Source organism: Rathayibacter rubneri (assembly GCF_023743255.1).
Lineage (GTDB): Bacteria > Actinomycetota > Actinomycetes > Actinomycetales > Microbacteriaceae > Rathayibacter > Rathayibacter rubneri.
Window position 1 is genome coordinate 1 of record NZ_JAMRYM010000014.1, and the last position, 51,239, is coordinate 51,239.

Consider the following 51,239-nt stretch of genomic DNA (forward strand, 5'->3'; position numbering starts at 1 on the left):
CCCAGGAGCCCCCGTGCATCCCGCCCCCGTCGGCCGCCGCGAGCGCAACAAGCTCGAGAAGCTCGAGCGCATCACCGCTGCCGCGAGCGAGCTGTTCGCCGAGCACGGCGTCGACGAGGTCACGACCCAGCAGATCGCCGATCGCGCCGACATCGGCACCGGCACCCTGTTCCTCTACGCGAAGACCAAGGGCGAGCTGCTGCTCCTGGTGCAGAACGCGAACTACGTCGAGGCGCTCGAACGGGGCCGCACCGCGGCGCAGGGGTTCGAGGATCCCGTCGACGCGCTGATGGCGCTCGCGGCACCGATCGTCGAGTGCAACCGGGCGCAGGTCGAGAACGGCCGCACCTACCTCCGCGAGATGGTCTACGGCGACCCCGAGGAGCCCCGCCACGCGGAGGCCCTGGGCATCGTGGCGGGCACCGAGGAGGCCGTCGCCGCGCTCCTGCAGCGCGGGGGGCGGGTCGACGCGGAGCGCGCCGCGATCCTCGCCCACGTGCTGAGCGCGATCCTGCTGCTCTCGATGTCCCTGGGCGCGAACGCGGGCGCGAGCATCGACGAGATCCTGGTCGACGTGCGGCGGCAGGTCGAGGCGATCCTGCCCTGACCGGTCAGTCGTCGCGCGGGTCGGGCGCGAACTGCTCCGAGTAGAAGGAGTCGAGTGCGGTGTCCTCCGGATCCATCGGCTCGCCGTGCGGCGGCGAGTCGATCAGCTCGAGCTTCTCGCGCAGGTAGGTGATCGCCTCGGAGTTGTCCGGGGCCTCCATGCTCGAGTGAGCGACCTCGGCCATGATGCCCATGCCCGGGCCCAGCACGAATGTGGCGACCGTCTCGTCGCCGTCGGAGCTGAAGACGTGCACGTCCACGTCGTCCGCGGACCCGGTGGCGGCGAGCCGGGCCGCGTAGTGCAGCAGCAGATCGACGACGTCGTCGCCCGCGAGGAGGGATTTGTCGGCGTAGCTGATGTGCTTCATGGCTCCGAGGGTAGGAAGGCGCTGCCCGGGAATCGACGGGCTTGACCCCGGCGCGGGGAGCGTGGGACGGTCGTCGCGATACTGGAGGGATGCCGGTCCCGATCCGCCCCTACCGCTCCGCCGACGCCGCCGCGACGCTGCAGGTGTTCCTGGACGCCGTCAGCCGGACCGCCTCCGCCGACTACTCGTCCGAGCAGATCGAGGCCTGGGCCCGCCGCGACGACCGCGACCTCGACCGGTGGGGCGCCGCGCGCGCGGCCCGGCCGACCGTGGTCGCCCTCGACGGCGTCGAGGTCGTCGGCTTCTCGGACGTCGACGCGGAGGGCTGGATCGACATGCTGTTCGTCGCGCCGGACCACGGTCGACGGGGTGTCGCGTCAGCGCTCCTGGCGCATGTCGAGGCGCTCGCGCGCGCTCAGGGCGCGGTCGAGCTCGGGACCGACGCGAGCCTGACCGCGCAGCCCGTCTTCGAGCGGCACGGCTTCACCGTCGTGGCGCGGCAGCATCCGGTGCGCGGAGGAGTGGCTCTCGTGAACCACCGGATGCGGAAAGCGCTCGTCTGACGGGCGCGGCAGGCGGCTCGCGACGGGTGCTGCGAGGAGGAGGACGGTCAGGGCCGCGCCCTCGGTGCCCGCTCGTGTCACGCCTCCGATCGGCGCAGCCGCACCAGCACCGGGAGCAGCAGCAGCGCCAGCACCCCGCCGCCGAGCGAGAGCGCGGCGTAGCCCGGTCCGGCGACGACGACGCCCGACAGCACGCCGGCGCCGGCTCCGGCGAGCGCGATCAGCACATCGAGCGTGCCCTGGGTGCGCGCGCGGTCCTGCACGACGGTCCCGGCGACGACGAGCGCCGTGCCCGAGATCAGCCCGAGGTTCCAGCCGAGCCCCAGGAGGACGAGGGCGGCGATCGTGCCGACGAGGGACTCGCCGGGGGCGAGGGCCGCGACGAGTCCGGCGAGCAGCAGCAGCACTCCGGACGCCGCGGCGACGGGAGCCCGGCCGACACGGTCGACGAGCGCTCCCGTCACCAGCGAGGGGAGGTACATCGCTCCGATGTGCAGGCCGATCACGAGGCCGACGTCGCCGAGGTCGTGCCGGTGCGCGCTCATGTGCACGGGGGTGGTGGTCATGATCGCGACCATCACGATCTGCGTCAGCACCATCACGACCGCGCCCGCGAGCGCCGTCGGCGAGAGGCGCAGGCGTTCGGTCGAGGGGGGAGCGGAGGGGGCGGCGGAAGCCGCGTCCAGTCGGCGCGCGAGGAGGAAGGGGTCGGGTCGGAGCAGCACCAGCAGCGCCGATCCGGCCGCGAGGTAGGCGGCCGCGGCCAGCAGGAAGGGACCCGCGAGGGCGGGGAGTCCGAGCGAGAGGGCGAGCCCGCCGAGGGGCTCGATGAGATTCGGCCCGGCGACGGCGCCGGCGGTGGTCGAGACGAGGGCGATGCTGATGGCGGTGCCGCGACGCTCGGGCAGGGCGAGGTCGGTGCCCGCGTAGCGGGACTGCAGGTTCGCGGCGCTCCCGGCGCCGTAGACCAGGAGCGACACCCAGAGCAGCGCGATCCCGTCCGTCGCAGCCGCGACGACGACTCCGATCGCCCCGACGCCGCCCGCGGCGAAGCCCAGACCGAGGCCGAGCCGCCGTCCGGAGTGCTGGGTGAGGCGCCCCATGAGGAACGCGGCGAGAGCCGACCCGAGGGTGAAGAGCGCCGTCGGGACGCCCACGAACCCCTCCGAGCCGAGCAGCTCCTGCGCGAGCAGCGCGCCCACCGTCGCTCCGGCGGCCAGCCCTGCCCCGCCGAGGACCTGGCTGAGCACGATGACGATCAGGGTGCGCCGCTGCACCCGCGCGCGCTCGAGCTCCGCGTCCGTCACCATCCGGTCGTCAGCACCTCGTCGAGCTGGTCCGCGAAGAAGTCGGCGCTCTCGATCGTGAAGCACAGCGGAGGCTTGATCTTCAGCACGCACTGGCGGTCGGAGGTCGGCTGTACGATCACGCCGCGCTCGCGGAGGCGCTCGCAGATCGCGCGGGTCTCCTCCGTCGCCGGCTCGAGCGTCTCCCGGTCGCGCACGAGCTCGAGGCCCAGGTAGAGGCCGTGGCCGTGCACGGCGCCGATCAGCGCATGCCGCTCGGCGAGCTCCTCGAGGCGCGTGCGGAGGTGCGCGCCGACCGTGCGGGCGTTCTGCTGCAGTCCCTCGCCCTCGATCACGTCGAGCACGGTCAGACCGATGACGGAGCTGACGGGGCTGCCGCCGGCGGAGGAGAAGAAGTAGCCCTGCGAGCGGTATCGCTCGGCGATCTCCCGGGTCGTGATCACGGCTCCGAGCGGGTGCCCGTCGCCCATCGCCTTGGCCACGGCCACGACGTCGGGCACGACGCCCTGCTGCTCGAAGCCCCAGAACCAGTCGCCGAGGCGTCCGTAGCCGACCTGCACCTCGTCGGCGATGCAGAGGCCGCCGTGCGCGCGGACCGCCGCGTAGACCGCGTCCAGGTAGCCGTCGGGCAGCGGGATGCCGCCCGCATTGCCGTAGTAGGCCTCGGCGATGAACGCGCCGGGCGGCGTGCCCTCGGCGGCGAGCGCCTGGATCCGCGCCACCGCCTCCTCGGCGTAGCGGAAGACGTCGTCGCCGCGGTGGAGGCCGCGGTAGCTGTTCGGGGCGTCGAGGGTGTGCACCCAGGGCGGGCGCGTCCCGAGGGCGTCGGGGTTGTCGGCGACGGAGGTCGAGACGGCGTCCGAGAGCGCCGTCCAGCCGTGGTACGCCTCGCGCACGGCGAGCACGTCGTCGCGACCGGACCACGCGCGCCCGATGCGCAGCGCGAGATCCGCGGCCTCCGATCCGCTGTTCACGAGCAGCACGGTGTCGAGCCCGTCGGGCAGCAGTCCCGCCAGCCGCTCGGCGAACTCGCCGATCGCCGGGTACGAGAAGCGCGAGTTCGTGTTGAGCAGCCGCCACTGCCGCGCGACGCGCTCGGCCAGCAGCGGGTGCCCGTGGCCGATCGACGTGACGTTGTTGAGCACGTCGAGGTGCACGCGTCCGGAGTCGTCCACGAGGTGCTCGCGCCAGCCGCGGAGCATCGTCGGCGGCTCCTCGAAGTAGTGCTCCTGCACGTCGGCCAGGTGCGCCAGCCGGCGGGGGAGGACCGCGGCGTCGGGGCCGGGCGCGGGCAGGGAGCGGCCCAGGAGCAGGGGAGTGGGGTCGAGCACGACGTCGAGCCAGGCGTCGGCCCACGACCCTCGCGCGAAGAGCGGCGGCTCGACCTCCTCGAGCGCACGGGGGAGGGCCTGCGCGCGGACCGTCGAGGCGACGCGCCCGAGGCGCTCGCCCGCCGTGAGAGCCGTGCCGACCGCCGGCGCGTCCTCGACCCCCTCGAGACGGAGCAGCACCGACTCCCCGCGCAGGACGAGCGTGCCGGGGCCGCCCTCGACCACCTCCGCGTCGCAGGGCGCGGCCAGCTCGGCGGGCTCGGCCAGGTGGAGCTCGACGTGCAGGGCGACGGTCTCGGGCTCGTGCGCCGAGTGCGGCCGCGCGCGGGTGAGGCGGCGCTCGCCGTGGCGGAGCACCGCGGCCGGCGCGTGCTGCAGAGCCTCGGCGACGAGGGCCTCCTCGAGGCCCGGGTCGAGCCAGCGACCCTCGTCGAGCGCGGGGCTCTCGGGTGAGAGGTCGATCACGGCGGCCTCGATGGCGAGCGCGGGCACAGTCGTCCTGACGGGCGTCCGAGCGGCGCTGCGGCCGAGCGCGCGGCGCACGAGCGCCTGCAGCACGGGCAGGGGAGCCGCGGCCGCCCGCTCCAGGATCAGCTGCTCGTGCTCGAGGTTCTCGCGCGCGTACTCGTTGCCCGGGTCGCCCGCGAGGACGTCGTGAGCGCTCACCACCAGCACGGCCGCCCGCAGCACGACGAGCGGCCAGAGCGCCTCCGCCTCGGCGTCCGACAGCGGCCGGACGGCGTCGTAGGCGACCGCCGCCCGCAGCACCGAGGCGGCGTCGGCGTCGGCGTGGTGCAGGAGCGACGAGAGCGTGACCGCCAGCTCGCCGACGGCCCATCCCGCGCCGAGGTCGCCGAAGTCGATGACGCCGTCGGGCACCGCGCCCGCACCGACCACCACGTTGTCGTCCGTGAGATCACCGTGCACGAGCTGCACGGGCAGCGCCGCGGCGAGCGGAGCGACGACCGCCAGCGCCTCCCGGGTCGCCGAGCGGAGGAGCCGGCCGGCTCGCCGCGGCACGCGCCCGATCAGCGCGCTCACGACCTCTCCGCCGCGCCGCAGATCCCACTGTCCGGGCTCCTCGAGGCCGTCGAGCGGATGCGCTTCGAGAGCGGTGTCGAGGCGCGCCGCGAGCTCTCCCATCGCGCGGACGACCGCGGGGGAGAGGTACCCGGAGCCGGACAGCGTGCGACCCGGTACGAACTCGAGCACTCGCGCCGTGCAGTCCGCGTCGCCGAGCCGCAGCTCCTGCAGCACCCGGCCCTCCCGATCGGCGAGCGCGCGCGGAAGTCGGAGCCCCGGCAGCTCGTCGGCGAGTCGCGCGACCGCCTCCGTCTGCGCCGCGACCACTGCGCGCGGAGTCGCCGGGTTGGCGACTTTGAGCAGCAGTCGGCGCCCGTCGGCCTCGACGAGCACGTTGCGGTCCTGATTGCTCCCCAGCTCGTGCAGTGCTCCCTCGATCCCGTACCGCTCCCGGAGCAGATCGCGAGCGCGGTCGTGATCGAGCGCGGGCGGAGGCGGCGGGGCGACGGAGGAGGCGGGTTCGACCTTCATGGCGTGGTCCTGTCGTGCGGAGGGCTCGGGTGCGTCCATGATCCTCCCTCACGCGCCGGCGTCGAGCGCGAACGGGCGAGGGTCGGTCCTGCGGAACCTCTGCGGGGAGGCGAGCTCAGCCGCCGTCGTGCGCGACGACCGCTCTCAGCAGACGTTCCCTCCGCCGACCGACCCGGTCAGACCGCGTACGCCGCCGGGTCGAAGCGCCCGAGCTCCTCGCGGAAGGCGAACGCGAAGTCCGGCCACAGCAGCGTCAGCCGCTTCGAGTCGGGGTCGACGTACCAGCTCTCGCAGCCGCCGTTGGTCCAGACGGTGTCGGCGCTGAGCGCGTCGATCCGGGCGACGGAGGCGGCCTCGGCCTCCGCGGTCACCTCGAGCGCACGGGCGCCCGAGCGGTCGCGGTGGTCCAGGGCGGCGAGCACGTAGGCCAGCTGCGACTCGATCATGTGCACGGCCGAGTTGTGGCCGAGACTCGCGTTGGGGCCGTTGACCACGAACAGGCTCGGGAACCCGTGCACGGCCGTCGACGCGTGGGCCTGCATCCCGTCTGCCCAGTGCTCGGCGAGCAGCCGGCCGCCGCGTCCCCGGATCCGGCGCGCGAAGGGCGGCCTCGTCGAGTGGAACCCGGTCGCGAACACGAGGACGTCGACCTCGTGCGGGCGAGCGTCCTCCCCGATCACCGCCGAGCCCTCCACGCGGCGCAGCGGACCCGGCACGACGCGCACGTGCTCCCGCGTCAGCGCCGGGTAGTAGTCGTCCGAGAGCAGCACCCGCTTGCAGCCGATCTCGTAGTCGGGTGTCAGCACGGCCCGGAGCGACGGATCCGCGACCTGCGCCGCGAGGTGACCGAGGGCCTCATCGCGGAGGCGGTCGATCGCGGCCGGCACCCCGACCCGACCGGCGAAGCCGAGCTCCGCGCGCCAGAACAGCTCCTCCCGGAGGCGCTGCACCGCGCCCGGCACCCGGGCCAGCGAGCGCCGCTCGGCGGGAGGGTACTCGCGGTTCCGTCGCGGCACCACGTACGGCGCCGACCGCTGGAAGAGCACCACCTCGGCCGCCCGCTCCGCGAGGTGCGGCACGATCTGCACCGCGGAGGCACCCGACCCGACGATGCCCACGCGCGCTCCGTCGAGGTCGACGTCGTGCCGCCAGCGCGCGGAGTGGAACGCGGACCCCGTGAAGGAGGAGAGCCCCGGGACGCTCGGCAGACGCGGCTCCGACAGCCGCCCCGCGCAGACCACGAGCACGGCGGCCGACCAGTCGCCGCGCGACGTCCGCACGTCCCACCGCTCCGACTCCTCGTCGAACTCCATCCCGAGCACGTCCGTGCCCAGGTGCAGGTGCGGCTCGAGGCGCTCGCGCACGACCACGCCCTCCAGGTAGGCCTGGATCTCGGCGCCCGGGGCGTAGAACGCCGACCAGTCCGGCTCCGGTGCGAACGAGTAGGAGTAGAGGTGCGACGGGATGTCGCACGAGACGTTGGGGTAGTGGTTGTCGCGCCAGGTGCCCCCGACGCGGTCGGCGCGCTCGAGCACCGCGAACGAGGCGCCGCCGCGGCGGGTGAGCAGCGCCGCGGCTCCGATGCCGGCGAAGCCCGCGCCGACGACGAGGACGTCGACCTCGACGGCCATCAGACGCTCATCCGAGGCAGCGCGCTGCCCGCCGCGTCCCGCGAGGGATCGGCGAGGAAGTGCTCGAGCAGGGCCAGCAGCTCGGCAGGGCGCTCGGCGAGCACCGCGTGGCCCGCCTCGATCTCCGCCCAGCGGGCGTCGTCGATCGTCCCGAGCAGCGCCTGCGCGCCCTCGATCCCGACGACGGAGTCGGCCGTGCAGCCGACGACGAGGGCCGGGATCGCGAGCCCCGCGGCCGCCTCGCCGGCATCGGCGCGAGCCGCCGCCGCCAGCAGCGCTCCCGCCTCCGGTCCGAAGGGAGGGGTCCGCTCCGGGCCCAGCTCGGCGAGCGAGCGCACCGCGACCAGGCGCGAGAGGTCCGCGCGCGCCGCCGCATCCAGCGACTCCCACAGCCGCGCGGTGGCGATCAACCGCTCCGTCGGCCGCGTCCAGCCGGCGATCAGAGCGAGGGCCCGCACCCGCGGATCCGCGCCCGCCGCGATCGCGACCGCAGCGCCGAGGGAGTGGCCGACCACGACGGCCTCGTCGGCGCCGAGCAGATCGAGCACGGCCGAGACGGCGCGCGGCCCGTCGCGCCACGGGTCCTCGAGGTCCAGGAGCTCCAGCGCGGCGACCCTCCGCCGCCGTGCGAGCATCGGCAGCAGGAGCTCCCCGTCGGCTCTCGCCCCGCGTCCCGGCCCCGTCAGCAGCACGACGACCGGGCCGTCGCCGGCCGTCCACACGCGCACCGGGCGGTCGCCCAGGAGCACCCGCGACTCCGTCACGAGCGAGGCCTGCCGATCGAGGAACGCCTCGCGGCGGGTCATGACGCGCGTCGCGCCAGCGGGAGCCGCACCCGAACGGGTCCCGACGCCGCAGGGGCGGTCCGCGGCACGGCGCGAGACGGGTCGACGACGCCGTAGTCGGTCGTCCGCTGCCGCCACTCGCGCCCGATCTCGCGCATCAGCCGGTCGACCGTCGCGACGTCGAGCGAGCGGTGCGCCTCGGCGCCCGACTCCGGTCGCAGGGCGCTGTCGAGCAGCAGCCCGCCCAGATCGTCCGCGCCGCCGCGCAGGAGCACCTGCGAGGCGTGCAGCCCGAGCTTCGTCCACGCCGTCTGCAGGTGGTGGATGCGGCCGTGCAGGAGGAGGCGGGCGACGGCGTGCACCGCGCGCGTCTCGCGCAGCGTCGGCCCGCCGCGGGTGAGGGCCACGACCTCGGCGGGCGCCTCCGCCGGCACGAACGGCATGGCGATGAACTCGGTGAACCCGCCCGTCTCGTCCTGGATCGCGGCGAGCGCGCGCAGGTGCGCGATCTGCTGCCGAGGTGTCTCGACGTGCCCGTAGACCATCGTGGCGGTGGAGCGCAGGCCGTGGCGGTGCGCGGTCGTGACCGCCTGCGTCCACTCGGCGGCACTCGGGTCGGTACCCCGGCTCAGGATCGCGCGGACGCCGTCGTCGAGGATCCGCGCGGCCGTCCCCGGCACGCTCGAGACGCCCGCCTCCCGCAGCGCGTCGAGCATCTGCGGCACGGTGCGGCCCGACCGCGCGGCGGCGTCGCGGATCTCGGCCGGCCGGAACGCGTGCAGGTGCAGTGAGGGCTGCCGCTCGTGCAGAGTGCGCGCGATGAGCAGGAGGTCGTCGCCGGGGAGTCCCGGTGCGAGCGCCCCCTGCAGGCACAGCTCGGTCGCGCCGAACGAGACGGCCTCGTCGGCGAGCTCGCGCAGCGCGTCCTCGTCGAGCCCCGAGCGCCAGAGCGAGGTGTCGACGTTCATGTTCGCGACGACCGAGACGGTGTCGCCGACCGCCCCGCGGCGGACGTCGTCGGCCAGGGCGGCGAGCGCCTCGAGGTCGTCGCCGTCCGCCGCCAGCAGCGCCTCGTAGTCGGAGTCGTCAAGGCCAGCCGGGTCGGCCGCGGCCCGCTCGAGCACGGGCGCGAGAGCGGCGGACGGCACCCGGCGGGCGGGCGCCTCGAGCTCCTCGCGGTACGGCCGGGGGAGCACGGAGGCCGCCTCGTCGGCGAGCCACGACTCCGGATCGGCGAGCGCCCGAACGTAGGGCGCGACCCGCGGATCGATCCACGTCGCCGCGTCGCGCAGGTACTGCGGGTGCGCGGTAAGGCGCTCGCGGAGCCGGTACCCGGCCGCCGCCGTGAGCCGCGCGAGATCGTCGATGTTCGGCCAGGGCCGCTCCGGATTCACGTGGTCCGCGGTCAGCGGGCTCACGCCGCCCCAGTCGTCGATCCCCGCTCGGATCAGCAGCCCGAGCTCCTGCTCGTCGGTGAGGTTCGGCGGGGCCTGGATCGTGACGTCGGCGCCCATGACCAGTCGCGCGACGGCCACGTTCGCCACGTACTCCTGCAGCTCGAGGTCGACCTCGTTCTGCATCGCCGTGCGCGGCTTCGCGCGGAAGTTCTGCACGATGCACTCCTGCACGTGGCCCCAGCGCTCGTGCGACTCCCGGATGGCGAACAGCGCGTCCGCCCGCTCCGCGTCGTCCTCGCCGATGCCCAGGAGCACGCCGGTCGTGAACGGCACGCGGCTGCGGCCGGCGTCGTCGAGCACGCGCAGGCGCAGCGCCGGGTCCTTGTCGGGCGAGCCGTAGTGCACTCCGCCCTTCTCGGACCAGAGGCGCGTCGCGGTGGTCTCGAGCATCATGCCCATGGACGGCGCGACCGGGCGCAGCCGCTGCAGCTCCGCCCACGACATCACTCCGGGATTGAGGTGCGTGACCATGCCGGTCTCGCTCATCACGAGCACCGCCATCGCCCGCACGTACTCGAGCGTCGAGGAGTAGCCGTGCTCGGCGAGCCAGGCGCGGGCGACGGGCCAGCGGTCCTCCGGGCGGTCGCCGAGGGTGAACAGGGCCTCCTTGCAGCCCAGCGCGGCTCCCGCGCGGGCCACCTCGAGGATCTCCTCCGGCTCCATGAACGTCGACTCGCGCTTGGCCAGGAGGCCCCCGGGGGTCTCGACGAAGACGCAGTAGTGGCAGCGGTCGCGGCAGAGCTTGGTCAGCGGCACGAAGACCTTGCGCGAGTAGGTGATCACGTCCGGCCGACCTCGGCGGGCGAGGCCCTCGTCGCGGAGGGCGCCCGCCGCGGCGAGCAGCAGCTCGAGGTCGTCGCCGCGCGCTCCGAGCAGGAGCTCGGCGCTCGCCCGGGTGATCGGCTCCCCGTGCGCGAGGCGGTCGAGGACGGTGGCCGTGGGGGAGGTCATGCGGGTGGCGGCTCTTCCGGAGGGGTCGGTCGGCGCGGGGCCGGCGGTCGGTGCGGTGCTCAGAGCGCGCGCAGTCGCGGCGCGAGGTCGCGCTCGAACGCGTCGAAGAAGCGCTGCTGGTCGTCGCCGGGGGCGTGGAAGACCAGATGGGTGAAGCCCGCGTCGACGTAGGGCTTGATCTGCGCCACCGTCTCGTCGGGGTCGGAGCCCACGATCCAGCGCTTGGCCACCTGCTCGATCGGCAGCTCGTCGGCGGCCCGCTCCATGTCGACCGGGTCGGTCAGCGAGTGCTTCTGCTCGGGAGTGAGCGACAGCGGCGCCCAGAAGCGCGTGTTCTCGAGTGCGAGCGCGGGATCGGGGTCGTACGAGAGCTTGATCTCGATCATCCGGTCCAGCGTCGAGGAGTCGCGTCCGCCGGCCGCGGCGCCCTCCTCGACCGCGGGGAGCAGCTTCTCGGTGTAGAGCTCCATGCCCTTGCCCGAGGTGCAGATGAAGCCGTCGCCGGCGCGACCGGCGTACTTCGCCACGACAGGGCCGCCCGCGGCGATGTAGACGGGCACGCCGCTCTCGGGCTTGTCGTAGATCGACGCCTCGTGGGTGGAGTAGTACTCGCCGTCGAACGAGACGCGGTCGCCCGCCCAGAGCGCGCGCATCAGGCGCACGGCCTCGCGCAGGCGGGCGAAGCGCTCCTTGAAGTCGGGCCAGGTCTGCTCGCCCGCGCCCTGGTAGCCGGTTGCGATCTCGTTGAGCGCCTCGCCCGTGCCGACGCCGAGCATGATGCGGTCCGGGTAGAGGACGCCGAGGGTGCCGAACGCCTGCGCGATCACGGCAGGGTTGTAGCGGTAGTGCGGCGTCATGACGGAGGTGCCGAGCCGGATGGTCGAGGTGCGCTCACCGGCGGCGGCGAGCCACGCGAGCGAGAACGGGGCGTGGCCGCCGGTGTGGCGCCAGGGCTGGAAGTGGTCCGAGACCACCGCGCTCTCGAATCCGTGCCGCTCGGCCGCGACGGCGAGCTCGACGAGCTCCCGTGCACCGAACTGCTCCGCCGACGCCTTGTACCCGAGCGTGATCGTCATCTGCAGCCTTCGTCAGTAGGGAGGGTGACCGCTCGCGACCGACGCCGCGCGGTCCCTCCATTCTGCGCCTGTGCGGAGGCCGATCGGGACGATCAGTCGGATGCGGGCGAGATGTTGACCATCCACTCGACGCCGTACCGGTCGACGAGCATGCCGAAGCGGTCGCCCCAGGGCGACTCGGTGAGCGGCATCGGGGTCTCCCCGCCCTCGGCGAGCGCCGCGAACCAGCCGCTGAGCTCGGCGTCGTCGTCGCCGAAGAGCGCGATCTGGATCCGGGCGCCCTCGGCCGCCGGCATCGCACTCGGGCTGTCGGACCCCATCAGCAGCAGCCCGTTCGGCAGCGTCAGCTGCGAGTGCATGAGGCGGTCCTGATCGGCGGGGTCCTCGCTCGCCTGGAAGTCGGCGTACGTGCTCGCCTGGAGCTCGCCTCCGAACACCGAGCGGTAGAACTCCATCGCCTCGCGGGCATTGCCGGCGAAGCCGATGTAGGGGCTGAGACTCGTGGGCACGGCGAACCTTCTTCCTGACGGGGGACTGCGATCGCGATCAGTATCGACCCGGAGGCGGGCGCGGGCAACGGCCCGCTCACACCAGCCCGATGCGGTCCGGGACGCTGAAGCGCACGTCGGGGAGCCACGACGCGGGATCGGGGAACGGCCGCCCCTGCGGCAGGCGGGCCAGGAGCCTGCGGACGGCTCCGGCGTCGGAGGCGCTCGGCAGCACCCGCGCGGGCGCCGCGTGGGGGAGCACCCCCAGCCACCAGTGCTTCCAGTTCACCGGCGCCGACTCCGGCTCCAGCACCACGTAGTAGTCGGGCAGCGACGCCTCGCCGCGGCGGAAGACGCCGAGCGCGGTCTCGATCTCGACGTCGAGCGCGCCGTGCGTCGCACGGTCCTCGAAGAACTCGATCCAGGCGTTCGCCACGTGCTCCAGGGGATCCGCGTCGTGCAGCAGATAGGTGGAGGCGGACGGGTGCGTGCCCGGGCCGGTGCCCGGTCGGGCGTCCACGTTGGGCAGTGCGTCGAGGTCGCGCAGCAGGCCGTCGGTCCCGGGACCGACGAGCAGGACGACCGTGGCGGTGGAGCTCGGTGCTGTTCCCATGCTCGAGTCTCGGACGACCGGGAGGCCGAGCGGAAGTCCCCGCGCGTGACGAGCCCGTGACGATCGCCGACACGGCCTCGCCGGAGAGCGCCAGATCCGGGCGCGCCTGATCCGGCAGCGCCTGATCCGGGTCGCCCGATCCGGGTGCGCCTACTCCGGGAGCGACGCCTCGGCGCGCGTCGGCGGGTTCGCGCCCGCGCGCGAGGTCGTGATGCCCGCGACCCGGGCGGCCCAGCGTCCGACGGCCCGCAGCGACGGCTCGTCGAGCAGCATCCCGTTCGGCGCGCCGAGCCCCTGGCGGAACGCCTCGTCGAGGATCGCACCCATCGCCGAGTCGCCCGCTCCGATGGTGTCGGCCACGACGATCCGCGCGGGCGACGCGAGCAGCAGGCCCTCGCCGCCCCGGGTGATCACGGCGAGCTGCGCGCCGAGCCCGAGGATCCGGGTCAGCACCTCGTCGAGCTGGACGGTGGGGTAGAGCCACTCCGCGTCCTCGTCGCTGAGCTTGACGATCTCGCACGCCGCCGCGACGCGCTCGAAGCGCGCGAGCGCCTCGGCGTGCCCTCCGACGAGTGCCGGTCGGATGTTCGCGTCGACGCTCGAGGTCGTGCCGGCCGGCAGCGCCTCGAGCAACTCGAGCACCGCGGAGCCGCCCGGCTCGAGGTAGACGGCGATCGAGCCGGTGTGCACGTGGCCGAACGCGGTCGGGTCCGCCGCCGGCGGGTTCCACGACAGGTCGAAGTCGTACTCGGCCGAGCCGTCGGGCTGGATCCGCGCCCTGGCCGTCGAGGTGCGCGCGGCGTCGCCGTGCACGACGCACACTCCCGAGGCGCCGAGGTGCTCGGCGATGCGACGGCCGCGCTCGTCGTCGGCGATGTCGGTGACGAGGGTCGCCTCGCGTCCGAGGCGCGCCAGGGTCAGCGCGACGTTGGCGGGGGAGCCGCCGACGTGCTCGCTGCTCGCTCCGTCGCGCTCGACGATGTCGATCAGCGCTTCGCCGACGACGAGGATCCGGGGTGCTGCCGTCTCGCGGCCGTCCGTGCTGGGCATCCGACCATCATGCCGTTCCTCGTGCACGGTCGCACGGACCGGACCCGCTTCAGCGGTTCTGCGCGAGCACCTCGTCCACGCTGGTCAGCTCGATCAGGGGCGCGTAGAGCGCCATCGCGTCCAGCGCCCGCCGGTGGTCCGCCTCGGAGGCGCCCGCGCAGGCGTCCTGGACGACCCGCACCCGAACCCCCGCGTCGGCCGCCGCCAGCGCGGTCGACAGCACGCAGCAGTCGGTCGACACCCCGGTGAGCACGATCTCGCGCGACTCGTCGAGCAGCGCCTCGAGCTCGGGCCCCCACTTGCCGAACGTCGTCGCGGTGAGCACGCGGTGCCCCTCGAAACCGGGCATCAGGGCGTAGAGCGGGTCCTCGTCCGGCACGAGGGCGAAGGGCCACTCGCGGTAGTACGGCACCCAGGCGCCCTGCGGCTCGGCGGGTGCCACGAAGCGGGTGGTCACCACCTGCCGGCCGAACGCCGGGATCAGCCGCGCGGTCCCGGCGGCCGCCCGCTCGAACTCCGCCGAGCCCCAGGGGGAGTCGGCGTCGGCGAAGACGTGCTGCAGATCGATCGCGACGAGCAGGCTCACGCGCGCGACTCCTGGCGGCGCACGCTCGCCGAGGACGCGACGAGGGCGCCGACGAACCCGATCACGAGCGCGGCGAGGACGCCCAGGTTCGCGTAGGCCCACTCGCCCTCGCGACCGCCGATCGGCCCGAGCAGGTAGCCCTCCCAGCCGAAGCCGGGCGTGGTGTTGACCACGAGGCCCCAGCCGATCACGGACCCGACGACGACGAGCACCACCGGCGCGATCGAGACGCTTCCGTAGCGGCCGCGGGCGTCGTGGAGCGCCTCCTGGTCGTAGTCGCGGCGGCGGAGGAGCAGGTCGGCCAGGAACACGCCCAGCCACGCCGCGATCGGCACGCCGAGGGTGATCAGGAACGCCTGGAACGGGCCGAGGAAGTCGCCCGCGAGGAAGACGACGTAGATCGCCCCGAGCACCATCAGCACGCCGTCGATGCCGGCGGCGACGGGCCGCGAGACCTTGAGGCCGGTGCTCAGCAGGGCGAGCCCCGAGGAGTAGATGTCCATCACCGCGCCGCCGATGAGCCCGAGCAGGGCCACGACGATGAACGGCAGGAGGAACCAGGTCGGCAGGATCGAGGCGAGCGCGCCGATCGGGTCGGCCGCGATGGCGTCGGACAGCTCCTGCGACGATCCGGCGAGGAGGAGCCCGACGACCACCAGGACGACCGGCGCCACCGCTCCGCCGATCGTGGTCCAGGCGATCACGCCACCGGTGGCCGCCGTCCGGGGGAGGTAGCGGGAGTAGTCGGCCGCCGCGTTCACCCAGCCCAGCCCGAAGCCGGTCATCATGAAGACCAGACCGCCGATCACGGCTCCCGCCGATCCGGAGGGGAGGCTCGCGACGGCCCCCAGATCGATGTCGTCGAGCACGAGCGCGACGTAGACGACCGTCAGCACTCCGGTGGCGATCGTGATCGCCAGCTGGAGGCGCATGATCAGCCGGAAGCCGACGACGCCGGCGATCACGATCAGTGCCGCCACGACGATCAGCGCGACGACCTTCGTCAGCACGCCGCCGTCCCAGCCGAACTCCTCGAAGACGGTGGCGGTGGCCAGCACCGCGAGGGAGGCGAGGACCGTCTCCCAGCCCACGGTGAGCAGCCACGAGATCACCGAGACGAGGCGGTTTCCGTTCACGCCGAAGGCGGCCCGGCTCAGCACCATGGTCGGCGCCGACCCGCGCTTGCCCGCGACGGCGACGAAGCCGCAGAAGAGGAAGGACACGACGATGCCGATGACCGCCACCGCCGTCGCCTGCGCGAACGAGAGACCGAAGCCGAGCAGGAATGAGCCGTAGCTCAGGCCCAGCACCGAGACGTTGGCCGCGAACCACGGCCAGAACAGGTCGCGGGGGCGGCCGTGCCGCTCCGACTCCCGGATCGTGTCGAGCCCGTTGAGCTCGATGCCGCCGGCGGGGCGGACGGGGGTCTGGTCGGGAGAGGTCATGGCGTCCCTCGTTCTCGCGCGGGCGACCGGCGCTCGCCGGGCTGCAACGAATCTAGCGGCCGCTCAGTCCCGTGGGCGCTCGAGCAGCCCCCGCAGGGTCTCGAGGTCGGCGGCGATGCGTCCGCAGTCGTCGTCCCACTGCTCCAGGGTCATGCCCTCCTGCCGGCGGACGGTGAAGGCCACCTCGGCCCCGTCGCCGTTCGCGAGCACCCGGAGCGGATTGTCGAACACGCGCCCCTCGGCCGTGATCACCCGGTGGTCGGCGACGCCGAAGGGGTTCGTCGGAGCGAAGACCACCTCGACCCGCCCCATCGGGGAGTCGGCGAACCAGTGCCCGTCCACCTCCTCCACCCGCGACTCGGCGAGCCCCGCGGCCCAGAGCGGCAGGTTCGACGGGTCGACGATGAACGAGTAGACCTCGTCGGCGGGCGCGTCGATGACGATCCCGACCGGTCGTGATTCGTGCAGCACGGTCAGTCCCCTTCCGCGGCGAAGCTCGCCACGAGCAGTGCGGCGAGCGTGGTGCGGTCGAGGATCCCCTCGACGCTCACCGACTCGCCGCGCGCATGCGCTCCCGCTCCGGGAGCGCCGAGGCCGTCGAGCACCGGGATGCCGAGGGCCGCGATCAGATTGCCGTCGCTCGCGCCGCCCACGGCGGTCTCGGTGAGCGGCAGGTCCATGGTGCGGGCGACGCGCTCCGCACGCCGGTAGAGGGCGCCGACCGCCGGGGTCCGCTCGAAGACCGGGCGCTGCCACGATCCGCGGACCTCGATCCGGATCCGCTGGTCCGAGGCCTGCAGCGCGTTCATCTCGGCCTCGACCCTGGCCGCCTCGGCGGAGTTCCGGATGCGCGCCTCGAGCTCCAGCCGCACGCGCGCGGTGGTCACGTTGACCCGGCTCCCGCCGCCGACGAGGCCGATGTTCACGGTGGTCCCCGCCTCGGGCCGGGCGATGCCGAGGATCCGCGGGATCAGCACGCCGAGCTCGTGGATCGCGCTCGCGCCCTTCTCGGGCTCCACTCCCGCGTGCGCCTCGACGCCGACGACGTCGACGACGAAGTTGCCGATGCCCTTGCGGGCCGTCTTGACCGCGTCGCCGATCGCGCCCTCGAAGACGAGCGCCGCCTCCGCCCCCCGGCTCTGGTGCTCGAGGAACGAGCGGGAGGTGAGGCTGCCGACCTCCTCGTCGCCGTTCATCACGAGGCGGAGGGCCGGGTGCGCGAGTCGTGCGTGGCGCAGCGCCGCGACGACCCACACCATCTGCACCAGCCCGACCTTCATGTCGTAGGTGCCCGGTCCGCTCAGCCGGTCACCGTCGAGCGAGAACGGCCAGGAGCGCGTCGTACCCAGCGGCCAGACCGTGTCGTAGTGGCCGAGCAGAGCCACGAAGGGGCGCGAGCCGCGCGGGCCCCGCCCGGGCGCGCTGCCCGCGAAGGTCCAGCTCGAGGCGCCCGGAGCGTCCTGCTCGCGCCGGTGCTCGATCTCGGCGGCGTGCCCGAGGCGCTCGCCGACCCAGTGCACGAGGTAGGCGTGCAGCTCGCCCAGTGCCTCGAGGGAATCGCTCGGGCTCTCGATCATCACGAGGTGGCGGACGTCGGCGAGGATCTGCTCGCGGTTCTCGCGCAGGAACACGCGCACGCGGGCCGCGTCGGCGGCGTCGGGGAAGGTCACCGTACCCGGAGTACCAGAGTGCGGGCGGTGATGCGAACCCGCGCCGGTGGTGAACCGGACAGGGGGTGCTTACGTTGGAGTGAGCAGAGGTGGTGCATGTCCGAGGAACAGGCCGAGCTGCTGCGTGCACTGCACGACGAGCACTCGGCGGCGCTGTGGAGGTTCGTCCTCCGGCTCACGGGCGACCGCCAGATGGCGGAGGACGTGGTGCAGGAGGCGCTGCTGCGCGCGTGGAAGCACCCCGAGATCCTCGCCCAGGGCGAAGCGGCCGCGCGCTCCTGGCTCTACACCGTGGCCCGCAACCTCGTCATCGACGACCGCCGCAGTGCCCGGTACGCCCGCGAGATCGGCACCGACGAGGTGCCCGAGCGCCCCTCCGCCGACCGCACCGACCAGGTGCTCGACGCCTGGCTGCTCTCCGACGCGCTGAGCGGGATCAGCCACGACCACCGCGCCGTGATCGTGCACGCCTACTACGGCGGCCGGTCCGTGGCCGAGATCGCCGACCTGCTGGGCATCGCGCCCGGCACCGTGAAGTCGCGGATGCACTACGGCATGCGAGCACTGAAGCTCGCTCTGCAGGAGAGGGGAGTGACGGAGCTGTGAGCACCGCACCGCACGACGACCGGGCCGAGGGCGACGCCTTCCGCGACTGGGACGCCGCCTACCTCCTCGGGTCGCTGTCGAGCGCCGACCGCCGCGCCTACGAGCTGCACCTGCGCGGCTGCCCGGGCTGCCGCGAAGCGCTCGGCGAGTTCGTGCCGCTGCCGGGACTCCTCTCGCACCTCGGAGCCGAGGAGGCGCTGCGCCTGCTCGAGACCCCGGAGGAGGCCCCGGCCGCGCCGCCCTCGCTCCTGTCGCGTCTGGCGGCCGCCACCGACTCCGTCCGCCGCCGCACCCGGCTGCGCATCGCCGGCCTCGTGCTGGCGGCCGCGGGGGTGTCGGCCGCCGCGGCGATCGCCCTGCCGATGATCGTCGGCGACGCGCTGCCCCCGGTCGAGACCACCGGCTACACCGTCTCGCTCGCGAGCGAGCCCGGCGTCCCGGTCGAGGCGACCGTCCAGTTCGTCGCCGAGGACTGGGGCACCCGGATCGACATGGACTGCAGCTGGGGGGAGAGCGCCGAAGGGTCCTCGCCCACCGCCCGCTCCGTCGGCTACGTCATGTACGTGATCGACCGCTCCGGGAGCGCCGAGCCGATCGGGTCGTGGACGAGCACCCCGGGCAGCTCGATGCATCCGACGCTCGCGACGGGCGTCCCGCTCTCGGACATCGCGTCGGTCGAGGTGCGCCTGCAGGACTCCGACGCCGTCGTGCTCACCGGCGCTCCCTAAGCGGGCGCCCGGCCGCGCCGCCGGATTCCCAGGTGAACCGCTCCGGCACTGAGTAGCTTCTCAGTCATGACGATCGCGACCCTCGCCCTCGCCCCTGCCTCCGTGGCCACCGCCTCCTCCTCCGACAGCATCGACCAGCTCTCCGGGCTGGTCGGCGTCGCTGCGCGGGTGATCGCCGCGCTCGGCGAGGCGGGGGGGGGCCTGCTGACGCTGATCGAGACGGTGTTCCCGCCGATCCCCAGCGAGCTCGTGCTGCCGCTGGCGGGCTTCCTCGCCCAGCAGGGACGGATGAACCTGGTGCTCGTCGTGATCACCGCGACTCTCGGCGCGTACCTCGGCGGTCTCGTCCTCTACTGGCTCGGCCACCGCATCGGCACCGAGCGCTCCATCCGCCTGCTGTCGAAGCTGCCGCTCGTCGATCGCGAGGACTTCGAGAAGGCGGTCGGCTGGTTCCGCCGCCACGGCACGTGGGCGGTGCTGTTCGGCCGCCTGATCCCCGGCGTCCGGAGCCTCATCTCGCTCCCGGCCGGCGCCGAGCGGATGAACCTCCTGCTGTTCTCGGGCCTCACGATCCTGGGCTCCGGCGTCTGGAACGGCCTGCTGATCGGCCTCGGCGCCGCACTCGGCACGCAGTACGAGCTCGTCGACCGGTACGCGGGCGTGCTCGACGCGATCATCTACGGCGCCGTCGGAGTGGTGGTGCTGCTCCTGATCGTGCGGAGCATCCGGCGGCACCGCGCCGCGCGGGGCACGGGCCGACGGCACTGACCGCGGGCGGCACCGCTCGCCCCGCCCGTTGCCCGCACGACTGCCGGGAATAGTCGGCGGCCTCTCTTGTTGATACCCCCCGGGGGTATCGGAAGGAGAGGCGCATGACGCACGACACCAGGTCCGACCGGATCGGGCACGGCCGCGAGGAGCGCGGCGACGATCACGCAGCGCACGGGCACGGCGCGCACGGGCACGACGATCACGCCGCGCACGATCACGCGGTGCACGGGCTCGCCCAGCACGGTCACGACGGCCACAGCGGCCACGGAGGCGGTCACGCCGGCCATCACGCCGCGCACGTCGCGATGTTCCGACGGCTGTTCTGGTCGATGCTGGTCCTCGCGGTGCCCACGGTCCTCCTGAGCCCGATGTTCGCCGACCTCGTCGGCTACCGGCTCCCGGACGCCGCGTGGATCGCCTGGGTCCCGCCGGTCCTCGGCACCGTGCTCTTCGTGGTCGGCGGACGCCCGTTCCTGTCGGGGGCGGCCGACGAGATCCGCTCGCGCGCCCCCGGCATGATGCTGCTCATCGCCCTCGCGATCTCGGTCGCCTTCCTGTCCTCGCTCGGCGCGAGCGCCGGCCTGCTGCCGCACGAGCTCGACTTCTGGTGGGAGCTCGCGCTGCTCGTCGTGATCATGCTCCTGGGGCACTGGATCGAGATGCGCTCGCTCGCCCAGGCGTCCAGCGCCCTCGACTCGCTCGCGGCGCTGCTGCCCGACGAGGCCGAGCGCGAGACGGCGGGCGGCGTCGAGCGCGTCCGTCCGGACGAGCTGACGGTGGGCGATGTGGTCCTGGTGCGCCCAGGATCGCGCGTCCCCGCCGACGGTGAGATCGTCGAGGGCGCCGCCGAGGTCGACGAGTCGGTCCTGACGGGGGAGTCGCGGAGCGTCGCGCGCACGGTGGGCGACCGCCTCGTCGCCGGCAGCGTCGCGACGGACGCCCGGCTCCGGGTGCGCGTCGACGCCGTCGGCGACGACACGGCGCTGGCGGGCATCCGCCGGCTGGTCGCCGAGGCGCAGTCGTCCTCGTCGCGCGCGCAGATCCTCGCCGACCGGTTCGCGGGGCTGCTGTTCTGGTTCGCCCTCGGAGCGGCGGTCGTCACCGCGATCGTCTGGCTCGCGCTCGGGATGCCCGACACCGCTCTCGTCCGCGTCATCAGCGTGCTCGTCATCGCCTGCCCGCACGCCCTGGGCCTCGCGATCCCGCTCGTGGTGTCGATCGCGACCGAGAAGGCGGCCCGCGCCGGCATCCTCGTCACCGACCGCGCCGCTCTCGAGGCCATGCGCTCCGTCGACACCGTGCTCTTCGACAAGACCGGCACGCTCACGCTCGGCCGTCCGGAGGTCGTCGAGGTCCTCGGCGGGTCCGAGACCCTCGCCCTGGCGGCCGCCGTCGAGCACGAGAGCGAGCATCCGCTGGCCGTCGCGATCGTCCGGGCGGCGGGGGAACCGCACCTGCGCGCCGCAGGCTTCGAGACCCGGGGCGGCATCGGAGTCGCGGCGATGGTCCGTGGCGACCGCGTGGCCGTCGGCGGCCCGGCACTTCTCGCCGAGCTCGGCCTCGAGCCGCTGCGCGAGAGCGCCGAGGCGTCCGAGCGCGGCGCGACCGTCCTGCACGTGCTCCGCGACGACGCGATCGTCGGCGCACTCGTGCTCGAGGACGCCGTGCGACCGGAGTCGGCGGAGGCGATCGCCGCGCTGCAGCGCGAGGGTGTCCGGGTGGCGCTCGTCACCGGCGACGCCGAGCCGGTCGCCCGCCGCGTCGCCCGGGAGCTCGGGATCGACGAGGTGATCGCCGGAGTCCTCCCCGGAGGCAAGAGCGACGTCGTCGCGCGGCTCAGGTCCGAGGGCCGTCGCGTCGCGATGGTCGGCGACGGAGTGAACGACGCCCCGGCGCTCGCCGGAGCCGACGTCGGCATCGCGATCGGCGCCGGCACCGACGTGGCGATCGCCTCGGCCGGGCTGGTGCTCGCCTCCGACGACCCGCGCGCGGTGGCGCGCATCCTCGCCCTCTCGAAGGCCTCGGCCGCGAAGATGCGGCAGAACCTCGCGTGGGGCGCGGGCTACAACGTGGTCGCCGTCCCGCTCGCGGCGGGCGTGCTCGCTCCGCTGGGATTCGTCCTGCCGATGGAGGTCGGCGCCCTGCTGATGAGCGCGAGCACCGTCGTCGTCGCGGCCAACGCGCAGCTGCTGCGCCGGATCCGCCTCTGACAGTCCCGGGGCGCGGGCGCAAGGCCGTGTGCGCCGCGCCCCGGGTGCCCTAGCGTTCGAGGGGTCAGCCCCCGACGCGAAGGAACGCCATGTCCGAGAACGCCGCTCCCACCCTGTCCCGCACCGCCGTCGAGCGGAGCTGGATCCTCGGCGTCTCGCTGATCGCGATCGCCCTCGGGGTGATCGCCGTGCTGATCCCGGGCCCGACGCTCCTGACCGTCGCGATCGTCTTCGGCATCCACCTCATCGCGGCGGGCGTGTTCCGCCTGCTGCTCGCCTTCACCGCGTCCCGTCTCGAGGCGCGTGTGCGCTGGGTGGCGGGCCTGCTCGGCGCGCTCATCCTGGTCGCCGGCATCCTCTGCCTCTCGAACCCGTTCGAGTCGCTCACCGTCCTCGGACTGGTGATCGGCCTGGGCTGGATCCTCGACGGCGTCTCGAGCATCACGAGCGGCCGCACCGTCTCGGGGCCGGCCTGGCTGCCGATCGCGGCGGGCATCGCCTCCGTCATCGCCGGCATCCTGACGATCATCATGCCGGTGCTCGCGCTGGCCTCCTTCGTGACGGTCGTCGCGATCCTGCTGATCGTGGTCGGCGTCTCGGGTCTGCTGCTGCTCCCGGGACGCACGAAGGCGCCGGAGCAGGCGCGCTGATCGCTCCGGGCCCAAGAGGGTCGGCGCTGCGCCGTCGGTGCACCTCGGCCGCCACCGGCCCGGCCGAGCCCTGACCGTGAGGGCGGAGGGTCCCGGATGCGGTGCCGCGACTCAGAACCCGAGCACGCCGTTGCCCGACAGCACCGCCGCGGGGATCGCGAAGGCGAACCACGACACCGGAGCCAGCACCCAGTTCGCGAGGATCGGCCCGCGGCCGGGCGCGTGGGCGCGCACCGCCTCGACTTCGGCGAGGGCCACCCGCGGCGAGTAGAGCAGCCGGGCGTTCGCCGCGATCGAGATCAGAGCACCGGCGGCCAGCGGACCGCCGAGCAGCGCGATCGGCGAGCCGGCGGCTGCGATCCAGCACGCGGCGATCACGACCCAGAGGACGAGCAGCCAGACGGCCACCGCGAAGCTGATGCGCTGAGCCGGACTCCTTCCCGAGGCGTACAGGTCGTCGGCCTGCTCGTCGATCGGCCGGCGGAGCACGCGCAGCCGGAGGACCGCCGCGACCAGCAGCGCCACGACCGCGTAGGGCGGGCCCGCGACGATCAGGATCCGGACCGGCAGGAAGTCGAGCTGCAGGAGCGCGAGCACCCCGACACCGCCGAGCAGCGCCATGCCGACCGGGACGACCAGCAGCGCCGAGAGAGGGAACGCGGGCGGCGCCTGCCTCAATGGCCACAAGTCCTGCTCCTCGGGCGGGGGATCGCGCGGGTCGCGGTCGTGAGCGTCCATCCCGGCACCCTACCCAGCCGTCGCGAACCGCTCCGGGCAGAGGTGCCACGATGAGAGCGTGAGTGCGGACGACCCCGACCTGGTGCCCGAGCTGCTCGTCGAGGATCTCGAGCGCAGTCTCGCGTTCTGGTGCGGTCCCTGCGGCTTCGCCCTCCGCTACTCCCGCCCGGAGGAGGGCTTCGCGTACCTCGTGCGCGGCGGCGCGCACGTGATGCTCGACACCGTCGGCCTCGGTCGCGACTGGATCACCGCGCCGCTCAAGCGGCCCCTCGGCCGCGGCGCGAACCTGCAGATCCGCGTCGACGACGCCGACGCGATCGCCGAGGCGCTCCGCCGAGCAGGGGTCGCCCTCTTCCTCGAGCCCGAGACGCGCTGGTACCGCGCGGGCGGACGCGAGTCGGGGGTCAGGCAGGTCCTCGTCACCGATCCCGACGGCTACCTCCTCCGCTTCCAGTCCTCGCTCGGATCGCGCCCGGCCGCGCACTGAGGACCAGCCCCACGGAACGCGACATCATGCTTCGGGACGATGACGCGGTGCCCACATCCCTGGTCTGATCGATCCCATGCCCGACCCCAGCCTCACCGGACTCGTCAGCACGATCACGATCGACGACCCGCCGGACGACTCCGACGCGGCCCTCCCGCGTCGCGGCATCGTGCGCCCCGCCGACCTCGTCGCCGGACTCACGGGAGTGGCCCTCGGCTTCTTCTCCCTCTTCGTCCACGCCATCGCGGAGTGGCAGTACCTCGGCCCCGACGTCGAGGGGGTCAGCGTGCTCGGCTGGCTCGCCCCGGCGGTCGCGGGAGCCCTCTGCCTGCTCGTCTCGATCGTCCCCGTCGTGGTCCGCGCGATCCGCCGTCGGACCCCGGAGGCGTCGGCGTGAGCCGCCTGCCCGCCGGACCGTCCGTGCGCCTCGCGGAGGAGCTGCTCGCGCGAGCGGGGTGCGCCGGCTCCGCGCGGCCCTGGGTCCTGCGCACCCGCGCCGGCGAGCACCCGTCCATCGACTTCGGCGCCCTCGAGCGCCACGTGCACCGGCTCGACCTGTCCGAGGAGGCCGTCGCGCGCATCGCGCTCTCGCTGGCCACCGGGCGCCCGGTCGATCTCCGCGCCGCACTCGGATACCTCACCCGCGACCACGCGGCACTCGTGATGACCGCGGTCGCCTGCGCCGGCGGGCACGACCGCACCGGCAGCCGGATCCTCGTCGTCGACGACGAGCGCCGCGTCGAGACCGCCCCGCCGCTGAGCTCCTGGACCTCCTGAACAGGACCCCCGCGCCGAGCCGTCCCCCCGTCAGAGCGTCGTCCGCGTCGCTACGGGCTTTCGCATGTACCCGGTTTAGGGTGTCCGTGTGCAACGTGTCGACGATTTCCCAGGAGCCGGACCGGTGGCGACCTCACCCGAATCCGGTGACCCCCGGGAGGCGTCCGCTCTCCGGCTCCCCTCCGCTACCGCCTCGCCCGGACAGGTGACCAGCGGGGAGGCGGGCTACCGCAGCGGCAACGTCGCGGATCCGGTGTGGCAGTCGTGGCGTGACGAGCTGGCGAAGGTGGGCGGCCCCTCGCCGCTCCTGCACTTCGTCGACTCGCCCCGTACGCGGATCGAGCTGTCGACCACCCATCCCGGCGGCCTTCCCCCCTTCATCTCCGGCAAGACCACCCTGCTCTCCTCGCTCATCCGCGACGAGCTCGCCCTGCGCACCGCCAAGAACGCGGCCGCGGCGATCACCGACAAGGGGATCGAGCTGCGCTCGGTCCGCGGCATCGAGGGCGTCCACCTGGCGATCGGGCTGGCGCAGTGGCGCGCCGGCGAGACGGAGTTCACCGCTCCCGTCCTGCTGCGCCCGCTGGCCATCCGCCGGTACGGCCGCGACTTCGAGCTCAAGCTCAAGGGCCAGCCCTACTTCAACCCGCAGCTCGCGCGCGCGCTCAAGCAGCAGTTCGGGATCACGATCGATCCCGAGCAGTTCGTCGAGCTCGCCGTGCAGAGCGGCGTCTTCAAGCCGCAGCCGGTCATCGACCAGCTCCGCGGACTGACCTCCCACCTGCCGTGGTTCGCCGTGCACCCGCGGCTCGTGGTGTCGAGCTTCGCCGACGTGGCGGGTGACATGCTCCGCGACGCGCGCATGCTCGAGCACCCCGTGCTCGACGCGGTGGCGGGCAACCCCGCCGCGAAGCGCTCGCTCCAGCAGTCGCAGAAGGTGGCGTCGATCATCCCGCAGGACGAGCGTCCGCCGGCGACCGACAACCTCCTGCTCGACGCCGACGCCGAGCAGGAGCAGGTCATCGCGAACATCGCGGCGGGCAACTCCCTCGTCGTGAAGACCCTGCCGGGCACCGGCGGGACGCAGACCATCGTGAACGCGATCGGGGCGCTCGCCGCCCAGCACAAGCGCGTCCTCGTGGTCGGAGCGCGCCGCTCGAGCCTCGACAGCATCCACCAGCGCCTCGTCTCGGCGGGACTCGGCGGCATCGCCGTCGGCCCCCGGACCCTCCGCCGCGACCTGATCCAGTCGATCGGCCGCAACGAGAAGGCCGCGCGCCCCTCCGTCAGCGAGATCGACGACGCCCTGCTGCGCCTGCGCAAGGTGCTCCTCGACTACCGCGGCGCCCTCTCGCGCCGCGACGACAGCTTCGGCGTCTCGGCCCTGCAGGCCCTCGAGGAGCTCGCGCGCCTGTCGCAGCTGCGCACGCCTCCGTCGACCACCGCGAGGCTCGACCGCCGCGCCGTCACCGCTCTGGCGCACAGCCGGCCGCAGGCGACGCAGATGCTGATCGAGTCGGCGCGCCTGGGCGAGTTCCGCTACGGCCCCGGCGACTCGCCCTGGTACGGCGCGCACTTCCAGTCGACCAGCGAGGCCGAGGCGGCGCACGAGCTGGCGAAGCGCCTGCATCTGCGCGATCTCCCGCGCCTGCTCGACCGCGCGCAGGACGTCATCGGCCAGACCCGGATGCGCCCCTTCGAGTCGGTCGCCGAGCTGGGCATCTACCTGCGCCTGCTCCAGGACGTCCGCGAGACGCTCGACAAGTTCCAGCCCGCCGTCTTCGACCGCTCGATCCAGGACCTCATCGTCGCGACGTCGCCGCGCCGCGACGCCGCGGAGATGTCCTCGACCAACCGCCGTCGTCTGAAGAAGCTCGCCCGCGAGTACATGCGCCCCGGAGCGCACGTCACCGACCTCAACGCGTCCCTGCGCCGCGTGCAGCAGCAGCGGACGCTGTGGCAGCGCTACGCGGTGGCCGGCACGGTCCCCGAGGTGCCGGTCGGCGTCGCCGACGTGCAGGTCGCCTACCAGCAGGTCGCCGACGACCTCGGCCGCCTCGACGAGCCGCTGGGCCGCCTCGGCTCGACCACGCAGCTCGCCTCGCTCCCGCTGGCCGAGCTGACCTCGATGGTCTCCGGGCTCGCCGAGGACAGCGAGGTGCTCGCCAATCTGCAGGAGCGCACGACGCTCCTCTCGACCCTGCGCGAGTGGGGCCTGGACCCGCTGCTCACCGATCTCTCGCGCCGCCACGTGCCGGCCGAGGTGGTCGCCATCGAGCTCGACCTCGCCTGGTGGCGCTCGGCGCTCGAGATCATGCTGACCGACGAGCGCGCCCTGCTCGGCGGCAACACGAGCGTGCTCGACCGGCTCGAGGCCGACTTCAAGCTGGTCGACGAGGCGCACGCCGCCTCGAGTGCCGAGCTGCTGGCCTGGAAGCTCTCCGAGACCTGGAAGATCGGGCTCGTGGACTGGCCGCAGGAGCGCGACGCGCTGCGAGCGCTGCTGCGCACCGAGGCGGCGACCACGCCGCAGGAGCTGCAGAAGGCCGCCCCGCACCTGTCGCGCGTCCTCGCTCCGGCCTGGCTCGCCTCGCCCTACGAGGTGCACCGGATCGGCACCGAGACCACGTTCGACGCCGTCTTCCTGGTCGACGCCGGAGCCACCACGCTCGCCGAGAACGTCGGAGCGATCCGCCGCGCCAAGCAGGTCGTCGCCTTCGGCGACCCGGTCACGCAGACGCCCACCCCGTTCGGCCTGCGGGTCGACGAGAGCGTCGAGTTCGGCAGCTCCGCCACGCGGACGGACGTCGAGGCCCTGCACGCGCAGTCCGCGCTGGCGCGCCTCGGCGAGCTGCTCAACACCGTCACTCTCACGCGCAGCTACCGCGCGGGCGGCGAGGACCTCGCCGAGCTCGTCAACCGCCGCTTCTACGGCGGACGGATCGACTCGCTCCCGTGGGCGGGCTCGTTCCTCGGGCACGACTCGCTCCGCTTCCACTACATCGCGAGCGGCCACGGCATGCCCGAGAACGACTCCGGAGCGGTCGAGTCCGTCGACGCCGAGGTCGCGAAGGTCGTCGAGCTCGTGCTCGAGCACGCAGTCATCCGCCCGCGCGAGTCGCTCATGGTCATCACCGCGAGCCCCCGTCACGCCGTGCGCGTGCAGCAGGCCGTGCTCACCGCGTTCGCCAAGCGCGCCGACCTCAACGACTTCATCCTGGGCGACCGCCCGGAGCCGTTCGCGGTCGTCACGCTCGAGCAGTCCGTCGCGCAGAGCCGCGACCGGGTCATCTTCTCGATCGGCTACGGGCGCACGCCCCACGGGCGCCTGCTGTCGAACTTCGGGGCCCTGGCCGAAGCCGGTGGCGAGCGCCTGCTCGCGGTCGGGATGACGCGCGCCCGCCGGTCGATGGACATCGTGTCGTGCTTCCGTCCGGGCGACATCGACGAGTCGCGCATGCGGCACGGCATGGTCGCGCTGGCGCAGGTGCTGCAGGAGGCCGAGGACCGGGTCCAGCCCAGCGACCGCGACGACTACTCCGAGCCGATGCTGGTCGACCTGGCCGCGCGTCTCGAGCGCCGCGGACTCCGGGTCAACATCGGGCACAAGGGCAAGCTCGCCCTCGTCGCGGCGCACGGCACCCGTGCCGTCGTCGTCGAGACCGATCGCGACGTCAGCACGCAGAGCCTCCGGGTGTCGCTGCGACTGCGCCCTGAGCTGCTGCGCCGTCTCGGCTGGCACTACCTCCGCGTGCACAACTTCGAGCTGTTCGCCGACCCCGAGGCCGTGGCCGGGCGGGTCGCCGGGCTGATCGGCGCTCCGGCCGACGAGGCGCCGAGCGCGGCGCCCGAGGCGGCGGCCCCGGTGGTCGTGGCGAGGGCGGCGCAGGCCCCCGTCTCCAGCGAGACCCAGCCGATCGAGATCCAGTCGCGCGACGAGTGAGCGACGACCCGACGACCGCCGCGCCCGCCGGAGCGGATCGACCGCTCCGGCGCTCACGGGGCGGCCGTCGGGCGACGCTGCCGGCGAAGCCCGGCACCGACCCGTCGCCGCACGACCCGCCCGTCCGGGACCCGGAGGCTCCGTCGTCGCGCCCGGACACGGGTCCGAACGACTCCCGCCTCCGCCAGGACGTGCCGCCCCACTACTGACGCGACGCGCGGCTTCCTGCGGGGGCAGCGGGCGTTTCGAGGTCCTCGACCGCGGGGTGGGCGGGTCTCGATACGCCGCCTGCAGCGGCTACTCGACCAGCAGGTCTCGTCGAGCGCGTCCCGCGGGACTGCTCGGGAAGCGACCGGGATGACCGGGTCCCGTGCCTCGAGCGCCTTCGCTGCAGCGGATCCCGCGCCCACCGGCTGCTGATCCCGCTCCCCGCACGGCGGGGCGCTGTCTGCTGATCCTGCTCTCCACACGGCGGCGCGCCTTCTGCTGATCGAGTAGCCCGCGCAGCGGGCGTATCGAGATCCCCGTCCTCAGAAGCGGGCGGATCTCGATACGCCGCCGTCGGCGCCACTCGACCAGCGGGCAGCGAAGGAGAAGCATCCCGAGGGGCGACCTCCCGAGGGTGCAGGCGTCGTGCGGAACGCGTGCCGGCGTTTCGCACGCACCGTCCGCACAACGCTCCCGGGAACGCGCCCGCCTCGGGAAGCCGACCGCGGTTCTTCCTCGCCTCGGCGAGGAGTAACGGGACGGATCAGTCGACGTGCTTGCCCGAGTTCGCCGTGGTGGCGGTGCCGCCGTTGGCGAGCAGGTCGCGGATGTCCGCGAGCAGCTCGAGCTCGGTCGGCGCCTTGTCCTCGGCGGCGGGGGCGTCGTCCATCTTCTTCTTGAACGCCGCGTTCTTGAGGTGGTTGATCGGCAGCACGAACGCGAAGTAGAGCACGAACGCGACGATCACGAACTGGATGAGGGCCGAGAGCACCGCGCCGTACGCGATGACCGTGTCGTCCTCACCGCCCACGCCCTCGCGGATGGTCCACTCGAGGGCCTGCAGCGACGACGCGTCGAAGATCACCCCTATGAGCGGGTTGAAGATCCCGGTGACGATCGCGTTGACGATCGTCGTGAAGGCCGCGCCGATGACCACGGCGACAGCCAGGTCGATGACGTTGCCGCGGAGGATGAACTCCTTGAAGCCGTTGATCATGGTCTGTTCCGTTTCTGCCGACGGGCGGTGGACCGGGTCAGGTTCCCGAGGAGGAGGACCCGGAGGAGGACGACGAGGAGGACCCCGACGAGGACGACGAGGAGCCGCCGGAGGACGATCCGCCCGAGGACGATCCGCCGCTCGAGGACGAGCCGCTGGAACCGCCCGTCGAGGCGGGTGCCGGCGTCGAGCTCCCCGACGACGAGTCGCCGGAGCCCGATCCCGACGACGAGCTCGTCAATCCGGAGGCGCGCGAGTCGGTCCGGTAGAAGCCGGAGCCGTTGAAGGTGACTCCGACCGCGCTGAAGACCTTGCGCAGCGCGCCCTGACAGCTCGGGCACTCCGTCAGGGTGTCGTCGGTGAACTTCTGCTGGATGTCGAAGGCGTTGCCGCACTGCGTGCAGCGGTAGGAGTAGGTGGGCACGGGTGCTCCTGAGAAGAGGGGGAGTGGGAGAGGGGGAGGAGGGCTCAGCGCTGCACGTCGAGGACGCCGGAGGGCGTCACGACGCCGTCGACCGGCTGGTCGTGCACCTCGCTCGGCACGCGGTCGACGAGCTCGCTGTCGAAGACGACCGCGTAGACGGGCGGGCACTTCTCCATCGAGCCGAGGGTCTTGTCGAAGTAGCCGCGGCCCCAGCCCATCCGCATCCCGCTGCGGTCGACGGTGGCGGCGGGGACGATGATGAGGTCGACGTCGTTGATCGCGATGGGCCCGAGCAGTGCGCCGACGGGCTCGGGCATGCCGAACAGCCCCTGCGTCTCGGTGTGCCCGTCGCCGACGGCCCAGTCGAGCAGTCCGTCCTGACGCGAGATGGGGAAGAGCACGCGGATGCCGTGGCTCTCGGCCCAGCCGAGGAACGGGCGGGTGCTCGGCTCGTCGGGTGCCGACAGGTAGCACGCGATCGACCTGGCCCCGTAGCGGGTGACCAGGTCGACGAGGTGCTCGGTGATGCGGGCCGTGGCCTGCTCGCGAGCCGTGGTCGTCTGCGTGCGTCGGCGCTCGCGCAGCTCGGCGCGCAGCGCCCGCTTCTCGTGAGTGATGTCGGCTGGCATGCGCTCAGTCTAGATCGGGGCCCGCGTGCGGGATCGGCGGGGTCCTTCCTCCGCTGAGCCGCGCTCACGGCCACCCGTCCCACAAAAGGGGCCGCGGCAGCGCGCGCCTCGGAAACATCCCCGACCACCGCCGCCGATATAGTGACGCCTCATGGGCACTCGAATCCGCAAAGCCGTCATCCCCGCCGCAGGTCTCGGCACCCGCTTCCTGCCGGCGACCAAGGCGATCCCGAAGGAGATGCTCCCGGTCGTCGACAAGCCGGCCATCCAGTACGTGGTCGAGGAGGCGGCGGACGCGGGTCTGCAGGACGTCCTCGTCATCATCGGGCGCAACAAGAACGCCCTCGCCAACCACTTCGACTCGGTGCCCGAGCTCGAGCTCAACCTGAGCAAGAAGGCCGACGACGCGAAGCTCGCGCACGTCAAGTACGCGAGCGACCTCGCCGACGTGCACTTCGTCCGCCAGGGAGAGCCCAAGGGCCTGGGTCACGCCGTGTCCCGTGCACAGCGCCACGTGGGTGACGAGCCCTTCGCGGTCCTGCTCGGCGACGACCTCATCGACGCCCGCGACCCGCTCCTCACGCGAATGATCGACGTCGCCGAGAAGCGCGACACCACCGTCGTGGCCCTGCTCGAGGTCGACCCCGACCAGATCCACCTCTACGGCTGCGCCGCGGTCGAGACCACCGACGAGGACGACGTCGTCCGCATCACCGGTCTCGTCGAGAAGCCGTCGAAGGAGGACGCTCCGTCGAACCTCGCCATCATCGGCCGCTACGTCCTCAAGCCCGACGTGTTCGGCGTGCTCGAGGACACCCAGCCCGGCAAGGGCGGCGAGATCCAGCTGACCGACGCGCTCGAGCGCATGGCTCAGGACCCGGCCGAGTTCGGCGGCGTCTACGGCGTCGTCTTCCGCGGCCGCCGCTACGACACCGGCGACAAGCTCGACTACATCAAGGCGATCGTGCAGCTCGCGTCCGACCGCGACGACCTCGGCAAGGACCTCAAGCCCTGGCTCAAGGACTTCGTCGAGACCCTCTGACCCGGAGCCTCCGCGAGGCCCTCCTGATCGTCGAGATCCCCCGCCGCCGCGGGGGATCTCGTGCGTGAGGGGCCGACGCAGCACGCCGCCTCCCTCGCCGATGCCGACCGCCCGGTCCACCCCCTTCGACGACCTCGTGCGCGCAGTACAGTCGGGACATGCCGCTGCCGATCCCGACGCTCTCCGAGGGTCGAGTCACCATCCGCCCCATCCGGGTGCGCGACGCCCGCCCGCTCGAGCGCGAGCTGATCGCCAATCGGGCGTGGCTGCGGCAGTGGGAGGCGTCGGACCCCCGTGGCGGCGCCGCCTTCGACGTCCGCGCGAGCATCCGCTCCCTGCAGCAGAACGCCCGTGCCGGGGGAGGGGTGCCGTTCCTCATCGAGTGGGACGGCGAGCTCGCCGGGCAGCTGAACATCTCGAACATCGGCTACGGCTCGCTCTCGTCGGCATCGATCGGCTACTGGGTGGCCGAGCGGTTCGCCGGCCGCAGCATCACTCCGATCGCCGTCGCGCTCGCCACCGACCACGCCTTCCTCGACCTGGGGCTCCACCGGATGGAGATCTGCATCCGTCCCGAGAACCGGCCGAGCCTGCGGGTGGTCGAGAAGCTCGGCTACCGCTACGAGGGACTGCGCCGCCGGTTCATCCACATCAACGGCGACTGGCGCGACCACTTCTGCTTCGCCCTGGTGGCGGAGGAGGTGCCGCGCGGGGTCCTGCGCCGGTACCTCGACGGCCAGGTGCCGCACGACGTCGGCACACCGAGCGAGGCCGACCAGCGCGCGTCGCACCGCTCCGGGCTGTCGGGGCCGCCGGACGGCGCGGGCATCCCCCGGACGGGGAGCCGACTCATCGGCGATCCGCGCGGACACACCTACCCGTAATGACGGACGGGAGCACCTCCGACTCCTAGCGTGGGTCGCATGAGTAGCGACTGGCTGGGTGGGGGCGTCGTCTGGGCGCTCGCCGCCGTTCTGTGGGTCGCCTACCTCATCCCCACGTGGATGCGCCGCCGGTCGTACAACGCGACCGAGCGCAACGCGGTGAGGCTGCAGCAGACGCTGCGGATCCTCGCCGAGACCGCGGAAGTGCCCGAGCACGTGCGTGCGGAGGCGACGGCCCGCGAGGTCGCGCTGCAGCAGCGCACCCTCCGGGCGACCGAGACACGACGACGAGCCGAAGAGAAGGCACAGGCGATGGAGCTGGCACAGGCGGAGAAGGCGGCGCGCGAAGCGCTGCGACGGGCGGCCGCGACCACGAAGCAGAGCACCCGCACGGAGCCCGGCGTCCTGCGCTGGCGGCAGACCGCCGCCTTCGCGGTGCTGGTCGGCCTCGTCGCGGCCCTGGTCGGGCTCGTGATGCTGCCGTTCGGCGGCAACGGCGTGGTGCCGACCGTGGGCGGGCTGCTGGTCGCGGCCGGCCTCGGCACGCTGCTGGTGCTCGCTCCGGGTCGCCGCCGCGCGGCTGCTCCCGCATCGACCGCGGCGACGACCGTCGCGGCGTCGCGCCGCCCGGCCGAGGTCTTCGAGGCCGAGCTGGCGGAGGACGCGCCCGCCGAGGAGGAGGCCGCCGAGGCATCCGAGGCCGTGAGCTGGACGCCGAAGCCGCTCCCGAAGCCGCTCTACCTCTCGCGCGGAACCGTGGCCGCCAGCGCCATGGCGTCCATCGACGCCGTCGAGCGCCTGCGCGCCGCGGCGGCGGAGGCGGAGCTCGCGCAGCGCGCGGCCGCCTCGGCCCCCGAGGTCGCGCCCATCCGCACCCCCCGCGCCACGGCTCCGGTGCCGGTCCCCGAAGCGCCCCGGCCGACCTCGCGCTTCGCCTCGATGGGCGTCGTCGAGGGCGTCGACGCGATCGACCTCGACCAGGCGCTGCAGCGCCGCCGCGGGGCCTGACGCCTCCGCTCGTCGATTCGGAGCCCGCCCCCCGGCGTGCTAGTGTGGACGAGTTGTTCGGGCCGGAGACGGCTCGGAAGGCACGGGTCCGTGGCGCAGTTGGTAGCGCGCTTCGTTCGCAATGAAGAGGTCAGGGGTTCGAATCCCCTCGGATCCACTGCACGATCAGAAGGCCCGCTCGGAAGAGCGGGCCTTCTGTGTTTGTCAGGGTCGGGCCAGCCCAGAGCGGGCTTCGATGTTAGTGGCGAGACCGTTTAGCCAAGTGGTGCCATCGGGTCGTATGGAGTCACAACCGATTGGCGTCTACCTCGGCTTCAATTCCTGACGGCGAGGCGTGCCTTCGGGGCGAGGCCATGTCCCCACCTTGACGGGCTTCGGCGGGGAGCGCTTCGCTACATTTCCGACACTTCAGAGTTCCCTCGCTGCCGCGCATTTAGCGACCAATGCTCGAGTGAGGTGCGCAGTACGGTTAGATCAGGTGCTTTCGATAGATTCTTCGCGGGGATTGGTTCCGGTCAGGCTGGCGCCGCAATGCATCTCTGCTTCGAGCGCGGAATTACGATATTCTATGCGTCAAGCGAAGGGGCGGTCACGGTGCCAGAATGGATTGACGAGGTTTCGGGTGTCATTCAACTAGTGTTGAATACGGTCGTGGTTGTTGGCGGTGCTGCGATATGGAAGCTGTACGTTGACAAGTTGCGCGCAACAGTAGAGAGCAAAAACGCGACAATCGAAAGTGTGGAGAAGAGCCGGGATCTCTGGAAAGAGAAAGCTGAAGGTCTTGAGAGTCGCAGTCCTGAAGTTGTCGAGAAATCATTGGCCGAGCGGATCAGGATCAGGGACGACGAGATTAGCCGGCTCACTGCAGATAAAGAGTTCGATGCCACCGCGGTGCGGGAGCTTGAAGTAAAGAAATCCGAATTGGAAAGGGACCTTTTCCGCGCACAAGGCTTCCGAGCCATGCTCGCGATGGAGGAGGGTACCGAGCTTGAGGAGGAGAAGGGGTTCGGCGCGGGCGGGGATGCCGACGGTACCGCTCGACATGTAGTCGACGGCCCTCGAGAAATCACCGTTGAACTGATCGGCGAGGTTGGGGTGGATAGCGGGCAGCTGATGGTGACCGATCCCTGTTATGTAGATACTGAGTGGCAAGATGAGCCGTTCATCCCTGATGGCAAGATTGAGCGTGACGAAGACACCCTTTTCCACTACTCCTATGACGGCGCTTGCCGTTCCACGCTTAGTGGAGGTGGTCATGGAGAACTTGCTTTCACCAAGGGCCACGCTGGAGCGGGAGTTGTCTTCTCAACGGCGTGGGGGGATGGCATGTATGCGATATATGCGGAGAAGCACGACGGGCACATTGTGCGCGTCTATGTCAATGTGGGGTAAGTTCGTCGCTCACCGATCTGGCATTCCAGCTGGCCTGACTCGGTATGAGCTCTGCAAAAGCTCAGGGGGTCCAGGGCTTCGACGTTTGCTACCGGATCCGTCAGCGCAGCGACGGGTCCGGGTCGCCCCAGTTCTCGACGGTCTGCAGCACCCAGAAGACGGTGAAGAGGGTGAGCGCCAGCGCCTCGACCAGCAGCAGCCACTGCTCGCCGAGCAGCGCCTCCCCGCGGCCGCTCGCCGCCAGCGCGACCAGCGCGACGTCGGTCGCGGCGAGCAGCCCCGCGAGCACCGCGTACGCGATCGAGTAGCCGCGCGGTGAGCCGGGGCCGCGCACCCCCTCCGATCGCACCGCGTACGCGTGCACGCCCGCGACCGCGGCCATCAGGAGGAAGAAGACGGCGGCGGCCGCGTAGTGGCCGGTCACCGCGAACTCTGGAGAGGTCGAGGCGACGGCGAGGGCGACGAGCAGCACGGCCGCGACGGCGCTGCGCACCAGCGCGGTCCGGTCGAGCCGGCGGTCGAGGGCCAGGAGCGCGACGGACGCGACGAGGACGGCCGCGGCGACGACGAGATACGCGAGCATCCCGACGGCGAGCTCCTCGGTCGCGCTCGCAGGCAGGCAGCGCACGACGCCGGCGGGGCAGCCCGTGCCCGTCAGCATCGCGAGCTCGTCCGAGCGCAGGGGCACGGGGACGAGCGCGATGAGCGGCGCCGTCATCCCGCCGAGCAGCAGGAGGTAGCGGCGCAGACTCCGCCCGGCGAGCACGACCAGCGCGACGGACACCGCGAACAGCGCACCGACGAGGACCGAGCGGGCGGGCGTGTAGTAGGCGGCGCTGATCGAGCGGAGCGGCCCGAGCGCCACCAGGTGCCAGCAGAGTCCGACGCCGAGCAGCAGCACCGCCGCGCAGAGCGACAGCCGGACGTAGCGGTGCGTGCGCAGCGACGAGACGGAGCCGTAGGCGCGCAGGGCGTCGGTCGGGCGCACTCCGGCTACTCCGCGCGCAGACCCGCCGAACCGAGGGCGAAGTCGACGTCGATGCGGATCGCCACCCGGAGCGGGTTCTCGCGGGGGACGCGGTAGCGGCGCGAGTAGAGGTCGACCGCGTGCGCGACGGCCTCGGGCTCCTCCTCGATCGAGGCGGGACCGCCCAGGCTCAACCAGCGGATGCCGTCGACCTGACCGACCGTCGCGGTGCCACCGCGGCGCACGTTGAGCACCTTCTGGCTCTCGCGCGAGGTGATGACGCGCACGACGCCGTCCTCGTAGGTGAAGCCCACGGCGACGACGTGCAGCCGTCCGCCGCGGCCCGGAGTGGAGAGGGTGGCCAGGTGCCGCTCGGTCACGAACTCGAGGCCGTCGGGGCTGAGGATGCTCATGCCGCGAGCGTAGCCCGAGGCGCTGACGGGACGCCGGGGCGGCCGACCTCGAGGAAGGCGTCAGACCTGCAGCAGCAGGGCCTCGCCCTGCCCGCCACCGCCGCAGAGGGCGGCGACTCCGAGTCCGCCTCCGCGGCGCCGCAGGGCGAGCGCGAGGTGCAGGGCCAGCCGCGCACCGGAGGCGCCGACCGGGTGGCCGAGCGCGATCGCACCTCCGTCGAGGTTGACCGACTCGGGGGCCAGGCCCAGGTCGTCGGCCGACTGCAGGACCACCGAGGCGAAGGCCTCGTTGATCTCGATCAGGTCGAGATCGGCGACCGCACCGCCCCGGCGGTCGAGAGCACGGAGGATCGCGGCCGACGGCTGCGAGTGCAGCGAGTTGTCGGGCCCTGCGACCTGGCCGTGCTCGGCGATCTCGGCGATCCAGGGGAGACCCCGCGAGAGGGCCCAGCCGCGGCTCGCCACGACGAGCGCGGCGGCGCCGTCGGTGAGCGGCGACGAGCTGCCGGCCGTGATGGTCCCCTCGGGGGAGAAGGCGGGCTTCAGCCCGGCGAGGATCTCGACGGTGGTGCCGGGCCGGATGCCGTCGTCCTCGGACACCGTCACGTCGGGTCCCCGGCGCTGCGGCACGGTCACGGGCGCGATCTCCTCGGCGAGGGTCCCCGACTCCCGAGCGGCGGCGGCCCGCTGGTGCGAGAGCGCCGCGTAGGCGTCCTGGCGCTCGCGCCGGATGCCGCGCTCGGCGTTGCCGTCGTCGGTCACCCGCCCCATGATGCGGTGGTCGAACGGATCGAGCAGGCCGTCGTGCAGCAGAGCGTCCTCGAGGGGCCTCGCGCCCACTCCGATGCCGTCGCGAGCGCCCAGCAGCAGGTGCGGCGTGCGAGTCATGGACTCCTGACCGCCGGCCACGACGACCGACGCCTCGCCGGTCCGGATGAGCCGTGCCGCGTCGATCACCGCTGTGAGGCCCGAGAGGCAGAGCTTGTTGATCGTCACCGTCGGCACGTCCCACCCCAGCCCGGCGAGGATCGCGGTCTGACGCGCGGGCCCCTGCCCCGCGCCCGCCTGGATCACCTGACCGAGGACGACGGCGTCGATGTCGCGAGCCTCGACTCCCGAGCGCTCGAGGGCGGCGCGGACGGCGTGAGCGCCGAGCTCGGTGGCGGAGAGGCCCGCGAACGCGCCGCCGAGACGGGCGAAGGGGGTGCGTGCACCCCCGAGGATCACGGGGACGAGCTCCTCTGCGGTCATGGCGGGACTCCTTCTCGACGGAGAGAGCGGGTGGAGGCGCCGGTCAGGGCACCAGGAGGATCTTGCCCCGGACGTGGCCGTCCTCGCTCGCGCGGTGGGCCTCGACGACGTCCTCGAGCGCGAAGCGGGGCCCGAGCTCGACGCGGAAGCGGCCCTCGGCGAGCAGTCGCGCGGCGAGAGGCACCGCCTCGCGGCGCAGGCGCAGCTCCTCCGGGGTCATCGGCACGGGATTGCCGCCCGACCAGGCCCGGATGCCGAGCGAGGCGGCGCGAGCGCCCACGACGACGGTGCCGACGTGCTGCGGGTCGGCGACGAGAGCGAGGGAGGTCTCGATCGCCTCGTCGGTTCCCGCGGCGTCGAGCACGCGGTCGACGCCGTCCGGAGCGGCCTCGCGCAGACGCGCCAGCAGGCCCGGTCCGTACGCCACCGGCTCCGCGCCGAGTTCCCGCAGGCGCTCGTGGTTCGCCGGGCTCGCCGTCGCGATCACCCGGGCGCCGCGCTCCCGGGCGAACTGCACCGCAGCCTGTCCGACGGCTCCCGCCCCGCCGTGCACGACGAAGGTCGACCCCACGGCGACTCCGAGCGACACGACGGCCTGGTAGGCGGTGCCGATCGGGATGCCGAGTGCGGCGGCCTGCTCGAACGACACGCCGGCCGGCTTGGCGTCGAGGTTCTCGGGTCGGACGACCACGGAGGTGCCGTAGGTGCCCGAGGCGCCCTGCACGATCACCTCGTCGCCGACGCTCCAGCCCTCGGCCCCCGAGCCGATCGCCGTCACGACTCCCGCGCCGTCCGAGCCGAGTCGACGCGGCTCCGTCAGCGGCGGGCTCGGCCGCACGCCGGCACGGATCTTCCACTCGATCGGGTTCACCCCTGCGGCGCGGACCGCGACCACGAGACCGCCCGCGGGCGCGTCCGGCTCGGGGGCGTCGACCACCTCGAGCACCTCGGGTCCGCCGATCCGGCGGTACTGCACGATCCTGGCCACGTCGTCCTCCTCGGTCAGCCCAGAAGCCGGTCGCGCACCTCGCGGCGCAGCACCTTGCCGATGAGCGAGGTGGGCAGCTCGTCGACGGGCACCACGCGCTTGGGCACCTTGTACGGAGTGAGGTGCAGGCGGCAGAAGTCGCGCAGCGCCTCGGGGTCGACGGCGGCACCGGCGCGGAGCACGACCGCGGCCGCGACGCTCTCGCCGCCGTCCGCGCGGGGCAGCCCCACGACGGCGGCCCGCGACACGTCGGGGTGCGACTCGAGCACGCCCTCCACCTCGGACGGCGAGACGTTGAAGCCTCCCGTGATGATCAGCTCCTTCGCCCGGTCGACGATCGTGACGAAGCCGTCGGCCGAGACGGTGGCGATGTCGCCCGTGCGGAGCCAGCCGTCGGCCAGCAGCGTCGCGCCGGTCTCATCGGGGCGCTTCCAGTAGCCCTGGAACACCTGCGGTCCGCGCAGGAGCAGCTCGCCGGATTCGCCGGGCCCGCGGTCGACGGAGGGATCGTCGGGGTCGACGAGTCGGATCTCGGTGCTCGGGAACGGCACTCCGACGGTGCCCGGGCGGCGCGTGGGTCCGACCGGGTTGCCCACCGCGACGGGCGAGCTCTCGGTCATGCCGTAGCCCTCGACGAGGAGGCCGCGGCTCGCGCGCTCCCAGCGGTCGACGGTCGCGACGGGCAGTCCCATCGCTCCCGAGATGGCGAAGCGGATGCCGCGCAGATCGAGCTCGCCGCGCTCGGAGGCGCGAGCGAGCGCGTCGTACACGGGCGGCACTGCTGGGAGGAACGTGGGCGGCGAGGACTTGGCCGCCGCTTTCACGAGACCCACGTCGAACGTGGGGAACAGCACGACCTTCGCACCGATGCTGATCGCGAAGGTCAGGCACAGCGTGAGCCCGTAGGCGTGGAAGAGGGGGAGGACCGCGTAGAAGGTCTCGTCGCCCTCGCGGAGCCCGGGCACCCAGGCCTGACCTTGCATCGCGTTCGCGCGCAGGTTCGCGTGCGAGAGGATCGCGCCCTTCGGCGTCCCGGTCGTGCCGCTGGTGTACTGCAGCAGCGCGGTGTCGCCGAGCGCGGGCCGGGGGTGCGAGCGCGAGAGTCGGCGGTCGCCGACGAGGCGCGAGAAGGGGATCACGGAGCGGGTGCGCGGCCGGCCCGTGAGCTTCGCGCGGGCGGCGCGGACCTTCGGCAGCGGCAGGCGCAGCGCGAGGCGCTTGGCGAGCGGGAACGACTCCGTCAGATCGACCGAGACCACGCGCTCGATACCCAGGTCGGCGGGCATCGTCGCCACGACGTCGGCGACCTTGTCCCACACCACCGCGACCCGTGCGCCGTGGTCCTCGAACTGCCGACGCAGCTCCCTCGGCGTGTAGAGCGGGTTGTGCTCGACGACGACCGCTCCCAGGCGCAGCGCCGCGTAGAACGCGATCACGTGCTCGGGGCAGTTCGGCAGCACGAGGGCGACGCGGTCGCCCGGGCGCACGCCGAGCCGGCGCAGACCCTCCGCGGCGCGGGCCACCTTCTCGCCGAGCTCGGCGTAGGTCGTGCCGGCGCCGAAGAACTCGAGGGCGGTGCCGCGCCGGTAGCGGGCCACCGAGTCCTCGAGGAGGTCGACGAGGGTCTGGGTGGGCGGTTCGATCTCGGTGGGGACGCCCTCCGCGTAGGAGGACAGCCACGGCTTCGTCGCCAGGTACGGGGATCCGGGGGTCACGGAGCCACTATCGGGCATCAGCCTCCGCGGTTGCTCCGAGGCTCGCCGGAGGGGTGACGCGGCGCCGGAACGCGCGCAGACTGGACGGATGAGCGCAGCCATCGACCTCCTCCGCGACGCCTTCGCCCGGGTGCACGAGAACGTGCACGCGGTGCTCGACGACTCGACTCCCGAGCAGCTCGGCTTCCGCGCCGACGCGCAGGCCAACTCGCCCGCCTGGCTGATCTGGCACCTGACCCGGGTGCAGGACGACCACCTCGCTCCGCTCGCCGGTCACGAGCAGGTCTGGACCGCGCAGGACTTCCACGGTCGCTCCGCCCTGCCCTTCGAGCCCGGCGCGAGCGGATACGGTCAGGAGCCGTCCGAGGTGGCGGCGCTCGCCGCCGTGCCCGCGCACCTGCTCGCCGAGTACCACGACGCCGTGCACCAGGCGACGCTCGCGTACCTCGACACGCTGTCGGACGAGAACCTCGCCGAGGTCGTCGATCGCCAGTGGGACCCGCCGGTGACGCTCGGCGTGCGCCTCGTCTCGGTCGTCGACGACGACGCCCAGCACGTCGGCCAGGCCGCCTTCGCGAAGGGCCTCGCGGAGCGCTCCTGAGCGCGGGGCCCGCCGACGATGCCGCTACCCTGGACGCGGCACCGTCGCCCGGCGGCGGTGTCCGCGGAGCGAGGACCGCGCCACCGAGAGGACACCACCCGTGCCGTTGCCCACCACCCCCGCCGCCCCTTTGATCCGCAAGGGTCGCGACGTCCCGGCCGAGATCGCCCGCTCGTGGCTCCTCGTCAACGCGACCAGGACCGAGACCTTCGACGCCGCCCACGCGTCGCGCGCTGACCAGATCGTCCTCGACATCGAGGACGCGGTCGACCCAAAGGCGAAGCCCGATGCCCGGGCCGACGTCGTCGAGTGGCTGAAGGGCGACAAGAAGGCCTGGGTCCGCATCAACGACCACTCCACCCCGTTCTGGTCGGACGACGTCGACGCGCTGAAGGGCCTCCCGGGGCTCGCTGGCGTCATGCTCGCCAAGACGGAGGCGGCGGAGCACGTCACCGAGACGTTCGACCGCCTCGGCGGCTCCACCCCGGTGCTCGCGCTCGTCGAGTCGGCCCTCGGCATCGAGGAGGCGGTCTCGATCGCCCGGGCCCGCGGCTGCTTCCGGCTCGCGTTCGGCAGCGGCGACTACCGCCGCGACACCGGCACCAGCGCCGACGCCCTGGCCATGGCCTCCCCGCGCTCCCGCCTCGTCGTGGCGTCCCGCATCGGCGACCTGCCCGGCCCGATCGACGGACCGACGGTCTCGAACAGCCACCCGGTGCTCCGGGAGCAGTCCGCCCTCACCGTCTCGCTGGGTCTCACCGGCAAGCTCTGCCTCGACCGGGAGCAGCTCGCCGTCATCAACGAGGTCATCAGCCCCACCCCGTCCGACGTGGCGTGGGCGCGCGACTTCCTCGACGACTTCGAGGCGCGCGGCCGCGTCATCCGCGACGGCAGCGACCTGCCCCGACTGGGCCGCGCGAAGAAGATCGACAAGCTGGCGACCGCGTTCGGAGTGAACCCGCTCTGATCCGAGGTCCGCGGCACGAGCACGAGGAGGCGCAGATGGGCGCGGTCAGCACGTTCCTGTGGTTCGACGACGCCGCGGGGGAGGCGGCCCAGTTCTACACGTCGCTCGTGCCGAACTCGCGGATCCTGGACAGCAGGGTCCTGCCGGAGGGCTCGCCGTCGCCCGGGGAGCTGCTCTCGGTGGTGTTCGAGCTCGACGGGCAGCGGTTCCAGGCGATCAACGCCGGCCCGCGCTTCCCCTTCACGGAGGCCGTCTCGATCGTCGTGACCGTGGAGTCGCAGGAGGAGCTGGACCGGCTCTGGGACGCGCTGACGGCCGACGGCGGGCAGGAGAGCCGGTGCGGGTGGCTCCGGGACCGGTGGGGCCTGTGGTGGCAGATCGTCCCGTCCATGCTCGCCGACCTCCTCGGCGGGGCGGATGCGGACGGCGCCGCCCGCGCCATGCGGGCGATGCTCGCCATGGACCGCCTCGACATCCGCGTGCTCGAAGAGGCCTATGCCGGCGCGTAGATCCGGGCAGCGGCGCCGCTCCGTCTCGCTCCGGCGCGCCTACCTCCGCGACTACCGCTACGCCTACGGGTCGCGCTTCGCGCATCTGCGCGACGGCTGGGACGTCTCGCACTACTCGGGAGGCGACCGCACGCCGGTGCTGCTCATCCCGGGCGTCTACGAGACGTGGCAGTTCCTCCGCCCGGTCGCCGACCGCCTGAACGGCGCCGGCCACCCGATCCACGTGCTGCCGGCGCTCGGGCACAACACCCGGCCGATCGTCGCGTCGGCGGCCCTCGGTCAGGAGTACCTGCGCGAGCACGAGCTGCGCGACGTGATCGTCGTCGCCCACAGCAAGGGCGGTCTGATCGGCAAGCACATGATGGTCGTCGACGACCTGCAGGAGCGGCGCATCGACCGCATGATCGCGGTCTCGACGCCCTTCACCGGCTCGCCGCTCGCGCGGATCGCGCCCGCCCGCGCGCTGCGCGAGTTCCATCCGCACCGCCCGGTCATCCGGACCCTGCTCGCCGAGCGCGACGCCGACTCGCGCATCAGGTCGATCTACGGAATGCGCGACCAGTACATCCCCGGCGGCAGCCGACTCGTCGGCGCGCACGAGAACATCGCGGTCTCGGTCATCGGCCACTTCGCGCTGCTGTCGCACCCGAAGGTGCTCGACCTCATCGCAGCGCGCGTCGATCCGGAGTGACGGGGCCGGGGCGGCGAGGCGCACCCGGCCGGTCCCAGGTCAGCTCCAGGGCGTGAGCAGCACGAGCGGGATCTCGCGCTCGGTCCTCGTCTGGTACTCGGCGTAGTCCGGCCACGCCGCGACGGCGCGCTCCCACCACGCCGCGCGGTCGTCGCCCTCGAGGACTCGCGCCGTGTAGTCCTTCTTGACCGGGCCGTCCTGGAGCTCGACGTGCGGCTCCTTGAGCATGTTGCCGTACCAGACGGGGTGCTCGGGGGCGCCGCCCTTGGAGGCGACGACCACGTACTCGCCGTCGTGCTCGACCCGCATGAGCGCGGTCTTGCGCAGCTTGCCGCTGCGCGAGCCGACGGTGGTGAGGACGATGATCGGCTTGCCGCGCAGGAGGTTGCCCTCGGCACCCCCGGTCGACTCGTAGAGCTCCGCCTGCTCGCGGGCCCAGGCGGACGTGCTCGGTTCGTATTCTCCGGTGAGAGGCATGCTCCGATCGTAGCCACGGGTGCGCCGTCGATTCGAGACGTGCACGAGGATGGAGCGGTGCAGGCTCCCGACCAGATCGACCGCGCGCTGATCGCGCGACTCCGCGACGACCTCCTCCGTGCCCGGTACGGCGTGGACGCCGTCCGCGAGCTGTGGGGGGAGGCGGCCGCCGAGGCCCTCCACCGCGGCGACCGCGTGCCGGCGCGGCGTGCGCTCGCCCGCTCCACGGCGGGATCCGCTGAGGAGCGGGCCCGCGCCGTGCTCGCGCGGTTGTTCCTCCTGGCCGATCCGGTCACGGCCGCGGAGGCGGAGGAGGCGTTCCCCGCCCTCGGGCTCGACGGTGCCGTCGAGCTCGAGCTCGTGCGCGCCGAGGCCGGCGCGGTCGTCGTCGCCGCGCTCGATCTGCGGCCCTACGACCTCGTCGACTCGCGCGGTGCCGCGTCCTGGTGGATCGTCTCCGACCTCGGCGAGCTGGCCCTGGGTCGCGCGCTGTCCGAGGACCACGTCCTCGGCGTCGGTGGAGCGAGCCTCACCCTGACCGGGCTCATGATCCAGCGCCCGGCCGGCAGCGTCCTCGATCTCGGCACCGGCTGCGGGATCCAGGCCCTGCACGCCTCCCGGCACGCCGACCGCGTCGTGGCGACCGACATCTCGCACCGGGCCCTCGCGATCGCCGCCTTGAACGCCGAGCTCAACGGGATCGACTCGATCGAGTTCCGGCACGGCAGCCTCTACGAGCCGGTCGCGGGGGAGCGGTTCGACCACATCGTCACCAATCCGCCGTTCGTGATCACTCCGCGCTCGCCGGGAGTGCCCTCCTACGAGTACCGCGACGGCGGACTCGAGGGCGACGAGATCGTGCGCCGCGTGATGATCGGCGCTGCGGAGCACCTGACTCCCGGCGGAGTCGCGCAGCTGCTCGGCAACTGGGAGTACCGCGAGTCGGCCGACGCCTTCGACCGGGTCCGCGGCTGGCTGGCCGACACGCGCGGCCCGCTCGAGCAGGCGCTGGAGCCCGGCCGCGCAGGACTGGACGCCTGGATCGACGGCGCCCGGTCGCCGCTGGACGTCTGGATCGTCGAGCGCGAGCAGCAGGATCCCGCCGTGTACGCCGAGACCTGGATCCGCGACGGGGGCACCACCCGCGGAGCGGAGTTCGACACCCTGGTCGACGCGTGGCTCGAGGACTTCGAGCGCCGCGGAGTGACGGGCGTGGGGTTCGGCTACGTGACCCTCCGCCTGCCCGCGCGCTCGCGGCCCCCCTTCGAGCGCCTCGAGCGGATCGACGGGGCGCTCTCGACGGCGGGGCTCGGCGGCCACCTGGCGCACTGCCTGGACGCCGCCGAGCGGCTCGCCGACCTCGACGACCGCACCCTCGCGGGCCTGTCGCTCGTCGTGGCGCGCGACGTGACGGAGGAGAGGCACTACTGGCCGGGCAACGACGACCCGACCGTGCTGCGGCTGCGCCAGGGCGGCGGATTCTCGCGCACGGAGGACGTCGACACGGCGCTCGCCGCGGTCGTCGGCGCGTGCGACGGGGAGCTGTCGCTCGCCGCGATCATCGCGGCCGTGGCGTCGCTCCTGCACGTGGAGGAGGAGGCGGTGAGCGCCTCGGTGCTGCCGGGAGTGCGCGATCTCGTGGCGACGGGGATGCTCGTCCTGCCGTGAGCCGAGGCCGTTGCTCCCGACGCGTCAGAAGAGCGTCGCAGGGGCGTCCTCGACGGCCGGTGCCGCAGGAGCGGACGGAGCCGCATCCGGCCAGCCCGGTCCGGCGTCGACCGGCTGCCGGCGCTGGTAGGCCGTCGCGGCGGCGCGTGCGCGGACGTCCGCGGCCTCGTTCATCCGGTGGTTCGCGTGCCCCTTCACCCACTCGAAGGTCACCGCGCGCCCCTGCAGAGCTTCGTCGAGCGCCTTGATGATCTCGACGTTCATCACCGGCTTGCCGTCGGCCTTGCGCCAGCCCTTCCGCTTCCAGCCCGGCAGCCACTCGGTGCAGGCCTTGATGGCGTACTGGCTGTCGCAGAGGATGTGCAGCGGCTCCTCCTCGTGGGCGGTGGCGCGCAGGAGCTCGAGGACCGCGGTCAGCTCGCCGATGTTGTTGGTGCCGTGGGACCAGCCGCCGGCGGCCCAGCGCTCGTCGTCGACGTACCAGGCCCAGCCTGCGGGGCCGGGGTTGCCCAGGGCGGATCCGTCTGCGGCGGCGATGATGCTCACGTACTGCTCCTCGTGTGGTCGGCGCACCCGCGCGGGCGCCCTTCGAGGGTAGTCGCCCGGCCGGCCCGGCCCGGCCGGTGACGGGATCGCAGCGGAGCGCAAGCGGGTGCCGGATGTCGGTCGTGGCCGTCACAGTGGAGGGATGACCAGCATCCCCACCCTCACGCTCAACGACGGCACCTCGATCCCGCAGCTCGGCTTCGGCGTGTTCAAGGTCGACCCCGACGAGACCGAGCGCATCGTCTCCGAGGCGCTCGAGATCGGCTACCGGCACATCGACACCGCGGCGATCTACGGCAACGAGGAGGGCGTCGGCCGGGCGATCGCCTCCTCCGGCCTGGCCCGCGACGAGCTCTACGTCACGACGAAGCTCTGGAACGGCGACCAGGGCCGCGGCACCGCGCCCGGTGCTCTCGACGCGAGCCTCGAGAAGCTCGGCCTCGACTCCGTCGACCTCTACCTCATCCACTGGCCCAGCCCCGCCCAGGACCGCTACGTCGAGAGCTGGGAGGCGATGCAGGAGCTGCAGGCGGCCGGCCGCACCCGCTCCATCGGCGTCTCGAACTTCCTCGTGCCGCACCTCGAGCGCCTGCTCGACGCGACCGACGTGGTGCCGGCCGTCAACCAGATCGAGCTGCACCCCTACCACCAGCAGCCGACCGTGACCGCCTTCGGTGCCCAGCACGGCATCGCGACCGAGGCGTGGGGGCCGCTCGGCCAGGGCAAGTACCCCCTGCTCGAGCTGCCGGTGATCACGGGGGCCGCCGAGGCGCACGGAGTGACGCCGGCGCAGGTCGTGCTGCGCTGGCACCTCGACCGCGGGCACATCGTCTTCCCCAAGTCGTCCACCACGGCGCGCATCGCCGAGAACCTCGACGTCTTCGGCTTCGAGCTGAGCGACGACGAGCGCGACGCGATCACCGCCCTCGAGCGCGCGGGCCGCGTCGGCGGCGACCCGAACGAGGTCGCGTAGCACCGGAGCGGGAGGCCCCTGCTGATCGAGTAGCCCCGCAGGGGCGTATCGAGATCCTCGTCTCCGGGCGGTCGTAGGTCTCGATACGCCGCTGTCGCGGCTACTCGACCAGCAGGGGGTGGGATGCGTCCTTGCCGATCGAGTAGCCGGACGAGGTCGCTCAGTGCGGGCGGGTCTCGCGACCGCACTGCTGATCGAGTAGCCCCGGAGGGGCGTATCGAGATCCCGGTCCTCCTGGCGTCGGCGGGTCTCGATACGCCGCTGTCGCGGCTGCTCGACCAGCAGGGGTGGCCGCTCCCGCTCCAGCAGGAGCGGCGTCAGCCCGCCCGCCCCGCGATCGTCACCCGCGTCGCGTAGGGCATCCCGATCCGCTCGCCCGGCAGGTCGTCCACCACCTCGGACACCGCCGCGAGGACGCCGGCGCGCTGCTCGTCCGGCAGTGCGATGACGTAGCTCCGCGACGCGAACATGTCGAGCAGGGCCGGCCGATCGAGCTCGAACGTCCAGTCGAACGCGGCGAAGGCGCGGCGCTCGAGCGCGGAGCCCAGCGGCGGCCGCAACGTCTCGAAGCGCTCGGCGGGGGAGGACCCCGCCACCTCCCCGAGCCGGTGCACCCACGGCACGCTCTCGTCGCGGATGTTCCACACCAGGGCGAGGACCCCGCCCGGGACGAGCACCCGTGCCACCTCGGCGCTCGCCCTCTCCGGGTCGACCCAGTGCCAGGCCTGCGCGACCGTCACGAGCTCGACGGACGCGTCCTCGAGCGGGATTCGCTCGGCGGTCCCGGGCAGAGCCCGCACGGTGGGCAGCAGCTCGCCGAGCCGTGCCCGCATCGCGTCGTCCGGCTCGACCGCCGTGACGTCCAGCCCGCGGGCGACGAGGGAGGCGGTGAGCTTCCCGGTCCCCGCACCCAGATCCAGGGCGCGCAGCCGATCGGAGGCGTCCGCTCCCGCGGCGCGCGCCCGCTCCGGCACGTACGCGGCCGGCGCGCGATCCGGTGCGTGCGACAGCAGCCAGTCCACCGCGTCGTCCGGGTACCCCGGTCGGCCCCGGTCGTAGGCGTCGACGGCGGTTCCGAAGGAGCGGGCGGGATCCTGGTGCGTCATGCCCCCGAGGCTACGACGCGCTCCTGCGGTGCAGCACGTCGATCGCGTAGCCGTAGCCCGCGATGCCCGCCCCGACGATCACCGCGACCGCGATGTCCGAGAGGAAGGAGTGGTGGCGGAACTCCTCGCGCCGGTGCACGTTGCTGATGTGCACCTCGACCATCGGGAGCTCCGTCGCCAGGACGGCGTCGCGGATCGCGATCGATGTGTGGGTGTAGGCGCCCGCGTTGAGGACGACTCCGGAGCAGGTGCCGCGTGCCGCGTGCAGGCGGTCGATGATCGCGCCCTCCGAGCTGCTCTGGAAGAACTCGACCTCGAGGCCGACGCTCCGCGCGCGCTCCCTCGCCAGCGACTCGACGTCGGCCAGCGTGTCGGAGCCGTACACCTCGGGCTCGCGCGTGCCGAGCAGGTTCAGGTTCGGTCCGTTGACGACGAGGATCGGGAGCATCCTCCGACCCTAGCGGCGGCGGTCCTCACTCCGCCGGAGCGAGCACGGCGAGATCCAGCGGCAGCGGCGGAAGGGCCGCGCGCAGCCGGATCAGCTCGAGTGCGTGCGCGTCGAGCCGGCGGTCCTCGTCGCTCCGCGGCTCGAGCGCGGGCACCGGCTCGGCGGTGCCGTCGGCGCCGGGCACCACGAAGACGCTCATGCACTGGGTCGTCAGCTCGAGCTCGCCGGTGCGCGGGTCGCCCGAGCGCACGTGGATCGCGAGGTGCATGCTCCGCCCGCCGGTGTGGATGAGGCGGGCCTCCACCTCGACCAGGTGCCCGATGCGGACGGGCCGGTAGAAGTGGATCCCGCCGGAGTAGACCGCGACCGCGTCGCGACCGCTCCAGCGCTGGGCGACGGTGTCGGCCGCCTCGTCGATCCAGCGCATCACGATGCCGCCGTGCGCGTTGCCGCCCCAGTTGACGTCGCCCGGAGCCGCGAGGAAGCGGAAGACGATGCGGGGCCCGGTGCCCTCGTCCGTGTACCGCTGCTCGCGCATCACCTCGTGCAGGGCGCGGCGCCCGGCGATGCGGGCGGCGGCGCCCTCGGCGAGCGCCGAGTCCTCGAGCGAGCGAGGGCGCCACTCCGGCACCGCGCGCGGCCGCTTCTCGGCATCGACCGCCACGAAGATCAGGAGGCAGTGGGTGGCGGACTCGTAGACCCCCGTGCGCGGATCCGCCTGGCCGACCCGGACGAGCACGTGCATGCTGCTGCGCCCGGTGTGGATCACCTGGGCGCTCGCCTCGATCAGGTTGCCGACGACGATGGGCCGGGTGAAGTGCACGTTGCCGACGTACGCCGTGACGCAGTAGCCGCCGCTCCAGCCCACGGCGCAGGCGTAGCCCGCCTTGTCGATCCACTCGAGCACGCGGCCCGCCTGTGCGCTGCGGCCGTCGGCGGTGGCGTCCTGGGGTGCCGCGAGGAAGCGGAGGGTGATGCGGTCGGTCATGTCGTCCAGTGTTCCGGGTGCGGGAGGCGAGGGGAGTGGACCCGCGGGAGGTGCGAGGAAAGGGGATGATCCTCCCGCGGGCCACAGGGAGCGCGGGTGTAAGGCCCGCGAGTCGGGTCAGGCCGCGTGCGGCACCGAGAGGTCCTGGGCGAGGAGCCGGAACCGGAGGGCCGCGAGCTCGGCGGTGAGCTCGGCCGGGAGGCGCTCGCCGAAGCGGGCGAAGAACTCCTCGGTCAGCGCGCACTCGTCCAGCCACGCGTCCACGGGCACGGAGAACAGCTCGGCCTTCACCGCGTCCGAGAGGTTCAGGCCGTGGGTGTCGATCGCGACGGGGAGATCGCCGAGCGGGCTGCGGCGCGCGTCGGCCGTGCCCTCGAGTCGGCGCACCAGCCACTGGATCACCCGGGCGTTCTCGCCGAAGCCGGGCCAGAGGAACGACCCGTCGGCGCCCTTGCGGAACCAGTTCACCTGGAAGACCGCGGGAGCCTTCTCGCCGAGGTCCTCGCCGATCGCGAGCCAGTGCGCGAAGTAGTCGGCCATGTTGTAGCCGCAGAAGGGGAGCATCGCGAACGGGTCGCGGCGCAGCTCGCCGACCGTCCCCTCCGCGGCTGCCGTCTTCTCGGAGGCGATGGTCGCGCCCAGGAACACGCCGTGCTGCCACGAGGTGGCCTGCGTCACGAGCGGCACGTTGCTCGCTCGGCGCCCGCCGAAGACGATCGCGTCCAGCGGCACGCCCTCGAAGGCGTCCCAGTCGTCCGAGAGCGAGGGGCACTGCAGCGCCGGCGCCGTGAACCGGGCGTTCGGATGCGCGGCGGGCGTGCCCGACGCGGGCGTCCACGGCTTCCCGCGCCAGTCGGTGAGGCGCTCGGGGATGTCGTCCGTCAGCCCCTCCCACCACACGTCGCCGTCCTCACGCAGCGCGACGTTGGTGAAGATCGTGTTGCCCCACAGCGTGTGCACGGCGTTGGGGTTCGAGGTCTGCCCGGTGCCGGGCGCCACGCCGAAGAAGCCGGTCTCGGGGTTCATCGCCCAGAGCCGCCCGTCCCCGCCCTTCTTCATCCAGGTGATGTCGTCGCCGAGGGTCTCGACGCGCCAGCCCGGCAGGGCCGGCTGCATCATCGCGAGGTTCGTCTTGCCGCACGCGCTCGGGAACGCCGCGGCCACGTGGTAGCGCCGCCCCTCCGGCGAGACGATGCGGATGAGCAGCATGTGCTCGGCCAGCCAGCCCTCCTCGCGGCCCATCGCCGAGGCGATCCGCAGGGCGAAGCACTTCTTGGCGAGCAGGGCGTTGCCGCCGTAGCCCGAGCCGAACGACCAGATCTCGCGGGTCTCGGGGAACTGGGTGATGTACTTCGTCTCGTTGCACGGCCAGGAGACGTCGTCGCGGGGGGCACCGTCGGCGTCGCGCAGCGGGAAGCCGACCGAGTGCACGCCCCGCACGAACGGGGTCTCCTCGGTGAAGGCGGCCAGCGGAGCCGCGCCGACGCGCGCCATGATCCGCATGTTGAGCACGGCGTAGGCGGAGTCGGTGAGCTGCACGCCGAGCTGCGAGAGCGGGCCGCCGACGGGGCCCATCGAGAACGGCACGACGTACATCGTGCGCCCGCGCATCGAGCCCTCGAAGTACGGGGCGATCTCGGCCTTCATCGCCGACGCCTCGCGCCAGTTGTTGGTCGGGCCGGCGTCGGCCTCGTCCGTCGTGCAGATGAAGGTGCGGTCCTCCACTCGGGCGACGTCGTCGGGGTCCGTCCGCGCGAGGAACGAGCCGGGGCGCCACTCCGGGTTGAGGGGGAGGAGCTTGCCCTCCTCCACCATGCGCGCGGTGAGGCGGTACCACTCGGCGGGGGAGCCGTCGCTCCACTCGATCGCGTCGGGCTGGAGGATCGCGGCCGTCTCGCGGACCCAGCGGCGCAGCGCCAGCGGGGCGGGCGGGACCGCGAGACGGCCGCGATCCTCC

50 protein-coding genes and 1 tRNA gene are annotated in these 51,239 nt (G+C 73.0%); 22 read left to right on the top strand and 29 right to left on the bottom strand.

Features of this window, described 5'->3' with window-relative positions:
- Positions 1-13: 13 nt before the first annotated feature.
- A complete protein-coding gene (locus NB037_RS05535) occupies positions 14-607 on the top strand; it encodes a TetR/AcrR family transcriptional regulator (RefSeq protein WP_251944345.1) in 594 nt (197 codons plus the stop codon).
- Positions 608-611: 4 nt separating this feature from the next.
- On the opposite strand, the gene NB037_RS05540 is transcribed toward NB037_RS05535, so the two are convergent.
- Positions 612-974, bottom strand: a complete 363-nt coding sequence (locus NB037_RS05540; RefSeq protein ID WP_251944300.1) for a hypothetical protein — start codon at positions 972-974, stop codon at positions 612-614.
- 89 nt (positions 975-1,063) lie between these two features.
- Between NB037_RS05540 and NB037_RS05545 the strand changes: the two genes are divergently transcribed.
- On the top strand, positions 1,064-1,537 hold the full coding sequence (locus tag NB037_RS05545; protein WP_251944301.1) for a GNAT family N-acetyltransferase: 474 nt from the start codon (positions 1,064-1,066) through the stop codon (positions 1,535-1,537).
- A gap of 77 nt (positions 1,538-1,614) precedes the next feature.
- Here the strand turns inward: NB037_RS05545 and NB037_RS05550 are convergent, their stop codons facing one another.
- From NB037_RS05550 to NB037_RS05610, 13 genes are all read right to left on the bottom strand, one after another.
- The gene (locus NB037_RS05550; RefSeq protein WP_372490705.1) at positions 1,615-2,844 is read right to left on the bottom strand and encodes an MFS transporter; all 1,230 of its coding nucleotides are present in this window, start codon (positions 2,842-2,844) and stop codon (positions 1,615-1,617) included.
- Positions 2,841-5,729: an aminotransferase gene (locus tag NB037_RS05555; RefSeq protein WP_251944303.1), complete on the bottom strand. Its 2,889-nt coding sequence runs from the start codon at positions 5,727-5,729 to the stop codon at positions 2,841-2,843. Before NB037_RS05555 ends, NB037_RS05550 begins: the two co-directional genes overlap by 4 nt.
- Positions 5,730-5,905: 176 nt before the next feature.
- On the bottom strand, positions 5,906-7,360 hold the full coding sequence (locus tag NB037_RS05560) for a flavin-containing monooxygenase (protein ID WP_251944304.1): 1,455 nt from the start codon (positions 7,358-7,360) through the stop codon (positions 5,906-5,908).
- Positions 7,360-8,166 (bottom strand): alpha/beta fold hydrolase, encoded by an 807-nt coding sequence (locus tag NB037_RS05565; protein ID WP_251944305.1) that lies wholly within the window; start codon positions 8,164-8,166, stop codon positions 7,360-7,362. The genes NB037_RS05560 and NB037_RS05565 overlap by 1 nt, the downstream gene beginning before the upstream one ends.
- Complete coding sequence (gene cofG, locus NB037_RS05570) at positions 8,163-10,553, bottom strand: 7,8-didemethyl-8-hydroxy-5-deazariboflavin synthase CofG (protein WP_251944306.1); 2,391 nt, start codon at positions 10,551-10,553, stop codon at positions 8,163-8,165. Before cofG ends, NB037_RS05565 begins: the two co-directional genes overlap by 4 nt.
- Positions 10,554-10,612: 59 nt before the next feature.
- The gene (gene fgd / locus NB037_RS05575) at positions 10,613-11,629 is read right to left on the bottom strand and encodes a glucose-6-phosphate dehydrogenase (coenzyme-F420) (RefSeq protein WP_251944307.1); all 1,017 of its coding nucleotides are present in this window, start codon (positions 11,627-11,629) and stop codon (positions 10,613-10,615) included.
- Positions 11,630-11,721: 92 nt separating this feature from the next.
- Complete coding sequence (locus NB037_RS05580; protein WP_251944308.1) at positions 11,722-12,138, bottom strand: VOC family protein; 417 nt, start codon at positions 12,136-12,138, stop codon at positions 11,722-11,724.
- A gap of 76 nt (positions 12,139-12,214) precedes the next feature.
- The gene (locus NB037_RS05585; protein ID WP_251944309.1) at positions 12,215-12,730 is read right to left on the bottom strand and encodes a hypothetical protein; all 516 of its coding nucleotides are present in this window, start codon (positions 12,728-12,730) and stop codon (positions 12,215-12,217) included.
- Positions 12,731-12,880: 150 nt separating this feature from the next.
- Complete coding sequence (locus NB037_RS05590; RefSeq protein ID WP_251944310.1) at positions 12,881-13,780, bottom strand: carbohydrate kinase family protein; 900 nt, start codon at positions 13,778-13,780, stop codon at positions 12,881-12,883.
- A 49-nt stretch (positions 13,781-13,829) separates the two neighbouring features.
- Positions 13,830-14,366 (bottom strand): cysteine hydrolase family protein, encoded by a 537-nt coding sequence (locus NB037_RS05595; protein ID WP_251944311.1) that lies wholly within the window; start codon positions 14,364-14,366, stop codon positions 13,830-13,832.
- Positions 14,363-15,811 carry a purine-cytosine permease family protein gene (locus NB037_RS05600; RefSeq protein WP_251944312.1) on the bottom strand — a complete coding sequence of 483 codons (1,449 nt, stop codon included), beginning with the start codon at positions 15,809-15,811 and terminating at the stop codon, positions 14,363-14,365. Before NB037_RS05600 ends, NB037_RS05595 begins: the two co-directional genes overlap by 4 nt.
- A 63-nt stretch (positions 15,812-15,874) precedes the next feature.
- Positions 15,875-16,282 carry an SRPBCC family protein gene (locus NB037_RS05605; RefSeq protein ID WP_251944313.1) on the bottom strand — a complete coding sequence of 136 codons (408 nt, stop codon included), beginning with the start codon at positions 16,280-16,282 and terminating at the stop codon, positions 15,875-15,877.
- Positions 16,283-16,284: 2 nt separating this feature from the next.
- Entirely contained in the window at positions 16,285-17,481 is a 1,197-nt protein-coding gene (locus NB037_RS05610) for a M20/M25/M40 family metallo-hydrolase (protein ID WP_251944314.1), read from the bottom strand.
- A gap of 96 nt (positions 17,482-17,577) precedes the next feature.
- On the opposite strand from NB037_RS05610, the gene NB037_RS05615 reads away from it, so the two are divergent.
- The 5 genes from NB037_RS05615 to NB037_RS05635 all read left to right on the top strand — a co-directional run bounded on the left by NB037_RS05615 (position 17,578) and on the right by NB037_RS05635 (position 22,446).
- On the top strand, positions 17,578-18,087 hold the full coding sequence (locus NB037_RS05615; protein WP_251944315.1) for a sigma-70 family RNA polymerase sigma factor: 510 nt from the start codon (positions 17,578-17,580) through the stop codon (positions 18,085-18,087).
- The gene (locus NB037_RS05620; protein ID WP_251944316.1) at positions 18,084-18,815 is read left to right on the top strand and encodes an anti-sigma factor family protein; all 732 of its coding nucleotides are present in this window, start codon (positions 18,084-18,086) and stop codon (positions 18,813-18,815) included. The genes NB037_RS05615 and NB037_RS05620 overlap by 4 nt, the downstream gene beginning before the upstream one ends.
- A gap of 66 nt (positions 18,816-18,881) precedes the next feature.
- On the top strand, positions 18,882-19,583 hold the full coding sequence (locus tag NB037_RS05625) for a DedA family protein (protein WP_251944317.1): 702 nt from the start codon (positions 18,882-18,884) through the stop codon (positions 19,581-19,583).
- Positions 19,584-19,687: 104 nt separating this feature from the next.
- A complete protein-coding gene (locus NB037_RS05630) occupies positions 19,688-21,796 on the top strand; it encodes a copper-translocating P-type ATPase (RefSeq protein WP_251944318.1) in 2,109 nt (702 codons plus the stop codon).
- Between the two features lie 89 nt (positions 21,797-21,885).
- Positions 21,886-22,446, top strand: a complete 561-nt coding sequence (locus NB037_RS05635; RefSeq protein ID WP_251944319.1) for an HdeD family acid-resistance protein — start codon at positions 21,886-21,888, stop codon at positions 22,444-22,446.
- A 111-nt stretch (positions 22,447-22,557) separates the two neighbouring features.
- Here the strand turns inward: NB037_RS05635 and NB037_RS05640 are convergent, their stop codons facing one another.
- A complete protein-coding gene (locus tag NB037_RS05640) occupies positions 22,558-23,184 on the bottom strand; it encodes a hypothetical protein (RefSeq protein WP_251944320.1) in 627 nt (208 codons plus the stop codon).
- A gap of 58 nt (positions 23,185-23,242) precedes the next feature.
- On the opposite strand from NB037_RS05640, the gene NB037_RS05645 reads away from it, so the two are divergent.
- The 4 genes from NB037_RS05645 (at position 23,243) to NB037_RS05660 (ending at position 28,391) form a co-directional block, all read left to right on the top strand.
- On the top strand, positions 23,243-23,671 hold the full coding sequence (locus tag NB037_RS05645) for a bleomycin resistance protein (protein WP_251944321.1): 429 nt from the start codon (positions 23,243-23,245) through the stop codon (positions 23,669-23,671).
- A gap of 76 nt (positions 23,672-23,747) precedes the next feature.
- The gene (locus NB037_RS05650; protein WP_251944322.1) at positions 23,748-24,068 is read left to right on the top strand and encodes a hypothetical protein; all 321 of its coding nucleotides are present in this window, start codon (positions 23,748-23,750) and stop codon (positions 24,066-24,068) included.
- A complete protein-coding gene (locus NB037_RS05655; protein ID WP_251944323.1) occupies positions 24,065-24,448 on the top strand; it encodes a hypothetical protein in 384 nt (127 codons plus the stop codon). Before NB037_RS05650 ends, NB037_RS05655 begins: the two co-directional genes overlap by 4 nt.
- A gap of 205 nt (positions 24,449-24,653) precedes the next feature.
- On the top strand, positions 24,654-28,391 hold the full coding sequence (locus NB037_RS05660) for a DEAD/DEAH box helicase (protein WP_251944324.1): 3,738 nt from the start codon (positions 24,654-24,656) through the stop codon (positions 28,389-28,391).
- Between the two features lie 751 nt (positions 28,392-29,142).
- On the opposite strand, the gene mscL is transcribed toward NB037_RS05660, so the two are convergent.
- From mscL to NB037_RS05675, 3 genes are read right to left on the bottom strand one after another with little or no spacing between them, the layout of a single operon-like run.
- Positions 29,143-29,595, bottom strand: coding sequence for a large conductance mechanosensitive channel protein MscL (gene mscL, locus NB037_RS05665; RefSeq protein ID WP_251944325.1), 453 nt, complete (start codon positions 29,593-29,595; stop codon positions 29,143-29,145).
- Between the two features lie 37 nt (positions 29,596-29,632).
- Complete coding sequence (locus NB037_RS05670; protein ID WP_251944326.1) at positions 29,633-30,019, bottom strand: FmdB family zinc ribbon protein; 387 nt, start codon at positions 30,017-30,019, stop codon at positions 29,633-29,635.
- 44 nt (positions 30,020-30,063) lie between these two features.
- Positions 30,064-30,648, bottom strand: a complete 585-nt coding sequence (locus NB037_RS05675; RefSeq protein ID WP_251944327.1) for a 5-formyltetrahydrofolate cyclo-ligase — start codon at positions 30,646-30,648, stop codon at positions 30,064-30,066.
- Positions 30,649-30,799: 151 nt separating this feature from the next.
- On the opposite strand from NB037_RS05675, the gene galU reads away from it, so the two are divergent.
- The 5 genes from galU to NB037_RS05700 all read left to right on the top strand — a co-directional run bounded on the left by galU (position 30,800) and on the right by NB037_RS05700 (position 34,974).
- Entirely contained in the window at positions 30,800-31,690 is an 891-nt protein-coding gene (gene galU / locus NB037_RS05680; protein ID WP_251944328.1) for a UTP--glucose-1-phosphate uridylyltransferase GalU, read from the top strand.
- 158 nt (positions 31,691-31,848) lie between these two features.
- On the top strand, positions 31,849-32,574 hold the full coding sequence (locus NB037_RS05685; protein ID WP_207402836.1) for a GNAT family N-acetyltransferase: 726 nt from the start codon (positions 31,849-31,851) through the stop codon (positions 32,572-32,574).
- A gap of 39 nt (positions 32,575-32,613) precedes the next feature.
- On the top strand, positions 32,614-33,582 hold the full coding sequence (locus tag NB037_RS05690; protein WP_251944329.1) for a hypothetical protein: 969 nt from the start codon (positions 32,614-32,616) through the stop codon (positions 33,580-33,582).
- A gap of 84 nt (positions 33,583-33,666) precedes the next feature.
- Positions 33,667-33,739 (top strand) — tRNA-Ala (locus NB037_RS05695).
- Positions 33,740-34,176: 437 nt separating this feature from the next.
- On the top strand, positions 34,177-34,974 hold the full coding sequence (locus tag NB037_RS05700) for a DUF4241 domain-containing protein (RefSeq protein ID WP_251944330.1): 798 nt from the start codon (positions 34,177-34,179) through the stop codon (positions 34,972-34,974).
- A 100-nt stretch (positions 34,975-35,074) separates the two neighbouring features.
- Here NB037_RS05700 and NB037_RS05705 read toward each other — a convergent pair whose 3' ends face one another.
- The 5 genes from NB037_RS05705 to NB037_RS05725 are packed head-to-tail and all read right to left on the bottom strand — an operon-like array spanning position 35,075 to position 40,326.
- Entirely contained in the window at positions 35,075-35,962 is an 888-nt protein-coding gene (locus NB037_RS05705; RefSeq protein ID WP_251944331.1) for a hypothetical protein, read from the bottom strand.
- A gap of 5 nt (positions 35,963-35,967) precedes the next feature.
- A complete protein-coding gene (locus NB037_RS05710; protein WP_251944332.1) occupies positions 35,968-36,354 on the bottom strand; it encodes a pyridoxamine 5'-phosphate oxidase family protein in 387 nt (128 codons plus the stop codon).
- A 60-nt stretch (positions 36,355-36,414) separates the two neighbouring features.
- Positions 36,415-37,605, bottom strand: a complete 1,191-nt coding sequence (locus NB037_RS05715; protein ID WP_251944333.1) for an acetyl-CoA C-acyltransferase — start codon at positions 37,603-37,605, stop codon at positions 36,415-36,417.
- 43 nt (positions 37,606-37,648) lie between these two features.
- Positions 37,649-38,593 (bottom strand): NADP-dependent oxidoreductase, encoded by a 945-nt coding sequence (locus NB037_RS05720; protein WP_251944334.1) that lies wholly within the window; start codon positions 38,591-38,593, stop codon positions 37,649-37,651.
- Between the two features lie 14 nt (positions 38,594-38,607).
- The gene (locus NB037_RS05725) at positions 38,608-40,326 is read right to left on the bottom strand and encodes a long-chain-fatty-acid--CoA ligase (RefSeq protein WP_251944335.1); all 1,719 of its coding nucleotides are present in this window, start codon (positions 40,324-40,326) and stop codon (positions 38,608-38,610) included.
- A gap of 70 nt (positions 40,327-40,396) precedes the next feature.
- Between NB037_RS05725 and NB037_RS05730 the strand changes: the two genes are divergently transcribed.
- From NB037_RS05730 to NB037_RS05745, 4 genes are all read left to right on the top strand, one after another.
- The gene (locus NB037_RS05730) at positions 40,397-40,909 is read left to right on the top strand and encodes a mycothiol transferase (RefSeq protein ID WP_251944336.1); all 513 of its coding nucleotides are present in this window, start codon (positions 40,397-40,399) and stop codon (positions 40,907-40,909) included.
- Positions 40,910-41,015: 106 nt separating this feature from the next.
- Positions 41,016-41,876: an HpcH/HpaI aldolase/citrate lyase family protein gene (locus NB037_RS05735; RefSeq protein ID WP_251944346.1), complete on the top strand. Its 861-nt coding sequence runs from the start codon at positions 41,016-41,018 to the stop codon at positions 41,874-41,876.
- Positions 41,877-41,911: 35 nt separating this feature from the next.
- Positions 41,912-42,385: a VOC family protein gene (locus tag NB037_RS05740; RefSeq protein WP_251944337.1), complete on the top strand. Its 474-nt coding sequence runs from the start codon at positions 41,912-41,914 to the stop codon at positions 42,383-42,385.
- Positions 42,372-43,076, top strand: coding sequence for an esterase/lipase family protein (locus NB037_RS05745; protein ID WP_251944338.1), 705 nt, complete (start codon positions 42,372-42,374; stop codon positions 43,074-43,076). Before NB037_RS05740 ends, NB037_RS05745 begins: the two co-directional genes overlap by 14 nt.
- 39 nt (positions 43,077-43,115) lie before the next feature.
- Here NB037_RS05745 and NB037_RS05750 read toward each other — a convergent pair whose 3' ends face one another.
- Positions 43,116-43,553, bottom strand: coding sequence for a nitroreductase family deazaflavin-dependent oxidoreductase (locus NB037_RS05750; protein WP_251944339.1), 438 nt, complete (start codon positions 43,551-43,553; stop codon positions 43,116-43,118).
- A 57-nt stretch (positions 43,554-43,610) separates the two neighbouring features.
- Between NB037_RS05750 and NB037_RS05755 the strand changes: the two genes are divergently transcribed.
- Complete coding sequence (locus NB037_RS05755; RefSeq protein WP_251944340.1) at positions 43,611-45,221, top strand: DUF7059 domain-containing protein; 1,611 nt, start codon at positions 43,611-43,613, stop codon at positions 45,219-45,221.
- A gap of 24 nt (positions 45,222-45,245) precedes the next feature.
- On the opposite strand, the gene NB037_RS05760 is transcribed toward NB037_RS05755, so the two are convergent.
- Complete coding sequence (locus NB037_RS05760) at positions 45,246-45,767, bottom strand: ribonuclease H family protein (protein WP_308202053.1); 522 nt, start codon at positions 45,765-45,767, stop codon at positions 45,246-45,248.
- A 142-nt stretch (positions 45,768-45,909) separates the two neighbouring features.
- Here NB037_RS05760 and NB037_RS05765 point away from each other — a divergent pair, with 142 nt between their 5' ends.
- Positions 45,910-46,740, top strand: coding sequence for an aldo/keto reductase (locus NB037_RS05765; protein ID WP_251944341.1), 831 nt, complete (start codon positions 45,910-45,912; stop codon positions 46,738-46,740).
- A 317-nt stretch (positions 46,741-47,057) separates the two neighbouring features.
- Here the strand turns inward: NB037_RS05765 and NB037_RS05770 are convergent, their stop codons facing one another.
- From NB037_RS05770 to NB037_RS05785, 4 genes are all read right to left on the bottom strand, one after another.
- On the bottom strand, positions 47,058-47,846 hold the full coding sequence (locus NB037_RS05770; protein WP_251944342.1) for a class I SAM-dependent methyltransferase: 789 nt from the start codon (positions 47,844-47,846) through the stop codon (positions 47,058-47,060).
- A 10-nt stretch (positions 47,847-47,856) separates the two neighbouring features.
- Positions 47,857-48,294: a type II 3-dehydroquinate dehydratase gene (aroQ, locus tag NB037_RS05775; protein WP_251944343.1), complete on the bottom strand. Its 438-nt coding sequence runs from the start codon at positions 48,292-48,294 to the stop codon at positions 47,857-47,859.
- Positions 48,295-48,319: 25 nt separating this feature from the next.
- Positions 48,320-49,282, bottom strand: coding sequence for an acyl-CoA thioesterase (locus tag NB037_RS05780; protein ID WP_251944344.1), 963 nt, complete (start codon positions 49,280-49,282; stop codon positions 48,320-48,322).
- 117 nt (positions 49,283-49,399) lie between these two features.
- Positions 49,400-51,202, bottom strand: a complete 1,803-nt coding sequence (locus NB037_RS05785) for a phosphoenolpyruvate carboxykinase (GTP) (protein ID WP_251944347.1) — start codon at positions 51,200-51,202, stop codon at positions 49,400-49,402.
- Between the last annotated feature and the right edge of the window lie 37 nt (positions 51,203-51,239).

Coding starts and splice junctions, on each gene's coding strand:
- NB037_RS05540 (WP_251944300.1), bottom strand. CDS start 974: ATGAAGCACATCAGCTACGCCGACAAATCCCTCCTCGCGGGCGACGAC.
- NB037_RS05545 (WP_251944301.1), top strand. CDS start 1,064: ATGCCGGTCCCGATCCGCCCCTACCGCTCCGCCGACGCCGCCGCGACG.
- NB037_RS05555 (WP_251944303.1), bottom strand. CDS start 5,729: ATGAAGGTCGAACCCGCCTCCTCCGTCGCCCCGCCGCCTCCGCCCGCG.
- NB037_RS05560 (WP_251944304.1), bottom strand. CDS start 7,360: ATGGCCGTCGAGGTCGACGTCCTCGTCGTCGGCGCGGGCTTCGCCGGC.
- NB037_RS05565 (WP_251944305.1), bottom strand. CDS start 8,166: ATGACCCGCCGCGAGGCGTTCCTCGATCGGCAGGCCTCGCTCGTGACG.
- cofG (WP_251944306.1), bottom strand. CDS start 10,553: ATGACCTCCCCCACGGCCACCGTCCTCGACCGCCTCGCGCACGGGGAG.
- fgd (WP_251944307.1), bottom strand. CDS start 11,629: ATGACGATCACGCTCGGGTACAAGGCGTCGGCGGAGCAGTTCGGTGCA.
- NB037_RS05585 (WP_251944309.1), bottom strand. CDS start 12,730: ATGGGAACAGCACCGAGCTCCACCGCCACGGTCGTCCTGCTCGTCGGT.
- NB037_RS05590 (WP_251944310.1), bottom strand. CDS start 13,780: ATGCCCAGCACGGACGGCCGCGAGACGGCAGCACCCCGGATCCTCGTC.
- NB037_RS05600 (WP_251944312.1), bottom strand. CDS start 15,811: ATGACCTCTCCCGACCAGACCCCCGTCCGCCCCGCCGGCGGCATCGAG.
- NB037_RS05615 (WP_251944315.1), top strand. CDS start 17,578: ATGTCCGAGGAACAGGCCGAGCTGCTGCGTGCACTGCACGACGAGCAC.
- NB037_RS05625 (WP_251944317.1), top strand. CDS start 18,882: ATGACGATCGCGACCCTCGCCCTCGCCCCTGCCTCCGTGGCCACCGCC.
- NB037_RS05630 (WP_251944318.1), top strand. CDS start 19,688: ATGACGCACGACACCAGGTCCGACCGGATCGGGCACGGCCGCGAGGAG.
- NB037_RS05635 (WP_251944319.1), top strand. CDS start 21,886: ATGTCCGAGAACGCCGCTCCCACCCTGTCCCGCACCGCCGTCGAGCGG.
- NB037_RS05640 (WP_251944320.1), bottom strand. CDS start 23,184: ATGGACGCTCACGACCGCGACCCGCGCGATCCCCCGCCCGAGGAGCAG.
- NB037_RS05650 (WP_251944322.1), top strand. CDS start 23,748: ATGCCCGACCCCAGCCTCACCGGACTCGTCAGCACGATCACGATCGAC.
- mscL (WP_251944325.1), bottom strand. CDS start 29,595: ATGATCAACGGCTTCAAGGAGTTCATCCTCCGCGGCAACGTCATCGAC.
- NB037_RS05675 (WP_251944327.1), bottom strand. CDS start 30,648: ATGCCAGCCGACATCACTCACGAGAAGCGGGCGCTGCGCGCCGAGCTG.
- galU (WP_251944328.1), top strand. CDS start 30,800: ATGGGCACTCGAATCCGCAAAGCCGTCATCCCCGCCGCAGGTCTCGGC.
- NB037_RS05685 (WP_207402836.1), top strand. CDS start 31,849: ATGCCGCTGCCGATCCCGACGCTCTCCGAGGGTCGAGTCACCATCCGC.
- NB037_RS05690 (WP_251944329.1), top strand. CDS start 32,614: ATGAGTAGCGACTGGCTGGGTGGGGGCGTCGTCTGGGCGCTCGCCGCC.
- NB037_RS05710 (WP_251944332.1), bottom strand. CDS start 36,354: ATGAGCATCCTCAGCCCCGACGGCCTCGAGTTCGTGACCGAGCGGCAC.
- NB037_RS05715 (WP_251944333.1), bottom strand. CDS start 37,605: ATGACCGCAGAGGAGCTCGTCCCCGTGATCCTCGGGGGTGCACGCACC.
- NB037_RS05725 (WP_251944335.1), bottom strand. CDS start 40,326: ATGCCCGATAGTGGCTCCGTGACCCCCGGATCCCCGTACCTGGCGACG.
- NB037_RS05730 (WP_251944336.1), top strand. CDS start 40,397: ATGAGCGCAGCCATCGACCTCCTCCGCGACGCCTTCGCCCGGGTGCAC.
- NB037_RS05740 (WP_251944337.1), top strand. CDS start 41,912: ATGGGCGCGGTCAGCACGTTCCTGTGGTTCGACGACGCCGCGGGGGAG.
- NB037_RS05745 (WP_251944338.1), top strand. CDS start 42,372: ATGCCGGCGCGTAGATCCGGGCAGCGGCGCCGCTCCGTCTCGCTCCGG.
- NB037_RS05750 (WP_251944339.1), bottom strand. CDS start 43,553: ATGCCTCTCACCGGAGAATACGAACCGAGCACGTCCGCCTGGGCCCGC.
- NB037_RS05765 (WP_251944341.1), top strand. CDS start 45,910: ATGACCAGCATCCCCACCCTCACGCTCAACGACGGCACCTCGATCCCG.
- NB037_RS05770 (WP_251944342.1), bottom strand. CDS start 47,846: ATGACGCACCAGGATCCCGCCCGCTCCTTCGGAACCGCCGTCGACGCC.
- aroQ (WP_251944343.1), bottom strand. CDS start 48,294: ATGCTCCCGATCCTCGTCGTCAACGGACCGAACCTGAACCTGCTCGGC.
- NB037_RS05780 (WP_251944344.1), bottom strand. CDS start 49,282: ATGACCGACCGCATCACCCTCCGCTTCCTCGCGGCACCCCAGGACGCC.